Source organism: Ktedonobacter robiniae (assembly GCF_016587375.1).
GTDB classification, from domain to species: domain Bacteria; phylum Chloroflexota; class Ktedonobacteria; order Ktedonobacterales; family Ktedonobacteraceae; genus Ktedonobacter; species Ktedonobacter robiniae.
The window spans coordinates 519,044-576,714 of the sequence record NZ_BNJG01000001.1; the positions used below are offsets into that span (position 1 = coordinate 519,044).

General features: G+C 53.4%; 45 protein-coding genes, 1 tRNA gene and 2 pseudogenes (2 of these 48 running past the window's edge). 21 read left to right on the plus strand and 27 right to left on the minus strand.

Translation table 11 applies throughout. The features are described 5' to 3' along the window. A protein-coding gene (locus JMJ04_RS02105) for a hypothetical protein (RefSeq protein ID WP_201368915.1) crosses the window boundary here: on the minus strand, window positions 1–937 show its 5' portion. It extends 158 nt beyond the left edge of the window; 937 of the gene's 1,095 nt are visible here — the first part of the coding sequence; the start codon lies at window positions 935–937; its stop codon lies beyond the left edge, outside the window. Between the two features lie 504 nt (window positions 938–1,441). Between JMJ04_RS02105 and JMJ04_RS02110 the strand changes: the two genes are divergently transcribed. From JMJ04_RS02110 to JMJ04_RS02125, 4 genes are all read left to right on the plus strand, one after another. Next, window positions 1,442–2,359, plus strand: coding sequence for a hypothetical protein (locus tag JMJ04_RS02110; protein ID WP_201368916.1), 918 nt, complete (start codon window positions 1,442–1,444; stop codon window positions 2,357–2,359). 198 nt (window positions 2,360–2,557) lie between these two features. After that, window positions 2,558–2,857 carry a hypothetical protein gene (locus JMJ04_RS02115; RefSeq protein WP_201368917.1) on the plus strand — a complete coding sequence of 100 codons (300 nt, stop codon included), beginning with the start codon at window positions 2,558–2,560 and terminating at the stop codon, window positions 2,855–2,857. Window positions 2,858–3,114: 257 nt separating this feature from the next. Further along, the gene (locus JMJ04_RS02120; RefSeq protein WP_201368918.1) at window positions 3,115–5,745 is read left to right on the plus strand and encodes a tetratricopeptide repeat protein; all 2,631 of its coding nucleotides are present in this window, start codon (window positions 3,115–3,117) and stop codon (window positions 5,743–5,745) included. A gap of 198 nt (window positions 5,746–5,943) precedes the next feature. Next, complete coding sequence (locus JMJ04_RS02125) at window positions 5,944–8,823, plus strand: ATP-dependent helicase (RefSeq protein WP_201368919.1); 2,880 nt, start codon at window positions 5,944–5,946, stop codon at window positions 8,821–8,823. Between the two features lie 130 nt (window positions 8,824–8,953). Here JMJ04_RS02125 and JMJ04_RS02130 read toward each other — a convergent pair whose 3' ends face one another. Both JMJ04_RS02130 and JMJ04_RS02135 read right to left on the minus strand, forming a co-directional pair. Continuing rightward, window positions 8,954–9,556: a hypothetical protein gene (locus JMJ04_RS02130; RefSeq protein ID WP_201368920.1), complete on the minus strand. Its 603-nt coding sequence runs from the start codon at window positions 9,554–9,556 to the stop codon at window positions 8,954–8,956. 22 nt (window positions 9,557–9,578) lie between these two features. Beyond that, window positions 9,579–10,163, minus strand: a complete 585-nt coding sequence (locus JMJ04_RS02135) for a matrixin family metalloprotease (protein ID WP_201368921.1) — start codon at window positions 10,161–10,163, stop codon at window positions 9,579–9,581. Between the two features lie 458 nt (window positions 10,164–10,621). Here JMJ04_RS02135 and JMJ04_RS02140 point away from each other — a divergent pair, with 458 nt between their 5' ends. Beyond that, window positions 10,622–13,204, plus strand: coding sequence for a tetratricopeptide repeat protein (locus JMJ04_RS02140; protein WP_201368922.1), 2,583 nt, complete (start codon window positions 10,622–10,624; stop codon window positions 13,202–13,204). A gap of 9 nt (window positions 13,205–13,213) precedes the next feature. Here JMJ04_RS02140 and JMJ04_RS02145 read toward each other — a convergent pair whose 3' ends face one another. Continuing rightward, on the minus strand, window positions 13,214–13,831 hold the full coding sequence (locus JMJ04_RS02145) for a TetR/AcrR family transcriptional regulator (protein WP_201368923.1): 618 nt from the start codon (window positions 13,829–13,831) through the stop codon (window positions 13,214–13,216). A 209-nt stretch (window positions 13,832–14,040) separates the two neighbouring features. Between JMJ04_RS02145 and JMJ04_RS02150 the strand changes: the two genes are divergently transcribed. Together JMJ04_RS02150 and JMJ04_RS02155 are read left to right on the plus strand one after the other, a co-directional pair. After that, window positions 14,041–14,952, plus strand: a complete 912-nt coding sequence (locus JMJ04_RS02150; protein WP_201368924.1) for a tetratricopeptide repeat protein — start codon at window positions 14,041–14,043, stop codon at window positions 14,950–14,952. Between the two features lie 181 nt (window positions 14,953–15,133). After that, on the plus strand, window positions 15,134–16,246 hold the full coding sequence (locus JMJ04_RS02155; RefSeq protein ID WP_201368925.1) for a DSD1 family PLP-dependent enzyme: 1,113 nt from the start codon (window positions 15,134–15,136) through the stop codon (window positions 16,244–16,246). A 28-nt stretch (window positions 16,247–16,274) separates the two neighbouring features. Here JMJ04_RS02155 and JMJ04_RS02160 read toward each other — a convergent pair whose 3' ends face one another. Both JMJ04_RS02160 and JMJ04_RS02165 read right to left on the minus strand, forming a co-directional pair. Beyond that, entirely contained in the window at window positions 16,275–18,770 is a 2,496-nt protein-coding gene (locus JMJ04_RS02160; RefSeq protein WP_201368926.1) for a sensor histidine kinase, read from the minus strand. A 142-nt stretch (window positions 18,771–18,912) separates the two neighbouring features. Then, complete coding sequence (locus tag JMJ04_RS02165; RefSeq protein ID WP_201368927.1) at window positions 18,913–21,102, minus strand: PAS domain S-box protein; 2,190 nt, start codon at window positions 21,100–21,102, stop codon at window positions 18,913–18,915. A gap of 364 nt (window positions 21,103–21,466) precedes the next feature. On the opposite strand from JMJ04_RS02165, the gene JMJ04_RS02170 reads away from it, so the two are divergent. Further along, window positions 21,467–21,958, plus strand: coding sequence for a tetratricopeptide repeat protein (locus tag JMJ04_RS02170; protein ID WP_201368928.1), 492 nt, complete (start codon window positions 21,467–21,469; stop codon window positions 21,956–21,958). On the opposite strand, the gene JMJ04_RS02175 is transcribed toward JMJ04_RS02170, so the two are convergent. From JMJ04_RS02175 to JMJ04_RS02225, 11 genes are all read right to left on the minus strand, one after another. Continuing rightward, window positions 21,943–22,278, minus strand: coding sequence for an FAD-dependent oxidoreductase (locus JMJ04_RS02175; protein ID WP_201368929.1), 336 nt, complete (start codon window positions 22,276–22,278; stop codon window positions 21,943–21,945). The genes JMJ04_RS02170 and JMJ04_RS02175 overlap by 16 nt on opposite strands. A gap of 251 nt (window positions 22,279–22,529) precedes the next feature. Beyond that, a complete protein-coding gene (locus tag JMJ04_RS02180; RefSeq protein WP_201368930.1) occupies window positions 22,530–24,449 on the minus strand; it encodes a glycoside hydrolase family 15 protein in 1,920 nt (639 codons plus the stop codon). 11 nt (window positions 24,450–24,460) lie between these two features. Next, window positions 24,461–25,231 (minus strand): SDR family oxidoreductase, encoded by a 771-nt coding sequence (locus tag JMJ04_RS02185; protein WP_201368931.1) that lies wholly within the window; start codon window positions 25,229–25,231, stop codon window positions 24,461–24,463. 24 nt (window positions 25,232–25,255) lie between these two features. Beyond that, the gene (locus tag JMJ04_RS02190; protein WP_201368932.1) at window positions 25,256–26,770 is read right to left on the minus strand and encodes a molybdopterin-dependent oxidoreductase; all 1,515 of its coding nucleotides are present in this window, start codon (window positions 26,768–26,770) and stop codon (window positions 25,256–25,258) included. A 42-nt stretch (window positions 26,771–26,812) separates the two neighbouring features. Continuing rightward, window positions 26,813–28,567 (minus strand): GMC family oxidoreductase, encoded by a 1,755-nt coding sequence (locus tag JMJ04_RS02195; RefSeq protein ID WP_201368933.1) that lies wholly within the window; start codon window positions 28,565–28,567, stop codon window positions 26,813–26,815. A gap of 187 nt (window positions 28,568–28,754) precedes the next feature. Further along, window positions 28,755–29,585: a gluconate 2-dehydrogenase subunit 3 family protein gene (locus JMJ04_RS02200; RefSeq protein ID WP_201368934.1), complete on the minus strand. Its 831-nt coding sequence runs from the start codon at window positions 29,583–29,585 to the stop codon at window positions 28,755–28,757. Beyond that, the gene (locus JMJ04_RS02205; protein ID WP_201368935.1) at window positions 29,582–30,640 is read right to left on the minus strand and encodes a hypothetical protein; all 1,059 of its coding nucleotides are present in this window, start codon (window positions 30,638–30,640) and stop codon (window positions 29,582–29,584) included. Before JMJ04_RS02205 ends, JMJ04_RS02200 begins: the two co-directional genes overlap by 4 nt. Before the next feature lie 529 nt (window positions 30,641–31,169). Beyond that, a complete protein-coding gene (locus tag JMJ04_RS02210; protein ID WP_201368936.1) occupies window positions 31,170–31,931 on the minus strand; it encodes a response regulator transcription factor in 762 nt (253 codons plus the stop codon). A 222-nt stretch (window positions 31,932–32,153) separates the two neighbouring features. After that, a complete protein-coding gene (locus JMJ04_RS02215) occupies window positions 32,154–32,294 on the minus strand; it encodes a hypothetical protein (protein WP_201368937.1) in 141 nt (46 codons plus the stop codon). Between the two features lie 23 nt (window positions 32,295–32,317). Further along, window positions 32,318–33,616 (minus strand): MFS transporter, encoded by a 1,299-nt coding sequence (locus JMJ04_RS02220; RefSeq protein ID WP_201368938.1) that lies wholly within the window; start codon window positions 33,614–33,616, stop codon window positions 32,318–32,320. Between the two features lie 394 nt (window positions 33,617–34,010). Continuing rightward, the gene (locus JMJ04_RS02225; RefSeq protein WP_201368939.1) at window positions 34,011–34,979 is read right to left on the minus strand and encodes a LacI family DNA-binding transcriptional regulator; all 969 of its coding nucleotides are present in this window, start codon (window positions 34,977–34,979) and stop codon (window positions 34,011–34,013) included. A gap of 296 nt (window positions 34,980–35,275) precedes the next feature. On the opposite strand from JMJ04_RS02225, the gene JMJ04_RS02230 reads away from it, so the two are divergent. Both JMJ04_RS02230 and JMJ04_RS02235 read left to right on the plus strand, forming a co-directional pair. Further along, window positions 35,276–37,105 carry a glycoside hydrolase family 3 protein gene (locus tag JMJ04_RS02230; protein WP_201368940.1) on the plus strand — a complete coding sequence of 610 codons (1,830 nt, stop codon included), beginning with the start codon at window positions 35,276–35,278 and terminating at the stop codon, window positions 37,103–37,105. 248 nt (window positions 37,106–37,353) lie between these two features. After that, the gene (locus tag JMJ04_RS02235; RefSeq protein WP_201368941.1) at window positions 37,354–37,536 is read left to right on the plus strand and encodes a hypothetical protein; all 183 of its coding nucleotides are present in this window, start codon (window positions 37,354–37,356) and stop codon (window positions 37,534–37,536) included. An 857-nt stretch (window positions 37,537–38,393) separates the two neighbouring features. Here the strand turns inward: JMJ04_RS02235 and JMJ04_RS02240 are convergent. After that, window positions 38,394–38,942, minus strand: coding sequence for a hypothetical protein (locus tag JMJ04_RS02240; RefSeq protein ID WP_201368942.1), 549 nt, complete (start codon window positions 38,940–38,942; stop codon window positions 38,394–38,396). A 492-nt stretch (window positions 38,943–39,434) separates the two neighbouring features. On the opposite strand from JMJ04_RS02240, the gene JMJ04_RS02245 reads away from it, so the two are divergent. After that, window positions 39,435–41,480, plus strand: a complete 2,046-nt coding sequence (locus JMJ04_RS02245) for a serine/threonine-protein kinase (RefSeq protein ID WP_201368943.1) — start codon at window positions 39,435–39,437, stop codon at window positions 41,478–41,480. A 110-nt stretch (window positions 41,481–41,590) separates the two neighbouring features. Continuing rightward, a complete protein-coding gene (locus JMJ04_RS02250; RefSeq protein ID WP_201368944.1) occupies window positions 41,591–42,829 on the plus strand; it encodes a DUF4097 family beta strand repeat-containing protein in 1,239 nt (412 codons plus the stop codon). Between the two features lie 27 nt (window positions 42,830–42,856). Here the strand turns inward: JMJ04_RS02250 and JMJ04_RS02255 are convergent, their stop codons facing one another. Next, window positions 42,857–43,174, minus strand: a complete 318-nt coding sequence (locus JMJ04_RS02255; protein ID WP_201368945.1) for a DUF3024 domain-containing protein — start codon at window positions 43,172–43,174, stop codon at window positions 42,857–42,859. Between the two features lie 75 nt (window positions 43,175–43,249). Beyond that, window positions 43,250–43,681, minus strand: coding sequence for an ester cyclase (locus JMJ04_RS02260; RefSeq protein WP_201368946.1), 432 nt, complete (start codon window positions 43,679–43,681; stop codon window positions 43,250–43,252). Between the two features lie 139 nt (window positions 43,682–43,820). On the opposite strand from JMJ04_RS02260, the gene JMJ04_RS02265 reads away from it, so the two are divergent. Continuing rightward, a complete protein-coding gene (locus JMJ04_RS02265) occupies window positions 43,821–44,408 on the plus strand; it encodes a TetR/AcrR family transcriptional regulator (protein WP_201368947.1) in 588 nt (195 codons plus the stop codon). 228 nt (window positions 44,409–44,636) lie between these two features. Here JMJ04_RS02265 and JMJ04_RS02270 read toward each other — a convergent pair. Continuing rightward, window positions 44,637–44,701 (minus strand) — tRNA-Ser (locus JMJ04_RS02270). A 360-nt stretch (window positions 44,702–45,061) separates the two neighbouring features. On the opposite strand from JMJ04_RS02270, the gene JMJ04_RS02275 reads away from it, so the two are divergent. The 4 genes and pseudogenes from JMJ04_RS02275 to JMJ04_RS48560 form a co-directional block, all read left to right on the plus strand. Then, on the plus strand, window positions 45,062–45,289 hold the full coding sequence (locus JMJ04_RS02275) for a hypothetical protein (RefSeq protein ID WP_201368948.1): 228 nt from the start codon (window positions 45,062–45,064) through the stop codon (window positions 45,287–45,289). A 317-nt stretch (window positions 45,290–45,606) separates the two neighbouring features. Next, window positions 45,607–46,911, plus strand: a pseudogene (locus tag JMJ04_RS02280) (IS701 family transposase). 1 nt (window position 46,912) lies between these two features. Continuing rightward, the gene (locus JMJ04_RS02285) at window positions 46,913–47,113 is read left to right on the plus strand and encodes a hypothetical protein (protein WP_236038111.1); all 201 of its coding nucleotides are present in this window, start codon (window positions 46,913–46,915) and stop codon (window positions 47,111–47,113) included. A gap of 77 nt (window positions 47,114–47,190) precedes the next feature. Next, window positions 47,191–47,315: pseudogene (locus JMJ04_RS48560) on the plus strand (IS3 family transposase); the annotation flags it as partial. A gap of 176 nt (window positions 47,316–47,491) precedes the next feature. Here JMJ04_RS48560 and JMJ04_RS02290 read toward each other — a convergent pair. The 3 genes from JMJ04_RS02290 to JMJ04_RS02300 all read right to left on the minus strand — a co-directional run bounded on the left by JMJ04_RS02290 (window position 47,492) and on the right by JMJ04_RS02300 (window position 52,090). Then, window positions 47,492–48,949, minus strand: a complete 1,458-nt coding sequence (locus tag JMJ04_RS02290) for an MgtC/SapB family protein (RefSeq protein ID WP_201368950.1) — start codon at window positions 48,947–48,949, stop codon at window positions 47,492–47,494. A gap of 93 nt (window positions 48,950–49,042) precedes the next feature. Continuing rightward, window positions 49,043–49,807: an HAD-IIA family hydrolase gene (locus JMJ04_RS02295; RefSeq protein ID WP_201368951.1), complete on the minus strand. Its 765-nt coding sequence runs from the start codon at window positions 49,805–49,807 to the stop codon at window positions 49,043–49,045. 450 nt (window positions 49,808–50,257) lie between these two features. Continuing rightward, window positions 50,258–52,090: a sensor histidine kinase gene (locus tag JMJ04_RS02300; protein WP_236037889.1), complete on the minus strand. Its 1,833-nt coding sequence runs from the start codon at window positions 52,088–52,090 to the stop codon at window positions 50,258–50,260. A 222-nt stretch (window positions 52,091–52,312) separates the two neighbouring features. Here JMJ04_RS02300 and JMJ04_RS02305 point away from each other — a divergent pair, with 222 nt between their 5' ends. Then, window positions 52,313–52,603, plus strand: a complete 291-nt coding sequence (locus tag JMJ04_RS02305) for a hypothetical protein (RefSeq protein WP_201368952.1) — start codon at window positions 52,313–52,315, stop codon at window positions 52,601–52,603. Between the two features lie 168 nt (window positions 52,604–52,771). Here JMJ04_RS02305 and JMJ04_RS02310 read toward each other — a convergent pair whose 3' ends face one another. Continuing rightward, the gene (locus tag JMJ04_RS02310) at window positions 52,772–53,977 is read right to left on the minus strand and encodes an RNA-guided endonuclease InsQ/TnpB family protein (RefSeq protein WP_201368953.1); all 1,206 of its coding nucleotides are present in this window, start codon (window positions 53,975–53,977) and stop codon (window positions 52,772–52,774) included. A 361-nt stretch (window positions 53,978–54,338) separates the two neighbouring features. On the opposite strand from JMJ04_RS02310, the gene JMJ04_RS46365 reads away from it, so the two are divergent. From JMJ04_RS46365 to JMJ04_RS02320, 3 genes are all read left to right on the plus strand, one after another. Beyond that, window positions 54,339–54,701 carry a hypothetical protein gene (locus JMJ04_RS46365; protein WP_236037891.1) on the plus strand — a complete coding sequence of 121 codons (363 nt, stop codon included), beginning with the start codon at window positions 54,339–54,341 and terminating at the stop codon, window positions 54,699–54,701. Next, window positions 54,689–54,907 carry a hypothetical protein gene (locus JMJ04_RS46370; RefSeq protein WP_236037892.1) on the plus strand — a complete coding sequence of 73 codons (219 nt, stop codon included), beginning with the start codon at window positions 54,689–54,691 and terminating at the stop codon, window positions 54,905–54,907. Before JMJ04_RS46365 ends, JMJ04_RS46370 begins: the two co-directional genes overlap by 13 nt. Before the next feature lie 186 nt (window positions 54,908–55,093). Beyond that, on the plus strand, window positions 55,094–55,348 hold the full coding sequence (locus JMJ04_RS02320) for a ubiquitin carboxyl-terminal hydrolase 14 (protein WP_201368954.1): 255 nt from the start codon (window positions 55,094–55,096) through the stop codon (window positions 55,346–55,348). 124 nt (window positions 55,349–55,472) lie between these two features. Here the strand turns inward: JMJ04_RS02320 and JMJ04_RS02325 are convergent, their stop codons facing one another. Continuing rightward, the gene (locus JMJ04_RS02325) at window positions 55,473–56,627 is read right to left on the minus strand and encodes a Kelch repeat-containing protein (protein WP_201368955.1); all 1,155 of its coding nucleotides are present in this window, start codon (window positions 56,625–56,627) and stop codon (window positions 55,473–55,475) included. A gap of 120 nt (window positions 56,628–56,747) precedes the next feature. Further along, window positions 56,748–57,671: the 3' portion of a transaldolase gene (gene tal, locus JMJ04_RS02330; protein WP_201368956.1), read on the minus strand. 210 nt of this gene lie beyond the right edge of the window; only the last 924 of its 1,134 coding nucleotides appear in the window; its start codon lies off the right edge, out of view; it ends in the stop codon at window positions 56,748–56,750.

The following is a 57,671-nucleotide window of genomic DNA, read 5'->3' on the forward strand; positions in this document are numbered from 1 at the left end:
CGCCAACCTCAAGGACATTGCTGCACCCATACTGCGGCTCAGATGGCACGGACCAGCTTGGAACAACGTTGGTCGTATATGGATCAGCGACCCACTCAGCTAGTTCATGGCTCAAGGCACCCGTGTTCGAGAAACCACTGTAGAGGTACTGGTCGTAGTACGACGCCCAGGCATAGGTCAGGTCGCCAGGCAGGCCCTGTCCGGTTGCATTGTGGTAACCACCTACACCTAGCTCAATGAGCACATCATAGGTCAGGAAGATGGTCAAGCCATTGGAGGTTGCCTTGTATTCCCCCAGCAACTGCTGCATCTGTGTATCCCACCAGTTGATATCATCGATATTGCCATAGATATGATTGGTCGTGGTGGAGACCAGCTCGCCCTGATTCGTAGGCACGTTAATCGTGTATGTCTTTTTGACATTGGGTTTGTCTAGCAGGACATGATAGTTAGGGCTGAACTTCTGGATCGTTTTCCAGAACGAGGCACGCTGAATGGCATCGGTATACTGCGTATGCCCAGTCTGGAAATCATTCTTTTTGAAGAGGGGCGAATCCATCACAGAATCTACCTTCTTCGATCCATCAAACACAGTCTTCCCAAAGACAACCTTGATAGGCACGATATTGACTGGAATTTTGGTCGTCTTCGATCCCTGCGTAGGGTCAGTACCAACCATAGTATAGGGATAGGTCACTCCATCAACCGTGAACGTCGAGGTCCATGTCGCCAGGGCAGCGGGAACATGATTGCTCCTCAAGGCGTTCTTAGGCGGGTCATGATGGAAATAGTAGAAACGTGGTGTGATGTTCGATGCCGCACTGGTGGCAGCCGCGGCCGATCCACTGCCCAGCAAAGAGATACTTAAAGCCAGCAGCATAGACAGCATCAACACACCCAGAGACGAGAGGCTTAGCATTTTTTTGTGTAAGGCCACAGATTTTCTCCCTTTTTGTGATTTTTTATATGCATTGAGGCATTAGAGGTAGAAACAATCAGGCAGAACTTGGCATCCCTCGGTATCCCAGGAGAAATTCTTCATCCATTTAGAAGCTTCAACCTACAGAGCACTTACTTTCAGCTTTCAGCTTCTGGCTAAACACTGAAACGCCGTAATACATACTAAAGGTTAAACTTCCAAAAAGATCGAATACCTCAAAAGTATAAATTGTCGCGTATAGAAAATCAAGTCATTCTATCAGCATTTTAGTACTAATTTGTCGAAGATATCACAAGAGAGATATGAGTATGGGAGGTGCGCCAATGCCGCATCTCCCATACTCATATCTCTCTTAATGCTTAGAATGCGCTCTAAGCCAAGAAGCCAACCAGGACTTTCGGGGAATCACATAGAAAGATCTTCATGTTATTCGTCTTATACATTGAGGAAGCGAATAAGCAGGTAATAGACAGCGATACTGACGATCAGGAGAGAGGACCCATGCACCGAATGTCTCTTTCACGTGTGCAAGGTACGCGTATAATGGCGGGTCTTTCCATGCTCCTCGTCCTCTGTGTCGTCACTGCGTGCAGCATGGGTTCCTCATCGTCTTCCGCGTCTCTTCCTCACAAGGCTCAGGTTACTACGCCGATGCCCACACCTCCTAAAGGTGGCTGGCACTTTCCCTCACGCCCAACGCCAACTCCCGTGCCACCAACGCCTACAAAGCCTGCTCCTACCACCGTTACTACTACAATGGGCATGCTGCCCCCTGGCTCAGCTCTGCCTGGCGAGGCGGAGTGTGCCGCTCGCGTTCAACGCTCATCCTGGGAGCCACGCCCCCAGAACGCCGACGCCAACCATCGCGTGCCCGCAGCATCCCAGTTGACCCAGCTTGATCCCAAACAAAACAAATATACCCACCAGATCACTGGCAACTTTACTGGTACTACCGACGAGATTCTCCAATGGGTGGCCTGCAAATGGGGCATCGATCCCGATATCGTACGTGCTCAAGCGGTGGTTGAGTCCTACTGGGTGCAGAGCACCAAAGGCGGCGCCACCACCAACCAGTCTGTCTGTCCTCCAGGTACCTGGGATGGCAAGGCCTGCTATCAATACTGGGGCCTGCTCCAGCTCACCTACCAGTACTGGAAGAGCGCCTGGCCTATGATGCGCGACGATACTGCCTTTGGTGCCGAGTACGTCTATGGCCTCATTCGCACCTGCTACGACGGCCAGGCCAGCTACACCAACGTTCCCACAGCAGGCTATCCCCCCTATCACGCGGGCGACATCTGGGGCTGTATGGGCGCCTGGTACAGCGGCCAGTGGTATCCTGCTAACGCCTTCGACTACATTAGCTCCGTTAAAAAACACTATACCAACAAGACCTGGCGCACCTATCAATATTTTTAATAGCGCATACAGGGGTCCAGGGGTTACCCCTGGCGGGGTTGAAGGAGTGTTCCCCTTACACTCTGTCTCCTAGGGCATGGAAAGGAGCAAAAGAACAGAACACAAAATACGCTCATTTCACACTCCATTGACGCATAACGATTTAAAAGATAAAATCAATGTTTAAGGCTGTTCTTTACAACAGAAAGAGAGTACGCCATGACCACAAACGACGACTCCCTCAATCCACAGGACGTCCCCATGCTTGGCCGGGAAAAAGCCCAGTTGACCAGCTTGTTTGGCGCCGAATATACCTGCCCGGTCTGTCACAAGGTGATCATCTCTCTCGCAGGCAACGAAATCCAGGTTGACAACACCCATGTAAAAGTGGATCAGAATGCCAACGGAGACGTCTCCCTTTTGCTCTACCACCGACCTGACTCCGGCAATTTTGTTCCGGCCAAGGTTCTTGAGAAGCCCTTTCTTGTCATAAAATCCTCCACCATTACCTCATTCTAATTCACCCAAGGTACAACTTTGGTGTGACTCCTCGCGCCTATGGCGCTCGCCTGAGTAGGGGAGTGAGGTGCAGGTTGGCAGCCGCAGGCTGCCAACCTGCACCTCACTTGATAGATAAGCGCCGCTGGCGCAAGGGGCCAGGCAAAACTTATACATGGCGTTAGTTAATTATTCGTGTGCAATTAGGTCTCATTCCCCTCGTTCACTTCACGACAGGACATGCATAGCATCAAAAAAGTGATACGAGGGAGGCTCCAATGATTGATCGCATCACGCCTGACGAAAGCACACAGAGAGGACAACACCACCCACCTCAAAGCTCACAACACGAAAACCACCAACATTCAGAGCATCTCTGGAAGCTCCCCGTTACCTTTACGCCCCTCATCGGGCGTGAGCAGGACCTGGCTATGGTCACAGCGTTGCTACAACGTCCAGAAGTGCGCTTACTAACGCTTCTAGGCACCGGCGGGATAGGCAAGACTCGCCTGTCCATAGAGGTAGCGTCCTCTCTCCAGAACGACTTCGCGGATGGGATCTGCTTTGTCTCGCTGGCCATGCTCAGCGACTCCTCTTTCGTCCTACCTGCTATCGCCCAGGAACTGGGTATTCAGGAGCTGGCCGAGCAGCAACTCTCCGAGCAGGTCAAGGGAGTTCTCTCAACCAGGCAGCTCTTGCTCATATTGGACAACTTCGAGCATGTCTCTGCCGCCGCGCCCCTGCTAGTAGAATTACTCACGGTCTGTCCCCAACTCAAACTTCTGGTCACTAGCCGCGCCGTGCTCCATCTACAGTGCGAGTATGAGTACCAGGTTCCTCCACTCGCGACACCGGAGAGCGAGGAGCTGCTCGCTCTCGACACGCTGGCCCACAACGCTGCCGTAGCCCTCTTTCTCCAGCGCGCCCAGGCCATTCGGCCACATTTCAAATTGACGAATGAGAATGCACCAGCTATCGCGGAGATCTGTAGGCGACTGGACGGCTTGCCCCTGGCCATTGAGCTGGCGGCGTCGCGCGTCAAACTCCTTCCACCACAGGCGCTCCTCAATCGCATGGAGCAGCGCTTCTCGCTTCTGATTCACAACGTCCTGGATGCACCAGGCAGGCAACACACGCTGGAGGCCACCATTGCCTGGAGTTATGATCTCTTAAACGATGAGGAACAGCAACTCTTTCGCTACCTCTCGGTCTTCACGGGTGGCTGCTCGCTGGAAACAATCGAAGCCATTGCCAATCCCTTACATAACAAAACATCTGTGATCTTACAACTCGTTGGCGAGCTGCTCGATAAGAGCCTGCTCCTACAAATCGAGCAACAGAGCGAGTCGCGTATCTCCATGCTCGAGACGCTGCGTGAATACGGCCAGGAGCGCCTGCGTGAGCAGGGCGAACTGGAGCCAGCCCGGCGTGCTCATGCTCTACACTATCTCAAGCTGGCACAGGAGGCCGAGCCTCACCTCAAGGGCGCGCAACAGCTTGTATGGATGAGGCGCCTGACCCACGAGCAGGAGAATATCCGCGCCGCCCTGGGCTGGTTAATTGAGCAGGAAGAGATCGAGCTTATGCTAAGCTTCTGTGCTGCGCTGGGCTGGTTCTGGCACCTGTGCGGTCATTGGAATGAGGGACGCCGCTGGCTGGAGGCCGCGCTGGTGCTTCCACGCGCCGAACAGCCCTCCGCCACACGCGCGACTGTCCTCTACAGCGCCGGAGACCTGGCCTACTATCAGGATGACTATGCCGTAGCCCGCGCCCGCTTCGAGGAGTGCATCACCCTCTGCCGCAGCTTAGACCACAAAAGCGAACTCGCCAGCGCCCTGGGAGCAGCGGGCATGCTGCTCCATATCCAGGGGGAGACCGAGGCAGCTCGCCCCCTCTTAGAGGAGAGCGAGCACCTCTGCCGTACCTTCGACCTGCGCTGGGAGCTTGCCCACCTGCTACGCAAACTGGGCCGTATTGCCTGGGGTCTGGGCGCGTTGACTGAGGCAACGACCTATACAGAAGAGGGCCTCAAGCTTGCCCAACAACTCGGGGATTTCTCTCTCGCCGCCATGACCTATTCCACCTTATCGGCAATTGCCATGCGCCAGGGCGATCTCACCCAGGCCGCCAAACTCACGCGAGAGAGCCTCACACTCGCACGCGCCCTGGATGATAAAGCCCTCATCGCGACGGCGGTCCAGAACCTGGGATATCTCGCCATCCAGGAGCACAACCTCACCGAGGCCTCCGCCCTGGCACAGGAGGCTCTGACCCTTTTCCGCGAGCTGGGCGACAAAACGTTTGTAACAATCGCCCTGCATAGCCTGGGCGACGTCTACATGTTACAAGGAGATAGGCAGCAGGCCGCTGCCGCCTATCAGGAAGGCCTGACCCTAGCCGAAGAGATAGGCAATGCGATCCAGGCGGGCTGGCACCTCATCGCCCTGGCGAAAATTGCCGCCGCCGAGGATCGCTTCCAGCAAGCCGCCCGTCTGCTAGGCACGGCCATGATGAAGATAGATGTCAGCGTCCACATGAATGGCGCTGAGCGCGCAGAGTATGAGCAGTTGGTGCAAAGCATACACACGCACTTAGGGGAGAAGAAATACACCAGCGAGCTGCTGGCGGGAAAGAGTTCGGGCGCGGAGCAAGACACCAGACACCTGGAGCAAGACGCAGTCATCCAGCCCCCAGCGGACGAACCAGCACCTTATCCCGCCGGGCTTACCGCCCGCGAAGTAGACATCCTCCGCCTGGTCGCCCAGGGCCTAACCGATGCCCAGGTGGCGGAGAAGCTTATCATCAGCCGGCGCACCGTGAACTGGCATCTGACCTCTATCTACAGCAAGTTGGCCGTCTCATCACGCACCGCTGCCACCCGCTACGCCATCGAACACCATCTCACCTGATAGATGTCAAAGGTAAGAACGTGGCGGTGGGCTGATAGAGCTGGTCCACCACCACGTCCTTACCTTGCATGCTTCCATGCTGCTTTTCTTCTTGAATCCTCTATCATCCAAATTGCCTACTAATACACTTTTATATTGACATTCACCTTTTTCATAATTATAGTGAGCATACTATTATGAATGGAAGGTGGAAGTGTCATGATTCATCCTCAACTGCATGCGCTCTATCATGGTCGCATGAACGAAGAGCAGCAAGCCATCATCTCCCACAAAGAGGGGCCGCTGCTGGTCATCGCTGGTCCAGGCTCTGGTAAAACTCATAGCCTTACCCTGCTGGCGATGAATTTACTCCTCTCGGGAGAGGCTACGCCCTCCCAACTGATCCTCTGCACCTATACCGAGAAGGCCGCTCTCGAGATGCAGGATCGCCTGGCAGGTATCGCCAAAGCGGTTGACTATCGAGCAGACCTCTCACAGCTCAAAATTGATACCATCCATGGCCTCTGCAACCGCCTGGTCGAGGAGCATCTCCACCATACCCCGCTGGGCAATGACTATGAAATCCTCAATCAGTTCACCCAGCCACTCCTGATCTTTGAGCATCTAACAGAAATCTGTCACGGACAGACACTTCCCTTTTTTGTGGACCTGTGGGGTAACCACTGGCAGGTCGCCAAACACCTGGGCAAATACTTCGATAAGATCACGGAGGAGCTGATCTTTGAGCAACTCAAAGACTATGTCAAGCAGTTTCCGCGTCCCACCAGCGAGCGCGATAAATTCCTCTACGCGCTAACGTATGCCTATAAGAATTACCAGCAGCTTCTCACAAAGACCAACCGCGTAGACTTTGCCCACCTGCAGAAATGCGCCTATAACCTGCTGCAGAGGCGACCAGAGATCATCCAGGGTCTACGCTACATTCTTGTCGACGAATATCAGGATACCAACTACATTCAGGAGCAAATTCTGCTCACGCTCGCACGCGCCACAGAGAGCTACAACCTGGTTGTGGTGGGAGATGAAGACCAGGCCCTCTACCGCTTCCGTGGCGCCACCGTACGCAACATCCTGGAATTCACCGCCAGGAGCGAGTTCTCCGGCGCCTGCGTCCAATACCATCTGACGACGAACTACCGCTCCCATCCGCAGATCATCGATTTCTATAATCGCTGGATGCGAACACTTGATTGGAGAAATGACGAGCATGATAGGCTCTCACGCACGGAAAAGATCATTCAGGCCGATCCACAGGCAACCTTCTCCGACTATCCATCTGTCCTGACACTTCAAGATGCAGACGTCGAGCAAGAGGCAGAACAACTGGCTGAGTTCATTTACACACTTAAAGAGCAAGGGCGCATTTCGGACTATAACCAGGTGGCCTTCCTGCTGTATAGCGTGCGCTCTTACATGAGCGAAACCTATATCGAGGCCTTTCACAAACGAGGTATCGCGATACATTGTCCTCGCGCCAGACAATACTTTGAGCAAGAAGAGATCCGCTTGATCATTGCCTGCTTCGCCTACCTGCTCGATTATGATGGCATACACCAGGATACTGTTATGGAGTATAGCGCTTTCCCAGGCTACGTCCGCGCCTGCTTGCAACAGCTCCACACTCACCCCACGCTAGTACAGGTCCTCCAGCCCCTGAAAGAGGAGGCGGCACACATCATAGAGGTAAGGGAGCAACCAGGCAAACAATTACTCGACTACTTTTACCTTCTGCTCTTTCACCCCGCATTCTCCGGCTTCCTCGCTAACGAGACGCAGCGCGCCAACCTGGTGGCCTTTTCACAGCACCTGGCAACCTTCCACAGGTATTATCGCGATACGTCTCCCGACATGTCAGCGCTTGAACAGGCCCGTGCGCGCTTCATGCACGCCTTTCTCTGCCTGCTCTACGAAAACGAGGCCAATCTACCAGAGGATCCCAACCTGCTCTTTCCCTCTGACCATGTACAGATGATGACGATTCACCAGGCCAAAGGCCTGGAGTTTCCCGTCGTGATCGTGGGGCGTCTCGACAAGGCCTCTTCCCTCTCTAGGGATGAGTATAAGAATGAAAATAAACATCTGCAAGGCTTCTATCACCGTAAGCCCTTTGAAGCCGAGGAGAAGATTGCCACCTTCGACTTCCGCCGCCTCTACTATGTCGCCTTCTCACGCGCCAAACACCTCCTCATCCTTACCGCCAAAAGGCTGCCACATGTAGAGTTCGCCACTATCTGGCGTACCGCCCCTGAGAGCGTCTATGCCCGTGATAGACTACGTCTTATGCCACGTACAGAGGCAGAACCACACACAGCGCTCAAGCCTCGCTATAGCTTTACCGGGCACATCCAGCTCTACGCCACCTGCCCACGTCGCTTTCAGTTCTTTCGCCAGTTTAACTTTGTCCCTCGGCGCGCGACCGAGCCCTTCACTGGCCTCATCGTCCACCACACCCTTGAGCACATTCACCGCCTGGTCCTTGAGCAACCACACACGAACCTCGACGATACACAGCTTACACGTATTTTCGAGCGCACCCTGGGCTTTCTGACGGCAACCAGCCTGGACCCCAGCGATACCAGCCAGAATGAGAAAGCCCTGCACCAGGTCCTCAACTACGTCCATACAAACCAGGGCACGCTCAAAATGATCGCGGGCGCCGAAGACAGGTTTCGCGTGGAGAAAGAGCGCTATATCCTCACAGGCAAGATCGACCTGCTTCTACATGGCACGCATGGCCTCGACATCATGGACTTTAAGACCAGCAAACGGCCAGAGAAGGATACGGACTACCTGGCATTCTACAAGCAACAGCTCTATCTGTACGCCTCCGCCCTCCAGGCGCGCACCGGGCAGGCCCCCAGACGCCTCTTCCTCTACTGGACCGCCGAGGAACACAAAAAAGATGCCCTCATGGAGATTCCCTATACCCCTACTCACATCCAGGAGGCCAATGACTACGTTGAGGAGGTTGTGACGCACATCCAGCAACAAGACTTTGCCATCCAGCAGCTCCCTCGCCCCGGCGTCTGCAAGGCTTGCGACGTCCGCCACCTCTGCCGGAGAGAGGGGATCGTTTAGAGCATTTCCCCTCTTTCCAATCAAGGGAGGGCATCCCCTTTGTAGCGAAAGGGAATGCCCTCCTTTTCTTCCTGTAACAGAGCTTTGGCGTAGCACATGCCACAGGAGATCCTATACCGTTGCTTGTTGGCTATGCATTTTGTAGGTTTTTATCGAAATCGTCCTGGGAGCCAGAGAAAGGAACTCCATCGTTGTTCATTGGGCTAACGGCCCCATTCTGGACCTTAAAACGCCCGGTTGGTCCGCCAATGACATAATAGAAACCCGGTTTGTATTCTTTGAGAAAGAGTATGTACTGCTCACCAACCTGGAAGAGAGGGTCATCACTGGATTCATAGTGCGTGTTATTGACAACGCCCCCCGTCTGGTGGATCGTAATCCTGGTCGCGCCCCCGACCACAGCATTTTTTGTGAGGCTTTTGGCTGGATCATGCGCGATATGCGACACCGTAAATTCAAAGTTGGTGTAGGGAATACCTGCGCTATCGACCTCCTGATTAATGATACGAGTTATGGTCCCATGGACCGCGACGCCGGCATCCTGTTTGAGATCTTTGAGCGTGTGATAGTTTTTGCTCCAACTCATATCCAGGTGGACTATCTGGGGCGTAGTGTTAGAGGATGTCGTGGTTGCCGACGTTTGATCTGACGCCGATCCGCAGCCTCCCAGGGCCAGGAGCGAGAACAGCGCACAGACCGCGAGCAAACACAGGGAAGAGAGACTTCTTTTCATTAACGTCTTTCCTTTCACACGCCTAATAGAGGGCGTTTATGCCATTGACATCATCTGTTTGAGGGGTCGTCAGGCCACAGCGTGAAGAGGTGTATGGGTTCATGATGACGCACCCATTAGAGTGATCCAACCCTAGTGCATGCCCCAGTTCGTGCACAGCAACTCCTTGAATAGTGCCGGAGCTGTAATTCATAGTGTAGTAAAAATTGATCAAAATATGAGCGTATGTGAAGTACTCATGGCCACTCGATGTACTCCAGGCATAATTGGTAATCCCATCCCAACCAACGGAAGAATTATATGTATCATTCAGCGTCAAACTACCAGATTTCTCATAGAGGAGGACATTGGCCGGGCTACCATTCCAGGCTTTCACAGCATTATGCAGGGGGGTCTGATCAACTATGTACAGAGTACCGTTAAAGTACACATTCACCTGCGCACAACAGCCACTCGCTGGCTGTCCATGCCATTTAGGACCTTCGAGATGATAGGCAAAAGCTGGAGAGGTGGCAAATATCATGAGCATAAACGCGAAAATCACGATAAGCATCGCTTTACCAATCCGCCTGCTCACATAGGAAAAGAACGGAAGACGTGTAGGCATGTACGGCATGTACGCTCCTTTTCGTGCTACTGCGCAAAAACAAAAAACAATAGATTTGCATGTACATATCTTGGCGCCAGAAATATTCTACAAGCTGAAGCATAAAAAGATAATATCGTGTACTTATCTTTTTACCGTCATTTTCCAGAAAGATAGTCTCTTTTTTGTAGATCATTTACGCATATGGCAACGCATACATTCGCCCAAAATGACTATATAAGCCCTTTGTTTTTGCCCTGGCAATAGAATGTTTTGTATACTACCCTAAAAGTAAACTTGGCATGACTTATCGTTTCACACCTGTAGCACTCTGAAAGAGGGGCACGAGCGGGGAGGAGATACCTTTTTCATTGCCAGTACATCGCAACTGCAATGAATCAACGTTTACCAATTCTTGTAAACAAGACCCATTTTCTGTCGGTGAAAGGATTCAGAAGATAGATAAGAGGAGCAATTCGATGGGTGGAAGGAAAACCAACCAGGCACAATTCAACACCTCACTAAAAAATGCACGTTTAGAACACCACTTATCACAACAGGAGGTGGCCGCGCTCATTGGCGCACCACACGCCTATATGATTAGTCGCTGGGAGAATGGCGCATCCTCCCCAAGCTCCTACTATGGGGAGAGGCTCTGCAAGCTCTTCAAAAAAAGTTTGCAAGAATTAGGCCTGCTCAAGCCAATTCAGGCCCATCTCATACATCCTCTCTCCACCACAATCTATGATCCTATGCTCCCCAGTCGCTTAACCAGTGATATCCCACTTGTGGGAAGAGACGCCCTCTTACAACGCCTGAAAGAGTTCTTACAGCCAACCTCCCCTCACCGCTCCACACGCCTCGTCCTGCATGGCCTTCCCGGTGTAGGAAAAACCACTCTCGCGATGGAGCTCGCCGCTCATGAAGAGATACGCTCCTGGTTTCCCGATGGTATTCTCTGGGCCGGGCTTGGACCTCGCGGACAGGCACTGACGGTACTTAATCGATGGGGCAATCTTCTATCCCTCAATGAGCAGGAATGTCGCTCACTGCATACCTTGCAAGACTGGGCCCAGCGGCTGCACGCTCTTATTGGAGGGCGGCGCCTGCTTTTTATCATCGATGACGTTTGGGATATAACAGAGGCCACCTACTGCATCATCGGGAATACACACAGCGCCTGCATCCTCACAACACGTTTACCCGAAATCGCGTACACGCTTGGAGGTGAGGTTATCCAGGTTCCTGAATTAAATGAGCAGGAGAGTCTGCAACTACTACAGCATATGATCCCCACCCTCCATAACACAGCACAAACAGAGATACAAGAACTCGCCCATGCTGTCGGCGGGCTCCCCCTGGCACTCACCCTGATAGGGAGTTACCTGCTAATACAGACACGACACCAGCAATCTCGTCGCACCCAGCAAGCCCTCTCACGTCTCAAGCAGGTTGAGCACCGCTTGAATTTGACCCAACCTGGCATTCGAATCTCCAGACTCGGCTCGGACGCGCTCCACGAGACAGACGTCAGTCTGCAAGCCGTCATCGAGATGAGCATCTCCATTTTGGAGAAAACAGAACGCGAGGCACTCTATGCCCTGGCACTCTTCCCTCCCAAACCCAATACCTTCTCAGAGGAGGCGGCGCTCGCGGTCACAGCAACAGTGCCAGAGGTGCTTGATCGCCTGGTTGATGTAGGATTATTGGAAGTTCATGAGCACGAACGCTATCAACTCCATCAAAGCATCATCGACTATGCATGCATGCACTCTGCTGAAAGCCAGGCCAGAGATCGTTTGAGCAAATATTTCTTCCAGCTCCTCGAGAGCCCTACCCATGGGCACTATGCCCTTTACCTGGAAATAGAAAATATACGTACCGCCTTTGAGTATGCCTATGAGCCAGAGACATATGCCTTGTTCGCCCACGCTGTACTTAACAGCGCCCCTCTCTTCATGAAGCACGGCCTGTTCTCCCAGGCACAAGAGCTCCTCCTCAAAGCGAGCAGTGTTTTTACAGAAGAGCACGAGCAGATCAACCAGGCTCGCGTGTTGTGCCACCTCGCCTCTCTCTCCCGCATTCTTGCCCATTATTCAGACGTTGACACCTATGCTCAGGCCTGTCTTACCTTGATGGAGAAACATGATCCCCAGCATGAAATAGTCGCTACGGCGCTCTCCTGCCTGGGCCATAGCGCTATTGTCAGGGGAGAGTATGCCGTAGCTGAAGCCTACCTACAGCAAGGGCTGGCAATCAGCCACCATCTTCCACCGGTCACTTCGACCTGCCACATACTCAGACTCCTGGCAGTCATTTTAGATTACCAGGGTAAACTAGCGCAGGCAGAACACTATTTTCAGGAAGGACTCGAAATCGCACGCACGCTTTCAGAACATGAAGCCCTCATCTCACTCTTAGGCTCGGCGGGCGTCTATATGACTACGCATGGCCGCTACGCTGAGGCAGAGCAGCTTTTAAGTGAAGGGTTCGCACTGGCGCAACAGATCGGCCTCCGCGCGGAAATTTGTCATTTTCTCCTCGACCTGGGAGACCTGGCCTTCAGTCAGGATGACCTGGCGCAAGCTGAGAGCCGCTGGCAGGAAAGCCTCACCTACGCACGTCAGATGCAACTTCAGCAAGCGACCAGTGTGCTCCTGCAAAACCTCGGGTTACTTGAAATCAGGCGTGGGAGAGATGACGCCCAGGCCTTAGCCTATTTAACAGAAGGTTTAGAGATCGCCCAGGCCAAGCCTTATCCTGATACCGTCAGTGGCATCTATTGTGCCATGGGCGATATCTACCTCAAGCAAGGCAAGAGAAGTGAGGCCCTCCAGGCCTATCAGCAGGCACGAGCGAATGCCCCGGCCGGTCACCAGATCAACATGGCCAGCGCTCTCTTCGGCCTGGCTCAGGTCTATGCTCTACACGGGGAGAGAGCACTCGCCCACGACTACGGCAACCAGAGCTACCATCTCTTCAGAGAAGCAAAGGCCCCTCAGAGCGCGCAGGTAAAATACTGGCTACAACACAACAATCTACCATTGTTGGAAGCCTGGTAGGCGAGCGATCTAGAGGCCAGTCGTCCCATTCATGATGATCGATAAGATGGCGTCTGCCATCTCTTCCCTTGGCAGTACCAGTTCCGCCTGGCTCCATTGGATCGCTGGCCCCAGGATCGACCAGCTAACGATGCAAGCTGTCGTTTCTAGCCGTGTAGCCTCCTGGGCGCTCGCTCCCCTCCGCTGCTTGAGCCAGGTGAAGAGCAGTTGCGTCAGCTCCTCGTGCGTGGCCCGTTCAAGGAGTGGGGCCAGGACACGTGAGGAATGCTGCTGATGGTGGTACTTCTGCTCAAAGCTCTCCAGCAAAGCCAGGATCAGCAGCCGCAAGGATTTCCTGTCCCAGGCAGCTGTGACAGGAAGCGCCTCTGTCAGCATCAGGCAAAACTGCTCGCGCGCTACGGCGTCCGCCAGCATATACTTATCCGCGAAATGCAGATAAAAGGTGCCTCGATTGACATTGGCCCGCTCCGTCACGTCCTGAATACTCAGCGCGAGGAAGCCCTTTTCTGTTCCTCGGATACCCATCGTCATATGGCCCTTTTCACGTATAACGTCCTTAAACGCCTGCTGCAACACCTCACGTGTACGCTGGACACGCCGATCGACATGCCGTTTCTGCGTCGCCATTGCGCCTCCTCTCTCTGTCTTCCTGCCAGCACTCCGCTGCGTTTCTCAACAGTTTCGCTCATGTGTCCATTATTCAACAAAAAGGCTTTTTTGCGCATTGCTTGCGAAAGCATCGGGCCTTAGTATTATAGACAGCCGCTATACCTTCAGGCAACTGAGGGATGCCAGCCAGAAGATCCTCATTACACAACATTGACAAGGAGCAGAACATGCAGTCATCCGTACTTACGCACGAAGCCATCACATCTTCTTATACACATGCCAGTGAGACACTCGCTGAGATCGCTCAAGCCTACTTCCTACTTGGCAGACTCAAGGACGCCCGGCATCTGCTTTCCACTGCCCTGCGCCTGCTAGAGGCGAGGGAGGCGACGCCACAGTCACGCCTCAGGCCCTTACTTCTCTATAGCCAGGTCCTCATCGTCGACCACTTGCTTACACGTGGGGAGACAGAGCTCATGTTCTCGATCATTAGCCAGGCCCAACAGGTCGCCGAAGCCATTCAAGATCCCCAGAGCCGTGCAGACGCCCTGAGCCTGCTTGGGCAGGCCCACTGCAATGCCACGACTATCGCAAGCTTGAAGAGCGGCGTTTCGCCTTTCGTTCCACAAGGGCAAGGGAGATACGACGAGGAGCTTACCACGGCCCTTACCCATCAACGACAGGCTCTGCAACAACGTGAGGCGCTCAACGATACACGCGGGATCAGCGAGTCCTACTTCCTAATTGGCCTGGTGCATGAGCGCTGGTGCCTGGATGAGCAGGCTCAAGACTACTACGCCAGGGCCGGCCAGGTAGCCGAGGAATCTGGACACGCCTTTGAAAGGACCGAGCCCACCCGCCACAGGGCATTGCACGCCTTAAAGCAAGGCCACCTGGAGCAGGCCCTCCCTCTGGCCCTGCAAGCACTCAAGCTACGCGAAGAGGCCCAATTCCGCCCCTACCAGCCCCTGGATCACCTGCTCATCAGGGACATCTATCTCGCCAGGGGAGACACCGCCAAGGCGCAACAACATACCGAGGCCGCCTCCGCCATAGCCGCAGAAATGGGAATGGAAACGCTCGTGGCCTCCATGCCCAATATACGCGATGTACTCACAGCCAAACACAGGGAAGAGTAGATACAACGCGGAAGAAATCAGAGTGGCGCGTTTCCCGTGGTAAAATGAAAACATTGCGGCAGATGCATGCAGCCTCCAAGGGCTCTCAATATCAAACCTCATTTAAGAAGCCCTCTAAAGGACTAACATGCACTTTCCTCGCGCCACTCGTCACTAGAGACTTTAAGAAGGAGTTGCTGGTATGTATCATCCTCAGGTAGGAGATCCCCTGGAGGCACTCGACACGCCATCGATGATTGTGGACATTGCATTGATGGAGGAAAATATTGTCAGGCTGATGCAACGCTTTCGCGAAAAGCGGGTTCACGTCAGACCTCATCTTAAAACAGTCAAGAGTCCTGAGCTGGCACGCCTGTTGCTGGCGGCAGGCGCCATTGGAGGGTGCGTTGCCAAGGTCAGCGAAGCGGAAGTCATGGCGCAAGGCGGTATTGAGGATCTCCTGATAACGACCGAGGTTGTTGGTAAACCAAAGCTACTGCGACTCGTTGACCTCGTGCGCCAGCACCCCAGGATCAAGGTTGTCGTAGATAGCCTTGCAGGCGCCCAGGCGCTTGACCAGGCGATGAGTGCGGCCCAGGTCGAAGTCAACGTGCTCATTGATCTCAATGTTGGGCAGAACCGCTGTGGAGTACTGCCTGGGGAGGAAGCACTCATGCTGGCGCAGCAGCTCAGCAAAATGTCCAACATCCACCTGGTTGGCGTTCAGGGTTACGAGGGGCATCTCCAACATATACACGATCCAGAGGAGCGAGGGCGTCGCTGCCAGCAGGCTATGCAGGCCCTCACAGAAACCGCCGCCCAACTCCGAGCAAAGGGCTTTCCCATCGAGATCGTGACCACTGGTGGAACGGGAACCGCGGAGATCTGCGCCAATTGCGCCGAAATCACAGAGGTTCAACCGGGTTCTTTCGTGTTTATGGACACTGATTATCGTAACGCCCTCGGCCCAGCCTATGCCAATGCCCTGACCATTCTCTCGACGGTCATCAGTAAACCGACCCCTACCAGGGCCGTCGTTGATGCCGGTCTTAAGTCGCTCTCTATTGAGAGCGGTATGCCTGAACCCAAGGGCCTGACTGGCATTGCCTATCAGCCAGGGGGAGATGAACATGGCATTCTCACATGGAGCATGAGTGCTGCATCCGCACTAACGCCGTTGGAGATTGGCGATCGTATTGAGTTCATCCCAAGTCATATTGATACCACCATCAACCTTCATGACACCTATTACGCCCATCGAAATGGAAGGCTGGAGGCTATCTGGCCCGTTACCGCCAGGGGAAAAGTTCAATAAAGGGCATCTCTTGTTGCCCCTCTTGCTATCAGCAGGGAGCCTGGTCAGCGCTGAGGGGAAGCGTAAACCAGAAGTGGGAGCCCTGGCCGCGCGTGCTCTGTAAGCCCACGCAGCCACCGTGCTGCTCCACGATGGTCTTGCAAATGTGCAGTCCCAGGCCGAGGCCGAGGCCATTCCCACTCATGACGTTGATGCCTTTAGCGCGATAGAAGCGCTCCCAGATGCGTTTCTGCTCGTCAGAGGTCAGGCCTGGCCCCTGATCGCTTACTGTCACGCGGACCATAGGGCCTTCGGTCGTGATGGTTACCTCTATAGGCCTCTCAAACGCTGAGTATTTGTGCGCGTTGGTCACATAGTTATTCACGACCTGACCTAAGCGTTCAGCATCGCCATGAATAAGCAGTTTCTCGTCCGGCTGCTTCAGTATGATGATCCGGCCTTCCGTGATCTGCCGCTGGTCCTCGACCGCCTCTCGTACCACCTGCCCAATATCGCAAGGCCGCATATGAAGCTCAAGTGTGCCCGCCCGAATACGCGAGACATCCAGCAGGTCGCTTGCCAGGCGGCTCTGCACATGCACCTGCTGCTCAGAACGCTCGAGATAGTGCTGTATCTTCTCCAGCAAGGCGGCGGAGGCCTCTTGCTCCTGCATCCGCTGAGAGCGCAAGGTTCGCAGTGAGCGTTGCGCTAACTGAATGTTGCCTTTTAAGCCGGTTAATGGATTCTTCAGTTCATGACTGGCAATGCTCAAGAACTCATTGAAGCGACGATTGGTCTCCTGCAATGCCAGCGCATGCGCACGGGCCTCGGCCTGTTGCAAGAGCAGGTGTTCTCTCTCATATACCAGCCCGGTCAGCTTGGCAACGGTCTTGATCAGGGCGTAGTCAATGGGCATAAATGGATCGTCATTCTGAGGTGAGATCAGGACGAGTGCACCAAGCATGCGGTTTCCCAGGAACATTGGCGCCTCGACCATCAATGGAGTATCTAACCCCTTCTGTGGGGACAGCTCATGTATCACGATCTCATTGTTGCGCAGGCAATCTGTATCTCGCTCCTGGGAAGAGGCAAAAGCTTGCCTGACGTCATGCCACCATGGTGCTTCCTGCACCTGGTCAGAATCACCTTCGTTCAGCAAGTGCCAGGTTACGGTTTCAGGATCAAAGGAGAGGATACCAACGTCCTGACAGTGCATGATGACAGATATAAGTTGTCTCAGGCATTGACAGGTAAAGCGCAGTGACGATGCCTGATCTGACGAGGACACATCAGTAGAGAGCGTAGGCTGCGTTTCTGGCAAGCGCGCCAGGGATTCAGCCAGCATCAGAAGCGCGTCCAGCGTTTCATGCGTGCGCCGCCCGAGCAGATAGCGTTCAGTTATATCGCGAAAGATGAGCACACCACCGTTGTCATGACCATGCAGATCACAAATCGGCCGCCCGGAGATACCCAGGAAGCGCCTCTCGCCCCGCGCGTTCTCCCGCTGAATGATGACCGTCTTTTCTCCAACCAGGCGCTCACCTCGCAGGACGCGCATGATAGGTATATCCTCAGGAGCTATGGGATGACCGTCTTCATCCCAGATCACCGTCCTCCCACGCTGGCAATCAAGGAAATCATGGATATTGTTGCATGAGGGGATTACAGACAAGAGGGGCCGGGCGGCATCGTTCATACGAAGCAGCCCATTGCTGTCGCACACAAGCATGCCATCGCCCATAGCCTCAAAGATAGCTTCTAGTTCTTGAACGCGTCGGTCTGCATCCAGTCGCGCTTGCTGCTCCTTGCATACCAGCTCAGCCTGAGTTTTCTCTGCCGCACGTAACTGCTCCATCAACTCTTCCCGTTCAATATGCGAAATCAGAAAACGAGCCACAATTTGCATCAATTCCAGCTTCTCCGGCTGGTGTGTAAGTGGGCGTGGATGCGGGTCCTGAGAGCAAAGGGTACCATAAACACGGCCATCGCTGTAGAGCAGGGGGACGCCAATATAAGATCCGATGTTATACTCCTCGGTCGTAGGCAACTGCTGATAATAGGGGTTACGCGTGGAATCTTCGACAATAAGGGGTCGCTGTGTGCGCCAGATGGTCTGACAATAGGTTCGCTTCATTGGCCCTTCCGCTCCCGGTGCAGGAATCGACGTGCCTTGATTACGCGCCTCCATAATCTTGAGGGTATGGGCATCTTCTATCTGCCCCTCACAGATGGTTTCTTCCGTCTGGTGCATACAGACCCGGGCGACAAAGAGGGTCTGGCAATCCAGGAAACGGCCTAGCATTTCAAGAGCAACGCGCATAGCCTCCTGCGAAGATTGAAAGCTCTGGGCAGTCATCTGCGCCATGTCATGCAATATATGTGCACGCCCCTCCTCTGCTGGCTCCTGGTGACCAATAGAATCCTGTTGTCCGCCAGGGCCTTTGTGAGTGAAGGCCGAGACTTCTCCAGGGAACGTGCTTGGCGTTTGACTGGCAACATCTTGCTCGGTTGGTCGCTGAAATAGCTCGGAGGGCTGGTATTCCATAATAGAGTTCCCTTTCTCCCATCATCGTCCTTGAAGGAGGGTCATTATCGGTTTAACTGTGAAGACGATACGGATAGAGCATGCAATCGACATACCTGCTCGATTTCCGAAGAGAAATGAGGTTTTTCTCTATACCAGGTCGCTACAAGACCGGGTTGGATCTCTTGAGAGGAAGCGTTACGCGAAATGTAGAGCCTCTCCCCACTTCGCTCTCCACTGTGATCGTTCCCCCATGATGTCGTACGATCTCCTGGGCAATAGACAATCCCATCCCCAGACCTGGAATCGCTCGCTGGCTCAAGTCAAATGCACGGTAGAAGCGCTCAAAAATTTTCTCACGCTGCCCCTGTGGAATACCAATACCGTAGTCTCGCACACCAATAGTGACAGCCTCGGTGGTAACATCCAGGTCGATATCGACTGTGGTAGCATCAGGCGAATAGGTGATGGCGTTGCCGACCAGGTTGATAAGGACCTGTTCCAGCCGACCCTTATCGCCAATGAGCGTGCAAGGAGCCGAGCCATGTACCACGATGGTATGATTTGTACTCATCAATTGTATCGTTTCGGCGATCTCATACACCAACGCCTCTATATCCACTGGTTCTCGGAGGTAGTCAAGCCTACCAGCCTGAATTTTGGAGACGTCCAGCAGCTCTCCGATCAGGCGATCAAGGAGTTGAACCGGCTCCTCCGCTCTCAATAGCGTGGCCGCCGCCTCGCCAAACCCTTGCTTCAACAGCCGTGTCCTCGCCAGTTGTAAGCGCATCTTAATAGCGGTCAGTGGCGTCTTGAGTTCATGGCTGGCCATGCTCAGAAAGTTCTCTTTACGCAACTCCAGTTCCTTACGGGCAGAGTTATCGAGCACAAAGCAGAGATTCTGAGAGGGATCAAAGGGCAAGGCCACGCCACCCACAAGTACAGGGAGACGGCTCCCATCTTTACACACATACTCCTTCTCATAGGGAATAAGTGTCTGATGCTGTGCAAGCTCTTGCCGTGCCTGCTGGGTACGCACAAGAAAATCTGGATGTGTCATACGAAACCAGCCCATTTTCCCCTGGCGCAAGTCTTCCTGGCTATAGCCGGTCATACGCAGAAAGGTACTATTAGCCTCAATAATTTCATCATCCCTGGAGATAAAGATGCCTATAATATTCGAGTCCATCAGGGTACGCGCTCGCTCCTGGCTCTGATAGAGAGCGATCTCCGCCTTTTTCAGATCATCAACGTCTGTACAGGTTCCGACCCATTGCCGGATCGTCCCCTGCTGATCCCTTCGTGGCGTGCCTCGTGTGAGATACCAACGATACGCGCAGGTTTCCACCTCTAGGAGCCGGTGCTCCACTTCATAGGATGTACCAGCATGCACAGCTGTTTGCCATGTATCTAGCACACGCTGTCGATCATCGGGATGAATCCAGCGGCTCCAGCCATCATTCCCCTGGTCTTGTTCGGCAGTCGTAGCAGTATAATCGCGCCAGCGCTGGTTACTGTAGTGGGTAGAACCATCAGGATACATTGCCCAGACAAAGTGAGGGATGATATCAAGCAATGTACGCCATTCTTCTTCGGCCTGCTTCCACTCAGTAATATTGAGGCCCACACAGGTCAGATACTCGATACGCTGCTCCGCATCGCAATGAGGAGTCATGACAAACGCAAGGTCACGGTAACTTTCCGCCTGCGGGTAGAGTCTGACCTCAAAGTGAACCGTCTCGCCTCTCCTGGCCTGTTCAATGGCGGCGCGCAACTGATCTTGAGCAAGGGGCGCGGACCTCCAAGAAGGAAATTCAACCATTGGCCTACCGATGACCTCCTCTCGCCTGGCCTGGGCAACCAGGAGAGGGCGCTGATTGATGTCGAGGATTAACCCTTCAGGAGTAAGAATGACGATTCCATCCGTAAAGCTCTCCAGCAGGCTGCGATAGCGCTGTTCGCTCTTATAAAGAGCATCATGCAACCGTACAGGCTCTTTACCTTCACGGAAAAAGGCCAGAACGCCGCCATTCGTTGGCGAGAGCTGCACCCGCAACCAGCTCTGGGTGATTGAAGAACAGTAGGTTATTTCAAGTGATTCCTGCGTGTGAATAGCTGTAGTAACGGCCTGGTAGAGCGCGGTACTTACAAGGTGTGGTGCGCTCTGCCAGAGACTTGTCCCTAGCAACTCATGTTTGCTTGCTCCAAGCATGGCCGCAGCTCGCCTATTGACATACTGAATCGTTGCCGTCGTATCAAGGAAGAGCAACGCGTCGGACAGCGTCTCCAGCAAAGATGGCAGTTCGGGATATGATGTGAGTGGAGCACCCACTGAGGCATCATCAGGACACATAGCGTTACTTATCTCCTTTTTCCCTTGCTCAATCCTTTGGGCGAAAGGAGCATACTTGCTCGCTCAATGAAACAGTATATTGACGCCTGGCCGGGTTTTCACCATGCCACCCTTCCCTACAAATGCATTCTACAAAGAATAGCCATAATCACTATCACTGTACAAAGCCATCTTTTTTACAAAAGGCAAAGTTCAACTGTAATCCTGTATAGAAAAGACTACTCTCTAAATATGGAGTTGTCAATAGGATTGCGCACAACTTAATTTTCAGGGCCCGCTTGACAGCTGGCATTGCTCGCGCGTATGGTTACCTCATAAGTACATTTCTCCTAGATACTTCGAGTTGAAAAGGGCATATACACATATGACGACACACGATCGCTTACAGCGAGCAATTCACCTGCGCGAGACGGGGCATGCCGAAGAGGCCCGCGAGATCCTGCTGGACCTGGTTGCCGCCGCTCCCGATGATCCTCAGATTAATTATCAGACCGCCTGGGTGCATGATAATTTAGGACTGGAGCGTGAGGCGGTTCCTTTTTATGTCCAGGCCATTGAGCAGGGGCTTGCAGGCGCCAACCTGGAAGGGGCACTACTGGGCCTGGGGAGCACCTACCGGGCATTGGGAGCATACGACCAGTCAATCGAAACCTTCAAACGTGGGTTAAAGGAGTTCCCGCATAATCGCGCCTTCTCTGTCTTCCTGGCAATGGCTCTCTACAACACCCGGCAGTATAGCGAATCAGTGGAACTCCTTTTAACTCAGCTCGCGGAGACGACCGCCGACGAGAATCTCTTGCGCTACAAGCGAGCGCTCTTGTTCTACGCCCCCCAGCTCGATCAAACATGGGAATAACCACGCCACATCATATTATCTTCGAGCACCTGGATAGAGTCTTCAGGCACACTCAAATCTCGCCCGACCTTGACGCGTCCATCATGATCCGTCTCGGCATGCAGCCATGTGCCCGCGGGCGATGCCTTGACTCCAGCAGTCCAGATGGTATTCTCGACGGCAAAACGTTCGTCTCCGATCATGACACAATCGGGCTTGATATCCTTGACGTGTACGCCGATCTTGATCTCCACGCCCATCTGCTGCAATTTCTTTGCCGCGCGCCTGGCAAGCGAGGCCGGAAATTGCGGCAGAAGGCGATTGTGGCCCTGGATCAGCACGATGCGGGCCAGTTCAGGAAAAATATGCTAAAAATCACCCTTAAGAGACTCATCTATGTTTGCCTGCCTAGTTTTGGTCGTCATATCGTCTCTCCCTTCTTCATGATTCTTGTATTATGATCTTATTCCGAAACCCAACCCCCATTCGGGGGCGCAGCGCCACTTGCGTGTCTAGCGCTTCGCGCTCCGGGTTTTCGGATCAGAAGTATGTGTGTAGCTTCCCGGCCAGGCTCCTTCGCACTATATGTGCATCATGGGAGTGAGGCTGGGGGCTGGGCAAAGGACTTCGCAGTAGAACTGGCAATGCCAGGACTGGCCCGCTTGGCGCGTATCGTCAGCGCTCTATCCAGGTGATAGCAGGCAGTAATGAGCGCGAGATGCGTAAAGGCCTGGGGAAAGTTTCCCAGGGCTTCCCCTGTTGGGCTGATCTCTTCGGCGTAGAGGCCAAGATGATTGCTGTAGGAGAGGAGCTTCTCCAGCAAGAGGCGGGCCTTGTCCAGGTGACCAGCACGCGCCAGGTTTTCTACCAGCCAGAAGCTGCACGCACCAAAGGTTCCCTCCTGGCTCCCCAGGCCATCATTGGCCGCAAATTTGGGATTATAGCGTAGCACTAGAGAGCCGCTGGCTAGTTCCTTTTGAATGCGGGCGATGGTCGAGAGCATACGTGGCTCCTTCGAGCCGGTAAAGTTGGTGATCATCATGAGGAGAGAGCTGGCGTCGACAGCATCGCTCCCATAATACTGCACAAAGCTGCGCTTCTCTGCGTTCCAGCCCTGCTCCATGATCTGTTGATAGATCTGCGAACGGATGTCGATCCAGGTACCGGTCGGGGCAGGCCAGCCTCGATCTCGCGTCACGCGAATAGCGCGATCAAAGGCGACCCAGCTCATCATGCGCGAATGCACAAAAAGCTTGGGACCACCACGCACCTCCCAGATGCCTTCATCTTTATCTTGCCAGTGATGTTCCAGCCACTTCAGGAGACGATTGACATTCTGCCATAGATCATAGGTGATGGCTTCGTAGCGGTTGTAGGTATGGATGGCATCTAGCATCTCACCATAGATGTCAAGCTGTTTCTGGGTGTAGGCTCCATTGCCAATGCGGACCGGGTGGCTCTGACGATACCCCTCTAGATGATCCAACGTGATCTCTGTGAGCTTATGTTCGCCGTTGATGCCATACATTGGCTGCAAGGTGCCATTCTCGCCTAATTCGTGACACCGCGCATCGAGCCAGCCCATGAAGGCTTCGGCCTCCTGCGTAAATCCAAGCGTAAGCAGGCTAAAGAGCGTAAAGGAGGCGTCACGAATCCAGGTATAGCGGTAATCCCAGTTGCGGGCGCCACCGACCGACTCTGGTAAGCTTGTCGTGGGAGCGGCCACAATCGCTCCCGTTGGCGCATAGGTCATCAACTTCAACACCAGGGCTGAACGCTGGACCATCTCGCGCCACCGCCCCTGGTAGGTACATTGAGCCAACCAGTTCTGCCAGTAATGCATCGTATCCTGAAATGCGGCTTGATACGCCTCCTCAGAGAGGAGTTGTGGCGCGCGATCGCTCTCCTTGCTACTCTCCAGCAAGAAAAGCAGGGTCTGCCCTTCGTGAAGCGTAAACGTCGCCTGGACGCCTCCTCGACCATCAGCCTCCAAATCCGCAGGAGAGGCCAGCCCCAGGGTACAATGCTCGCTTTGAAACAGAGCACTCTGCCGCAGGATCTCGATATGATGCGTATCGCGTGCATAATTAAAAGCCGGGCGGCAGATGAGGGTAAAGGAGAGCGAGCCATGCACGATTGAGACTGAGCGTATGATTTGATGCTGGTGTTCCGCCGTGCCAACGTGTTTAATGGGCATAAAATCGGTGAGTTCGCCAACACCATCGACGCTAAGGAAGCGAGTGAGCAGAACATTGGTCTCGGGCAGGTAGAGCTGCTGGCACTTCATCCCATGCATATCGGAGGGTGAGATGCGGAAAAAGCCCCCTTTTTCCGCATCCAGGAGCGCACCAAAGACGCTCGGAGCATCGAAGCGCGGCAGACAGCACCAGTCAATAGAGCCGTTCTTGCCCACTAACGCAACCGTGTGCAGATCGCCAATCAAGCCATAGTCCTCAATTGGCTGGTACATGGCCGAGGGCGAGAACGACGGGTGCGTCTGTACATCTGACATAGCGCTGCTCCTTATAACCCACCAGTGTTAATCATGAGTCCACCATCGATCACATAGGTAGAGCCGGTAACATAGGCCGCCGCATCTGAGGCCAGGTAGACCGCTAGTTTGCCGATCTCTTCTGGTTGCCCCATGCGCCGCAGGGGAATTTCCTTTAATAGGGCCGCCATTTTTTCAGGATCTGCCTCGACATCCGCATCAATAGGCGTATGGATCGCGCCAGGGGCGATATTATTCACCGTTATCTGATAGGGAGCCAGTTCAAGCGCAATCGTACGCATGAGCATGCGCATACCGCCTTTGGCGCAACAATAGGGTGCGTTTTTCGGCATGGCTAGATCCTCATGCACGGATGACGTGTTGATAATACGCCCAGGCGTCTTCTGTTTGATCATTTCACGCGCGGCAGCCTGAGCACAGAAAAAAGCCCCTTTGAGATCGATGCTAAGCACACGGTCAAACTGCTCCTCTGTCACATCGACAAAGGGACTATGGATCTCCATGCCAGCGTTGTTGACCAGGATATCAATCCGCCCAAACTGTTGAACGGCCTGTTCAATCAGTCCGGTCGCTTGCTGACAGTCCCCAACATTGGCCTGGAGAATAATTGCCTTCCCGTGTTTCTGCTCAATGGCTTGCTGCACCGCCTCGGCTTTGTCACGTGCATGCGCATAGTTAATGACTACGCTTGCGCCTTCACTGGCAAACTGGAGCGCGATCCCGCGCCCAATGCCACTATCGGCTCCAGTGATTACCGCTATTTTCTGCTCTAGTTGTCCCATAACAGTCATACCCTTTCATAAAAATCAGACTTCTGCTCCCATGCTGTAAAACTGGACGTCTTCGCGAAAGCCGCCCTGGCCTTCTCCAATCGTGGCATAGTCCGCGACCAGTTCAATGGAGCGCAGGTATTTGACCATTTTGAAGCCAAGCTGGGTCTCGACGCGCAAGCGAACGGGCGCCCCATGTTGAAGGGGCAGGGGCTTGCCATTCATTTCATAGGCCAGTATGGTCTGGGGATGCTTCACTTGCTCCATAGAGAGCACCTCGTAGTAGGGGCGCGCCTGCGCTTCTTTGGGGGCATCCGCATATGATTGCTTCCCCAATTGATAGGAGGTAAACACCACATAGTTGGCCTCTGGCTGAGCGCCGCACAGGGCCAGAATCTCGGTCATGGCTACACCACCCCACTCGGCAATGCCGGTCCAGCCCTGAATACAATTGTGCATGGTAATCTGCGATATTTTGGGAAAGGTGCGCAGGTCCTCAAGGGAAAGGTGCACGGGATTGAAGACCAGGCCCGAGACATGCAAACGCCAGTCGGCAAAGTTGTGCTGCGCCAGGCGCTTAAACTCGTCCTCTTCTGGAGGGCGCCCGTTGACCCAGAAGTAGTCCGTAATGTCAGACGCTTTATAGTGCTGCTCCGAGGGCAGGGGTTGCAGGAGCATACGCCGTGTGGGATTTACAATGGCTCCCAGCGCGTGCTGCGTGCGCCGCTTGCGCCGCAGGGTGTACCAGGAGGTCCAGGCATACACCGCTAGCACAAAGAGTAAGGCAATGACTGCTACCGTGAACGCCAGTGTAAAACTACTCTTTTCCGAGCCAAGTACGATATCGCGGATATTGCTCTGAAAATGCACGATGAGCACGAGCAGGGTATGCACAATCGTAAAGAGGATAAACGCGACCAGGCCCAGGAAATGCAGGCTGCGTGCAGCTTGCCTGTTACCAAAGAGCCTGGGATACCAGGGGAAGCGGGCTTCAATGGCAGGGGACATAGCCGCGCCAGTCGCGATCAAGAACGGTCCAAGCAGAAAGACTACCGCCGCATACGTGAGCTGCTGCAAGGGATCATAGGGATGAAAGTCGCTGGCAGGTGGAATGTGCAGAGTAATATAGGTCACAAAGGTCTCCCAGGCCCGAGGAACAATCGACCACGACGTGGGAATCAGCCGCGCCCACTCACCCGTAGCGAAGAGCAAGACCACGTACACAATCCCATTCAGGATCCAGAAGATCACCGAGAAAAAGTGCCAGTGGCGCCCAAGCCCCAGGTTATCCTTTCCGGGAAGTGCCAGGAGCGGACTCACCGAGACTTCTTCATCCGTGGAGGTCCAGAGCCGATCCTTGCGTGCCTTCCTTTTCGTCAATTTGAGCCAGTTGCTCTCAGGCTTACAGCCACTATTCCAGTAGAGACGAGGATGCGCCCCCAGAATCTGGATGCCGCTGCGAATCAACAAACCAATGAACAGCAAGTTAATATAATGGCTGAGCCGTAGCCAGAGGGGAAACCCCAACTCAGCAAGGGCCAGGTGAGTCATGCGACCATCATCCTCTCTTCTTTCTCATGCAAACTTGGCACGTTATTTGTGACGAGAACGGATACGTGGTACGCCCTTCCCCGCTGTACCGGCGGGCGAGAGGTTCTCGCGTACCCGCGGCTCTGGCTCGACGACGCGCTCGGGATGTGTTGAAAGCAAGGCAGAGGCGTTAGAGATGAGATAGTCAGCGGTACGCGCCGCCAGGGATTGAATCGTCAGCCCCGGATTGGCCGAGCCCTGTGTGGGTAACAGGCTCCCATCACAGATGAAGAGGTTGGGAATATCATGCGTCCTGCCAAACTTGTCGGTGACAGAGGTCGCAGGATTGCTCCCCATGCGCGCGCCTCCCACCAGGTGCGCATAGCGTGGCTCTTCCACCACCTCCTGCGCCCCTGCAGCCTGCATAATCTCTGTGGCCTTCTTGACACCTGCGCCCGCGACCTTCTTATCGTTGTCATGCAGGCCGAACGTAATCTTCGCCACAGGCAGGCCATACTGATCCTTCTCCTCGGCCAGTTCCACCCGGTTATCTTCCCAGGGCAGGATCTCACCCAGCACGCCAAGGGCCGCCCAGTGGTTATAGTCCATCATGACCTTGCGCATGCCCCAGCCCCAGGCCCCTTTGGCAACCATCATCTGCTTGGCAAATCCAATGGGAAGCGGGCCAACCGTCTGGACCGCGAAGCCGCGTGCAAAGTCGTTGCGCGGATCAGTTTCGTAGAACTCCTCGGTCAGGGCATGGGCGGGCGGAGCCTTGTACATGCGGATGGGGTCCTCGAAGCGTCCAAGCACGACGTTGCCAATCTGGACCATGAGGTACTTTCCCAGCGTACCGCTGGAGTTCGCCAGGCCATGTTCAAAGCCAGGGCAGGCGGAATTGAAGAGCAGGCGCGGCGTCTCGATGGCATAGCCACAGACCAGGACCACCTTCGAGCTCTGAAACTGTTCATTCCCCTCGGCATCAAAGTAGCTAACGCCGCTCACCAGGCCTCGCTCCAGGTGTACCCGCGAGACCATGCAGTTTGCGCGAATTTCAGCACCATGGTGGATGGCATCGGGGACGTGACTAACGAGTGTACTCTGCTTGGCCCCCACCTTACAGCCCTGAATGCAGAAGCCCCGGTAGATACAGTGGGGGCGGTCTCCATGCGAGCCCGCAAGAATGGCGACTGGACCTCCGGCCACGACCCGAATACCCAGGCTTGTACATCCTCGCACCAGGACATCTCCGACTCCCCCCAGAGGATGGGGAGCATAGGTATAGCCGTGTGGGTCGCCCCAGGGAAAGTAGGCCGGGCCAGAAACGGGAATCTCCTTCTCCAGAAGCTCATAGTACGGTCTCAGGTCATCATAGCTAATCGGCCAGTCGGTCCCCATGCCATCCAGTGAGTAGACGCGAAAATCCGAAGGGTGGAAACGGGGCGTAAAGCCAGCCCAGTGCACGGAGCCACCACCAACTCCCTTGCCACTATTATTCTCCCCCAACGTAATGGGATCTTCACCACCCGTAATGCGCAGGTCGTTCCAGTACAGATTATGAGACCCGGCCTCATCACTGACCCAATCACGCTCCGTATCCCAGAAGGGGCCAGCCTCAAGGCCCAATACGCGAAAGCCTGCACGCGCCAGGCGCTGGAGCAGGACGCCTCCACCCGAACCCACGCCGACGATACAAAAATCCACCTCTTCGCCGGGCGAAAACTGCCTCATGGGTGCATCTATAGTTTGTAGCGGCCCCAGGCGATGCACATTGGGATGTGAGCCACGAAAGGCTCCTAGTGCAAAAGCGATTGACATATTCTGCTTTTCCTTGTTATACTCTTCTTGCTAAATCAGGTGAGAGGCGGGAAGCGACTGCTGGGCTATCTATTGGACTATTTCTTCGATCCGTCCGAGGATACTGCAATAGCAGCGGTTTCTGCATAGTCTTCCTTCCTTCGTGCCTCCTTCTGCTATACATAGATACTTTTATCATTCCCAGCCATCAATGCGTTCCGCTCTGTCCGGGAGGCTGCTGTTTATGACCGCCCGGCCCGCCAAGAGGCTGATAGCGTCCTGAAAGCGCGGAGGCTGGCGCCTCCCAGGCATAGCGTTGCTCTTTGACCTCCCAGGGTTCCGGCTCCCCTCGCTCCAGGCGCATATAACCGCGTGGATAGGCTGGCCCGCCAAAGCCAATCTCATCCCAGGCGTAAGGGTGGGCGTAATAGGCCGTGGCGGCATCCTGCATGATCAGCATCCAGAAGCGCGGCACGGACATCTTTTGCCAGATATCATGCCCGGCAGGCGGGCGAAACTGGTGTAAGGTCAGCAAGACCTCATCCTGTTCGCTCGGGCCAAGGTCGGGAAAGGAGGCCTGGAACATATGCTTCGCGATGGCCTCTATCCCCTCTCTCCCCAGGTGATAGGCCTCGTCATCGGGAGGCATATCCTCATAGCGATACCCCGATATACGCTTGTGATAGAGACGCTCATCAATGAAGTTGAGTACGGGAATCTTATGCTCCTCATCCCGATCATCCTGCGGCAATAAGCGATCACAGACTGCTTGCCAGAAGCGCACTTCTTCAGGCGTAAAGAAGCGGATGGGGGGAACCTGCTCAACGCGCCGCACGACGACATTGCGCGTCGCCTCATCCCAGAAGGCCTGCTGACTCAGCGTATGATAGCCTGGATAGTAGCCCGGTTGCGCTGATGACGTGATAGGCTTTCCCGTGCGAGAATCGCTCGGCAACAAACTGGCCTCAACGGATGCGGGGCACGCAGATGACGTATTTTCAACAGGCGTACTGTTTGACTTACGTTTCAACAGTTTCATCTTCTGGCCCTCCTGAGAAGACTGGCAAGCAGACCAATAAAGCCCGAGGCCGAAAAGAGTAGCGGCGCAAAGATGGGGGGTCCGTAGAGCACATTATAGAAGGGCTTTTTGAGACCACCGGGACGACGCACCACACCACGCAGGTGATAGAAGAAGCCAATAGCCCCATTGAGCAGCGCCAGTAGCGAGGTCAGAGGCAGGAGCGTTCGCGCAACAGTGCGACTCCAGACGCTCGCGATACCCGCGATAACTAATGGTGGCCCTACTAGAATCGGCGACCACTGAATACGGTAAGAGAAGTTGTTTTTATAGTGCGAATAGAGGGATTCGATCCAGCTAAAAAGGGCCGAAAGCGCGGCGACCACGCCTAGGATCCGCTGAAAGCGTCCTTCACGCACATCCTGCGCGAAGAGCAGCTCTTCTATCAGGAAAAACTTTGGATTGACATGTGATAACCGAGACTGCTTTGTGATCTTTCCTGGCAGCACTGGTCCCGCAACTGTCGGGGCATCCTCCCGGCGCAGGAACGAGGTTACCAGGCCAAGGAAGCCCACAGTCGAGAAGAGCAGCGGCGCAAAAACGGGCGGCCCCATGATGACATTAAAGATGGGGATACGCCAGCCACCAGGCTTACGCGCCACGCCCCGAATGTGATAATAGAAGCCAAGCACACCATCGACGATCGACAGCAGCGAGATAACACGTAAGACGGTTCGAGCCGCCCAGCGGTTGAAGACTGCCCAGGCACCAGCAAATATCAAAGCAAAGCTCAGGATGATGGGCGTATACATGATGCGCTGCCCGTAACTCCCCCGATAGTGTTCATAGCCAACCTCCAGGCCGGTGAATAAGCCCGAGATAACAGTGATAACGGCCAGGCTGCGCTGAAAACGCCCCTCACGCACATGCTTGCGCAGGACCAGGCCCTCTTTCACGATATTTTGCGGAACGATATCCTCCAGGTGGGCCAGCGTGGAGCGCTCTCGGGGCAGCATTTTCTGTATATCCCGCGTCAAATTCTTTACAGCGGTACCAGATCTGATGGCAGTAGACATGTCACTCTTCTCCTCTCCATCACCTGGGTAGCCATAAATAAGCTTGACCCCCACGCTGAAAGCCGTTCGAGCAGGAAATCACTTACTTTTTTACTCATTATTTTTACCCCTCTATCTTCAACCTATAGCTTGCTTGCTCATCCCTCGTAAACTCAGCGACTATGCTCCAGGCACCACAATCATGTTGAACGTACATACGCTCATGTTGATGAGCACATGTTGTTTTTAGCATGCCACCTCTCTATCACCAACACGTGTCTACTGGAGAAAAGTGTAACTGTGCCTGATTATAAAGCGGTAAGAAAGCCCTTCCAGGCAGCTCCCAACACGGTAGGGACCAGCCGCGCCCCCGAATGGGGGCTTTAGCGCGTCCGAATGCCATTTATGGCAGTGCGGCGTAAGCCTCTTTTTGTCATCCAGCATACTTCTGGGCGTCGGCATGCTTAAACGTAAGGAACATGCTTTGTGTCTTTAACCTTCCTTAAAAGGATATGCAACGCTGGTTAGAAAGCAGTAAGTTTTTGCAGCGTCAGGAGACCTGCAATACATACATCTCCAGCCCCTGAGGTGTAGGCTCACGGTCCTGTGAGAGCGCTTTGGGCGGCGGGCAAACAGTTTGGAGGGTATAGCCGATACCCCGCACAGCATGGATCAGATCTGGTGCTTCCCCTGCATTTAATTTCATGCGCAGATACTTAATGTAGACTTTAATGACCTCTAAACCTGCGTCGTTGTCATACCCCCATACGTGCTCGAAGATACGCTCTTTGGGCAGTACACAACCAGCATTCCTGGCAAGGAACTCAAGCAAATCATATTCTCTATGTGTCAGCTCAATATGCCGCCCTCCCCGCCAGACATGGCGTGTCCTGGTGTCAAGTAAGAGATCGCCAACTTGCAGTTTCACGGTCCGCCGCAAAATGCCTTCTGTTCGCCGTAGCGCGACCTGCATACGAGCAACCGGTTCTTCAATAGCACAGGGGTAGGTAATATAGTCATCCGCGCCACTCTTGAGACCCGCGACAATATCGCTAGTAGCGGCCCTGGTGGACACAATCAGCAGAGGGAGGAGACTATAGCCCAACTCGCGAATACAGCGGCAAAGCGTAAAACCATCCTGGTCGGGAAGAATAGCATCGAGCAACACCAGGTCAATAGGATGTGTTTGCAAATGAGCAAGCGCCTCATGACACGTCGAAACCTCGATCACATAAAAATCTCTATACTTCAACTCCCGTTTCAAAGAGGAGAGCGGGGATGGCTTCGGGTGAACAAACATGATCTTTTTCATAGTTCACCTTCCTGGCACCACCTCCTAATTATGACCAATGAGTCAATAATAATCAGGAGAGGCCCGAGCAAAAAAAATGGTTGTTAATTTATGAATTTAGACGAGAAGCTGAAGTGTAAAGCTTACACTTCATTTATCAGTGTAAGCTTTACATGAATGGGGAGTCAATAATAGATAGCCGTACTTTGTTTAAAAGTTGCTTAGAGAAAGGGAGTGTCTTCCTCACGCACACATCGTTTGTGGCTCCTTCTCGGTAATTAGGAGCGCTTCGACCGCTCCATCTGGGTCCAGGTAGGCGATAGCATCCCCCAGGTCAATCAAGCCAAGCGCCTCTATCAGGTCAAGCAATTGTTCTTTTGTCATGGTTCTCTCTGTTTCAAAGATAGTTATGCTTCCGTAGTTTGTTGTGGGCTCTTCAACAAGGCAAACGCCACGCCAGCCATGCCTAACGATAAGGCGACACCGATGGCGAAGGTCGTCTGCGGGGTGATCCAGTGTCCGACGAGCGCTTGTGTCAGCGGGCCAAGCATCACCGCCAGGGAAATGGCCGAGCCACGTATCCCCATTACCTGGCCGCGATTCTTATCGGTCGTAGCGCCCAGATAGATGCTGCCCATCGCTGGCTGCACCAGGGCGCTTCCCAGCCCTCCCAGTACCGAGCCCAGCAGGAGCAGCGGATAGAAGGGGGCCACGAACATAAACAGGTTCAGGCCACCAAAGAGCAAGCTTCCAATCACAATGAGTGGCTTCTTCGGCAGGGTCTCGCTCAGACGGCCCAGGAAGAGCGGAAACACGGCCAGGGCCAGCCCATAGGTGCTGATGATGATGCCATATTGCGCTGCGCTATAGTGCAGGACCTTTTCAAAGAAGAAGGGGTATTGCGGAAAGACAAATGGATAGGTGAAGATCATGCCAAAATCGATCACCAGGAATGGCAAGAAGAGCAAGACCAGGCCAAGAAGGCTCAAATCTTGCTTGTTGCTCGCGATTGACCCCGACTTCGCTTTTGGCTGCCGGGCCTCCAGCCGCACCGCATCCGGCAAGGTTTCGGGCACCATAAAGATTGCCAGAAGCGAAGCCGCGAGCGCAATTCCGGCTGAGAACAGGAATGGGCTGGTAAAACCCAACGATTGATAGAGAAAGCCGCCAATTCCGGGTCCCAGGGCGATTCCCACCGCCTGGGCCGTCGTGACAAAACCAATCCAGCGCCCCTGTCGCTCCAGGGGAATCGTATCGCCAATCATCGCCATCGCCACAGGCATCAGGCCAGATATCAGCATGCCCTCGACAAAGCGAATGAGAATAAACAACAGCGGCACATTCACAAATGCCAGAGCGATATTCGTGCCAATAAAACCAGCTAACGAGATAAAGAGAATAGGTTTACGACCAATACGACCCGCCCATGTTCCCATTGGCGTGCTAAAGAGGAACATGCCCAGACCAAAGGCGCCTTCCATTAACGCCAGCGTCTCAGGTCCCAGCCCCAACGCTTGCAAACGCTGGGGGAAGACGGGGATGATAATCGCAAACCCGGTCATGATTAAGGTGACGCACCCTATGAGAAAGGTCAGAGCAAGAGTAATAGATCTCGTCTGTTTGCCAGGAGGGACCACACCGGGTTCCACCAACACCGCCTCTTCAAGAGTGGGAGTAGTCGCATTATCAAAGTGTGTTGTTTGCATATATTTTATTCTTCCCTTTTCAGTGAGGGACAATATCCTTCTTGCGGAAATAATCTAATGCTTTCCTGATTTATAACCCCTCTCCACTACATTCTTATTCCTGAGATAAAAAACAGTATATCTGGCCAGCAGGGATGCCGTCTTCACCTCTTCGGGTGATTGCGAGAAGGAGTTGTTCAGCTTTGTTGGGGAAGAAACAGGTGGCAGGGTGCCCTAACGGGATCTCGCCCCTGTACCGTTTTCGGGGCAGACGTTCAGGTATTCCTCGCCATGAAGAAAAATGGAAAACCTCATTTTGTCTATCCAGATGTGACAGTTCCCTGTGATGCTGCGGATAGCAGATCAGATAATACCTCTTTTGATTCCAGCGCGCGAGCCACGCTGAGTAGCATGCCTATGCCGAGGCTCGCACGACGACCTTTGCCTGCAAGGTGCCGGTCTCCAGAACAGGACCACCCTGGCAGACGGAGACAACGCTCGCGATCAGGTGCTCGGTCAGGTTGGGATTTTCGAGGCCGATGGTGGTGAGCGGAGGAATACTCAGTTCGGCAATCATGGTATTGTCGTGACCAATGACGCTGACGGTCTCCGGCACGGCAATGTTGAGGTCGGAGAGCGCGGCCAGGGTGGCAAAAGCCACATCGTCGTTGTATGCGCAGACCGCGAACGGCGGAGACTGCACTGCCAGGAGATCCGCCAGCGCCTGGCGCGCCTTCTCGCGCGTCTGGGAGATGGTCACTATACGCGGTTCGGGTAGGCCATGTTCGCGGCACATCTGCTGCACGGCTTCCTGGCGAGTGCGCGAGAGATGCTGCAGCTGTGGCTTTTCCGTGGCTGCGTAGACAATGGGACGCGGACCGAGCTTCAGCAGGTACGCCACCTGCGCGCGCGTGCCCGCGTTGATCCAGTCCCGATTGCCCAACGTAATAATCGGGGCGTGAAAACGCTGGAGGCTGGCAACTGCGGCGGCATCGTTTTCATCGACCATCCCGACCACGACCGCTGGCGCGAGGTTAGCCGACAGGTGCTCCTGTTCACTGGAGAAGCCCACCTGCCAGACCAGGCTGAAGCCCACTTTTGCCACTGCCGCCGCCAGTTCTTCAATCATTTGAGAGATTGCTGCCTCAATGACCGACATTGGCCAGACAACCAGCACGATTTTGCTCTTTCCCGAGCGCAGCGAACGAGCCGGCGCGTATGGTTGATAGCCCAGTTTGCGCGCGGCCTCCATCACTCTGACTCGCGTCTCCTCTGGAATGCGCTGGCGCGGATCATTATTGAGCACATAACTAACGGTGGCTTGCGATACCCCAGCTTCCCGCGCCACATCGACGCTTTTGGTTCTACGCTGCTCGCCTCTCATGTCTTCGATCTTCCTTTAACTCAGCCTCTTGACTTCTGGTTTTTCCCAGATTATACTCCAACTTATACGAATAAGTAAAGGCATGAACGATGCTGGAGGCCCTCTCACTGATGAGTTGGCAAGCCGGGTTCAGCGTCTTCAGAAGGAGTCTCAACGATGGATTCTTCATTCCAAAGTGCTTCATCCCCTGATATATCGCCGCCCTGGTGCTCGTCGTCATCGGCGCGCTTTGTGTGCGTCCCATCCGTTCTGTGCGCTAAGACGCAGAACTAGTAGAAAAAGAGAAAAAGAAGCACATGTCTGTACAAACACTCTCTACTGATGATGGTTTCGCGTATCGCGATCTGAACAAAAACGGGCGCCTGGACCCCTATGAAGATCCCCGTGTGCCCATTGAGGAGCGCGTGGAGGATCTACTGGGGCAGATGACGCTGGAAGAGAAAGCGGGAATGCTCTTCCAGACCATGATTGCGATGAATCCCGATGGGACGTTAAACGAGGGCGGCGGCGATTTCCCGACGGAGCCGACGACTGAGATGGTGTCTCGGAAGCTGATGAATCATTTCAACATACTCTACGCCTCTGCCCCCAGGCAGATCGCGGAATGGTACAATCGCCTCCAGGCCCTGGCGGAGGAGACGCGCCTGGGCATTCCGATGACCATTTCCACTGATCCGCGCCACGCCTTTAGCAGCAATCCTGGGGCCAGTTTTCTGGCCGGAGCGTTTTCGCAGTGGCCCGAGCCACTGGGCCTGGCCGCCATCAATGATCCCGCGCTGGTGGAGGAGTTTGGTGATATGGCACGCCAGGAATACACAGCGGTGGGTATCCGCGTGGCGCTTCACCCCATGGCCGACCTGGCGACGGAACCGCGCTGGGCGCGCATTAATGGGACCTTTGGCGAGGATGCGGAGCGTTCCGGCAAGATGACCGCCGCGTATATTCGCGGTTTCCAGGGTGAGCGCATTGGCCCGGAGAGCGTCTCCTGCATGGTCAAGCACTTTCCTGGCGGAGGCCCCCAGAAAGATGGTGAGGACCCACACTTCACGTATGGACGCGAGCAGGTCTATCCTGGCAACAACTTTGACTATCACCTCCAACCCTTTGAAGATGCCTTTGCGGCAGGCGTTTCCCAGGTTATGCCTTACTACGGTATGCCAGTGGGTTTGCCCATTGAAGAGGTTGGTTTTGGCTTCAACAAAGATGTCGTCACCGGTTTGTTGCGCCAGAAATATGCCTTTGATGGGATTGTGTGCACCGACTGGGGGCTGCTCACCGATGCGGACATGATGGGCGAGCCTTTCCCGGCGCGCAGTTGGGGCGTTGAGCACCTGAGTATCCCGGAGAAGGCCAAGAAGGTTCTTGACGCGGGTGTTGACCAGTTTGGCGGCGAAGCCTGTCCTGATGTGATTATCGACCTGGTCAGAAGCGGGCAGATCCCTGAAAGTCGACTTGACATCTCGGTGCGCCGTCTGCTGCGAGAGAAATTCCGCCTGGGCCTGTTTGATCAGCCCTTTGTCGATCCTGATGCTGCCGAACGGCTTGTTGGCAACGAGCGCTTCCAGGCGGCTGGAGCGCTGGCCCAGCGCAAAGCCTTTGTGTTGCTGAAAAACGCTACTGGCGCAAACGGACCGACGCTGCCCCTGAGCGGCAAACCAAAGATTTACATTGAGAATATCGCCCCAGACGTTGCCAGTGCCTATGGAGAGGTGGTCGCCACGCCCGCGGAGGCCGATCTGGCCATTCTGCGCCTCCAGGCACCGTTCCAGCCTCCCAAGGGTGGCGGTTTCCTGGCGAACTTCTTCCACTCGGGCGACCTGGATTTCAAGGAAGAGGAACTGGCGCCCATCCTGAATGTGTTGAGCCAGGTTCCCACCATCGTTGACATCTACCTGGATCGACCAGCCGTGATGCCAGAGATCGCGGAACACAGCGCCGCTCTACTGGCCAACTTTGGGGCCAGTGACGCAGCCCTGCTCGATGTTGTCTTCGGTCGTGTTGCCCCTCAGGGTACCCTGCCTTTTGAACTACCCTCCTCCATGGAAGCGGTACGCAAGCAGAAGTCAGATGTTCCCTATGACTCGGAGCAAGCGCTCTTTCCCTTTGGGCATGGGTTGTCCTATTAAAAAGCATCTTCCCCAAAGAGAATGTGCAGTAGAACCACACTATGATAGTGTGGTTCTACTGCACATTACTTGTTTCAATATTTGACTCTTTACAAAAGCGGTTCAAACTTACACTTAGACTGCAAAGCCGTACCCTTGTAGTCCTCTCTCCCGCCACTCCGTAACACCCAATAGGTCTGGTATAGACGAGATCAGACAGGGAAGCTGTCCCAAAAAGGATATCTCAACCTTCTTTATAGGTGATGACCATGCGATGGTCATTTCAACCATGCCTCTCTTCGAGGAAGGGGATTGGCTACTGGGCCGACCGCGTTCAGCAACCGGGACCGTCTTCGGACGCCGTGGAGCAGATTCTGGGCCGTCCTGCGCTCACCTTCGCCCAATGGTTACAGCCCTCACCCTTGCAAGGAGAGGGCTTTTCGTTGTGCTAATGAGAATAGAGTATGTGGCTAACTCCTCCATTGCGCAAACAGGCGCCCTGTTTTCCACCTAACTTACTATATTGTCCATCCCGGCACTCAACCACATAACCCTTTCCACTCGAGAACGAAGATATGCAGTCAAAGTACCTACAGAAGCCAGCCGACGGATTGGTGATCACATTCCCTGGGTTGAAATCATACCCCCAGGGGTTACCATTCACATCCGTGGCCAGGGCAGGTGTCGGCGTAGGATCTGACAGTTGAGTAGGTGTTGGTGTGGGTAATAGTTTAGGTGTGGGCGTTAGCGTTGGGCTAAACGGTTTTGTCGATGTTTCCTGCATCTTTACCGTGGGTGAAGGTTGTGATGCAAGTAAATTGCCCGAGAATATGTGGGTGATCGCGCTAGCGCACGAGAGACAGAGCATCAGTGCTACAAATATCATAAAGCCGCCAATACAACCTTGCGCCTTTTTCGATTGTTTTCTGTACCAGGCCCAGGGCGCAAAGGGTTGGCGCGGCGGGCGTGGCGGTGTCAATGGCAAAAACGGCTCTCACAACTCATCCCTTAATCAAAATCTCAGAACGTCAGGCAGTTGACGGGAAATGTGAGGCAAAAGGAAGAGCTTATAAAGGTTGGGTACGTGCGCATCTCCAAACAAGAGCAAAATGAGGAATTGCAGATTGATGCCCTCAAACCGCCGCCGTGCCGAGAATGGCAGGGATTACTCTCGCGTCACGCGATCAATGTCGCAAGTGGGAAACAATCTCGCTGCCACCCTGGAACACTGCCCCTATTATATAAATGGGGAAAATATTGGTAAAAAATGTCGGGACCCCGTTTCGCACACAAATCGACAATTTGAATCTCAGGGTCGTTTTAACTTCCGTCTCATCCAGAATCCGGCAATCACCATGACAATGCCCAGGGCGATGGTCGTGTAGATCATGACGTGCGCGGCTGTGCCGAAGCTGTTTGCGGCGGCGTTGAAGTTAGAAGCGTCTGGCATCTCCGGGAACCCCTCTACAGGCTGAGTCATGGTATTGACAATCGCTTCAAAGAACGGCAGCATACCGGCAGCAGGAATGCTCGTTATCAATCCCCCGATGATTAAGAGAAGACTGATAACATTTCTCGCAGTACGTCTGGAGCCGGGTCCCACCAGATCGCCTGCATTGACGTTCACTTGGTCGCGCCCTATCTGGTACTGGTTGCCCCCTACCTGATAGATCGAGCCCTTGACCGATGCATTCTTTAAGCTGATACTCTGATGTTGCTGAACCACGATCCACAGACGTGTCACTGCAGCTCTCACCTCCGCATCCTGCCCCGCATTGACAGCCGTCAGTTCCTCATTGAGCACTCCCTGCCGATGAGTCGAATCGGGTTTGCTTTCTAGTTGGGCAAGAGCTTGCATGACACCGCTTCTGGCTCCGAATTTCCTGTTGAGTATGGACTTGAGATGCGTATACGCATCAAAGAGTGCAGTTTCCCCTATCTTAGTGAGGCCGTTCAGCACTCCTGCTGCCAGGGCCCCAACAATGGAGGCAGTGATCGGATCCATATTTCCTCCTCGGACGGGTCTCTCTCTACTTATGAAAGTGTCAGACGCCATTTCAGTCACAAGGTCATGTGGCACCTCTATGTCACCTGAGAAAACGCTCAAATACTCGCCTTTTTGCACCCCTGGTGTAAATGTTGACATTTCATGGGAGAAATCTCAACATTTACATAGTGGAGGCAGAGAGGAGTCATATTCCTGCAAAATAAAAGTGTGCATGTTTCTTCAAGCCAAAGCTGACCAGTATCCTTCAACAAAATCTCTTGACGTATATGCCTTTTTTGCCCTACAATTGGCTTTTGTGGAGAACGTATTTGGTCTCATCAAGAGACTTGAAGGATTAGCAGAATGGGAGAGCGGGTCAGCCGTATAGAACAGCGTCTTGGCAATTACCGTCTTATAAGTTTGTTGGGCGAAGGGGGCTTTGCCCAGGTATACCTGGGTGAGCACATCCACCTGGACACCCAGGCCGCTATTAAAGTGCTGCATACTCGCCTGTCTCCTGATGATATTGATAAGTTCCGTGTGGAGGCGCGTACTATTGCGCGTCTAGTTCATCCTCATATCGTGCGCGTTCTTGAATTTGGCGTGGAGGACAACACCCCTTTCCTTGTCATGGACTATGCTGCGGAAGGAACTATGCGGAGGCAGCATCCTAAAGGGACGATCCTGCCGCTAGAAACGGTTACCTTCTATGTGCAGCAAATCTCCGAGGCATTGCAATATGCGCATGATCAAAAAGTGATACATCGAGATATCAAGCCTGAAAACATGTTGTTAGACAAGCATCATCGGGTGCTCTTGAGCGACTTTGGTATCGCGGTAGCTGAGCAGAGTTCGCATGATCAGAAAGCAAGAGGGATGGCAGGAACTGTCACCTATATGTCCCCTGAACAGATCAAGGGCAGATTCTCTCCGGCAAGTGATCAGTATGCGCTGGGTATTGTCGTCTACGAGTGGCTTTGTGGAGAGCGCCCCTTTCAGGGCTCGTTTACTGAACTCTGCACACAGCACTTGTTTGCCTCTCCTCCTCCACTGCGTGAGAAGGTCCCCGTGATCTCGCCTGAGATTGAGCAGGTGGTCATGAAGGCTCTTGCCAAAGATCCGGCGCAGCGATTTCACAACATACACGCCTTTGCTCTTGCCTTGCAAGAAGCTCACCGGGTAAGAGAGGGCAGCATCGTGCAGTCTTTGCGAGCAGATCTTACATCGGCCAACTCGCATGAAGACTCTCCATCAACAGCATCGGGCGAGGATACACCACCAACAGAGTTAAAAGCAGCTATCCCCTCAATCAAGCTCGATAAAGATATTCCATCGGCAAACGTGAGTCAGCAAAGGCTTCCATCTGCCAAGGGCCTCTCGCGTCGTGCGATGATTCTGGCGAGTCTAGGGGGAGGAGTTAGTGTGGGTGGAGGACTCATCTGGTTTGTGACCTCACACAATGGACGACCAGCCACGCCGGCTTTGACGCCTCCTCTATCCTCGCCTCCAACCTTGCCATCAAGAGGAACTACTCTTTATAGCTATGAAGGGCATGATGATACGGTTGATGCGATTGCCTGGTCACCTGATGGGAGGCGGATAGCCTCTGGGGGCGGTGATAAAACAGTACAGGTTTGGGATACAGCGAAAGGCGACCATATCTTCACCTATCGTGAACATAAAGGTGCCGTGGAAGGGCTGGCGTGGTCACCCGATGGGAAACGAATTGCCTCTGGAAGCTATGACAAAACAGTGCGGGTATGGGATGTTGCCAGTGGTGGTCATGTATTCACCTATGTATATATGGGACATGGTAATTTGGTAGAAGAGGTTGCCTGGTCGCCTGATGGGAGGAGGATTGCCGTTACCGGAGTAAGAACAATGGAAACCTGGAACGCGGAGGATGGCGGACAGCGCACTATTTATCAGCGGGGGCTGGAGGCCGCGAAAACAGTGTCCTGGTCCCCCCACGATGGTCGCCAGATCGCCTCTGGTGGTGGGGTCACAGTTTATGTCTGGAACGCAGTAGATGGCAAGCAAGCCTTTATGTATAGTGGACATACAGATCGTGTGGATACTCTCGCCTGGTCGCCTGATGGGAAGAGGATTGCCTCTGGTGGAAAAGATAAGACGGTGCGAGTATGGGATGCCGCTGATGGTGGTCATGTTGTGATCTATCGTGGGCATGCTGATTACGTGAACTCTGTTTCCTGGTCGCCTGATGGGAAGAAGATAGTTTCAGGCGGCAATGACGAGACTGCGCAGGTCTGGGATGCTACAAATGGCAGCCCCATCTTGACGTATCGAGGGCACACCAGTGATGTGAATGTAGTGGCCTGGTCGCCTGATGGGAAGAGGATTGCCTCTGGTGACGATGGGAGAAGTGTGCGTGTCTGGATGGCACCATAGCCTGTTTGCCGAATATTCACCATATTTACCAACAACCTCGACTGGGCTTGGGGCGTATAATACAATGATTTTTTTATATCTATCGTGATCTGCGAGGAGAGAAGGTATTTATGCAGAGCCAGGAAAGCGGCTACGAGTCACAACAACAGGTAACGCCGGAGCGTGCAGTCAACCGGGACCCGCGCGAGCAGGCTTCGCCCTATACGGAAGGGGCGCACGTGGACGAGAGGGAGCGCACGTACGAGGAAGGCTATACAGGACAGTACGCGCAGGATAGCTGGTTTCAGGAGGGCGAGAAGCTGCACCCCCAGGCACCCCGGCAACGTAACGCCTCCAGCGTCTTCGTCTTCATAGGTATCCTCTGTCTGGCCTTGATCGCGAGCAATGTCCTGGGCCTGCTCTCCGGCTGGCTGATCTGGGGCGGTGTCCTCCTGTTGATCGGTATTGGCGCTTACCTCGCTATCCTCAACTGGCGCGTTATCACGCTTTCCATGCCCACGGAGAGCTTTATGATTCAGGGGCATGCGCGGCTGGACATCAATAACGTCTCGGGTCGCATCACGATCCGGCAGGGCGAAGACAACGTGGTGACGGTCAATGCCACGAAGAAGGCCAGTGGGATCGGTATGACGCTCGACTCGATGCGCATAGATTACCAGCAGCAGGGCGACTCCATCACCATGAAGAGCGCCGCTGACTCATCCTTCTACCAGTTTGGTTGGAGAAGCTTCGAGCTTGAGATTACAGTGCCGAAGGGGTGTGATGTACAGATGAAGACCGGCTCGGGTCGTGTCGAGGCGCGGGGCTTTAAGGGCGATATACGCCTGCACACCAGTAGCGGCGGGATGGAGATCGCGGACCTGGAAGGGCGCATCGATGCCCGCACTGGTAGCGGCTCCGTGAACGCCGATCAGGTCAAAGGCAATCTCTTGCTAAAGACCGGGAGCGGACACATCACGGCTCAGGAGTTGAATGGTAGCGCCGAACTGAATACGGGCAGCGGCTCCGTTACTGTCATGCAGTCCAACCTTGCGGGAAGAGCCACAATTAAGACAGGTAGTGGCTCAATCACAGTTACGCAATCGACCCTTGCGGGAAACGTTCTCTTCAGGACGGGCAGTGGCTCGGTTACCTACTCTGGTGGGCTTGACCCGCTCGGCACGTACGAACTGCGCACCGGTAGCGGCTCCGTCTCCATGACGCTCCCGTCACAGTCCGCGCTAACGCTCAACGCCTCGACCAGCTCCGGCAAGGTCATCAACGCCTTTGAGCATATGCCCGTGGATGGTCCTCGCGCCCAGGTTCGAGTCAAGACCGGCAGCGGCTCCATCACCGTCGCGAAGGTGTAGAGGTTGAACCTGATAAGCAGAGTCCCATCAAATAGTGAAGAAAGGGTCATCGCGAACGGCTGTCAGACATTCATCCGCCGACATAGCCGGGTAGGGCTCGATCCACTGGCCAGTGTAACGCATAAACGCCAGATCAAAGAGCCTGGAGCCTGCATAACGCATACGCGCAAATTTCACTTCGAAATGGGAGGCTTCTGCTTGGGGAGTAAATACACGCTGATACGCCAGTTGGGCAAGAGAGCCACGCAAGAGAGGAGATTGCATCATCCAGTCGTACGCAATGATAGCCAGAGCATATTGATCACTAACAGAGCGTGGCTTGCTCTGAAACTGCTCAGGAGCCATATAGACTTGCCTCAATGAGGAATGAATGCAGGGGCCAGTGGACTGTTCTCCTCTCTAAAGGTGTGAGACTTTTGGCTAAGCTGGTGGCTCCCCAGGCAGCGCAATGGCCCCCATTTGCGTCAAGAGACTTAAGATGTCCATGAGGATTTGGCTCTCCACCAGTTGCCCCTCAACCACCCGATCAAAGACCATTCCCGTCACCATGATCTGCTTGCCCGTCGCAGGCACGCCAAAAAAGGCACCGCGATGGGTGCCACGCCAGGTAAAGCGGCTGGCGACTGTCTCCCCTTCGGCTACCATTTCATCTACGACCCACTCCAGATCGGGAAAGGCGGCACGAATCATGAGAATGACGGCTTTGAGACCCTCGCGACCTGGCTGTTGACCAGGGAAGGGATCACGTTCGAGGAAGTCAAGGGCTACCACCTCGTCGGCGATGGCCGTTTTGCCGGTATTAATGAAGTTGACAAAACGAGTGAGGACCGCTTTGTTCTGTTCGAGGGACATGGAGTGCTCCTTTCCTTTCGGCAAACAAGGGTGTATCATGATTCTAAACTAAGCATATCTGAGATATTCAGGCTTGTCAATATCATTGAACACCTCTGTTTAGCGAAATGTGGGTAGGCAAGCAAAAGGAAGAGAACCAATGGCGCGCAAATACACGTTACAGCAACGTGCGAAACATCAGGAGGAGACGCGACAGCGCATTATCGAGGCAGCGGTCTGCCTCCATCAGACGGTCGGAGGAGCCAAAGCCTCCATCAGTGTCATTGCGGAGTTAGCAGGCGTCGAACGGCTGACGATCTACCGTCACTTCCCAGATGAGCGTTCGCTTGCAATGGCCTGCACCAGCCATTATCAAGCGCTCAACCCTCCTCCCGATCCTGGCCCCTGGCAAAGCATCCAGGATGACGAACAGCGGCTGAGGAGAGGACTCAGCGAGATTTATGCCTTTCATCGTCGCACCGAGCAGATGTCCCGGCACGCTCTGCATGATATGGAAGAGAAGCCAATCCTGCGTGAAGTGCTTGCTCCCTACTTCGCATATTGGGAGCAGGTCCGGGATCTGTTGGCTTCGGCGTGGGAACCCAAAAACGCACCATGTTCGGCACGGATTCGTGCCGCTATCGGGCATGCCATCAGCTTTCAAACCTGGCGCTCGCTCGTGCGTGAGCAAGGGCTGGAGGACACGGAGGCCATTGAGTTGATGGCAAGGATGCTCCGCTGCCTCTAGGCTCTGTTTATGAATGTTTAAAACAGGCATTATCCAAGCGGGCGTTCTGCTCTTCTGAGGAAATGATCAACGACTAGAAAAAATAACTGGATAGACCCCGAAGCGTACCAACTGGCATTTGATCAATTGTGATCCAAAAACGCATCGTCCCTTTGCTCGCCTCTCGACCGGTCACTTCGTGTAAAGTGGCCTCTCATGGGCTTGCAAAGGGACGATTGATACAAGAAAAGCGGGAGACGAGACTCGAACTCGCGACAGCCTGCTTGGAAGGCAGGTTGGCACAAAATCACCGCTTGCTTCTTATAAAATGGCTCCACGGGCGGGTTTCACGTTACCGCATTCCATGTGAGCACGTCCTGCAAAAATGTTCACAAGCACATTCATCCATGACTACCTGCCTTGACCTGCTGCAAACCTCCGCTGCGCCGTCTCCTTGACGCACAAAAGTGTTCGCCAACTCGCATAGGCAGGTTGGTAGTGACTGAAACTGCTTACGAAGTAACTATAGAACATCCTTTCAGAAAAAACAAGGGAGGCAGGTGTTCTCTGGAGTCTTTGCGATACATTTCATTCATAGTGTTACACATCTTTCTGAAAGTACCAAAACAGGCCAAGCTCTTTTCTAGCGGTTAAATGTTGTCTATTATGAAGATATGCAGCAGCAAACGAATCAACAGGGATCAATGACTGGCATTGGATTTCAGCAAACACCAGTTGTAAAGTACAGTTGTCAAGTGGCGAAACTGACAAAATCAGTGCGAAGCGTCGAAATCGACCATCCTGAACCTGAAGAAATGGCTCCAAAGGCGGATGAAAGCACTCATCAGGTGCAAATTCACAGCAGGATGATCGGGAAATTCCCAACCTATCAAGGAGAATAGCATTAGGCCGCTTTCCGTATGAACGGACCGGAAGACAACGCGAAGCGCTTCGCGTTGTCTTCCGGTCCGTTCATACGGAAAGCGGCTGTTGTCATGAGGAGTGACCCTCAGCCTCACATCAGTTGTTGAAGTAGTGTTGTTCGAGGTCCGGGATCAGTGCAGGGTGCACAGGCCGCCATCCCAAGAGTTCCTGGGTCCGTGCACTCGACCTCGGGACTCTGTACCTGGAGGTGAAACCCAATGTCTCTCATGATCGATAGAACTGCCAGCCGCCTCTTCCAGGCCGACTGGCGGTGCAGGACTTGACCTCGGAAGAGGTGGCTTCCCTGAGCGAAGAACTGCTGGCTTATCATCAGCACTTCGCCCCGTTGTTTTCTCGGCGTGAACAGCGGGAGTGGGCGGATGTCTATTTGCGTGGACTGCTTACGGCGAATGTGCCGCGCAAGAATGTGGAAGCGATGGCCCTGCGCCTGTTGGGAGTGGGGCCGCATGCGGAACGGCAGGTGCGCGCTCTCCAGCAATTCATTGGGGAGGGCAAGTGGGATGATGACGCCCTGCTGGCCGAACATCAGCGCCTGGTGAACGAGACGCTCGGCGAAGAGGATGGGGTCCTGATCGTCGATGGTTCGGACGTTCCCAAACACGGCTCTCATTCAGTAGGAGTCGCTCCCCAGTGGTGCGGAAATACCGGGAAAAAGGAGAACTGCCAGGCGGGCGTCTTTCTGGGCTATGCGAGCCGCAAAGGTGCGACGCTCCTTGATCGGTGTCTCTACCTGCCTGAGTCCTAGTTTGATGAGGATCACCGGACGCTGTGGCAGGGCTGCCAGATTCCCGACAAGATTCCCTTTCAAACCAAGCACGAACTGGCAGCGCAGTTGGTAGAAGGCATTATGGCTTCTGGACGTCTCCAAGCGCAGTGGGTCGTTTGTGACGAGGGATATGGCGACTCCCCTGCCTTCCTGCAACGGCTGGACGCGACGGGGTTGTGGTATTTGGCCGAGGTGCCGCGAGATACCAAGGTGTGGCCACTGCTGGAAATCGATGGGCAAACGCCACGGGATCGTCCGAGCAGTTGGGTTCCACCACAGACTCGTTCGCGCAAAGGACCGGTCCCACAGCGAGAGCGGCTGGGATGCAGCCGCTCAGCCAAAGTGCCGCTGGAGGATCTCGCCAAGCAGTGGCCTGCTTCTCGTTGGCAGCGCTACCGTCTGTTGGAGGGGCACAAAGGCCCGCTGGTCGCTGATTTTCTCGTGCTGCGCGCTATCCTGCCGCTTAATCGGCTGCCAGGCCCTCAGGTCTGGGTGGTGATCCGACGCAAAGTCAGCGGTTCTGCAGAAGAGCCGGAATGGAAATTTTACTTGAGCAACGCTCCGCTGGAGACACCGCTTGCCATGTTTGTGCGGGTGAGCGGGATGCGCTGGCCCATCGAGACCTGTTTTGCCGAATGCAAGGGGGAATTGGGCATGGACCACTACGAGCTGCGGTTCTGGCGCGGGTGGCACCATCACATGACGACGGTCATTCTCGCTCATCATTTCCTGGTTCGTTGGCAACAACGCCTGAACCAGAGAGAGGGGGATCTTGCGCCCAACAACGACACGCCCCTTGCCCACGCCAGGTGAGGTGCCCAGCTTGGACGCGCATGCCTCTCTGCCACTGAGCATCGCCCAGGTGCGCTTGCTCTTGCAGGTTGCCTTGCCTCAACCCGTGCTGGATCTGCCTGCAGCCCTGGCGTTGATCGCGTATCAGCAGCGCCACAACTACGCCGCCTATTGCTCTCATCGCAAGCGGCTTCTTGCCCAATTGCAGGGGCTGCGTTGGTAAAGTCTCGTTGTAATACTAGATCGTAGGGGGAGATTCTTTGTCCTCCACGCTGACTTTTCAGAGGAAATCTGGCCAACTCCTTTGAGCAAAAGCGTCAACTGATCGAACCAGAGCATTCGACACTTAGCATTGTGCGTCAGTGTGAACTCTTGGACCTGGCTCGTTCCAGCGTTACTACTTCTCCGAAAACCCTGAGCGCGAAGCGCTAGTCACGCCAGTGGCGTTGGGTTTCGGAATAAGATTTTAGTATGATGAAACTCCCTCGTTGCATGCACAGTGGCAGGAGAGGTGCTTGTACGGGATGAATGCCGAGGTGCATTCCTATGATCTGACGACGATATTATTCTGGAATCGAGAGTGGCATCGGGATTATCCATCTTAGCCCAGGTGCATTTCCAAGAAAATCGCTATTAAGCCGGCTGCTATGATGGGAAGGGTGAGGAGAAGGATGCGAAAGCTGATGCTAGACTTGTGCGTCACCACCCAGAAGATGGCTACATTCTCTAACAAGCCAACAAGCGTTGCCAGAAACATCGCGATTGCAGCAGGATAACTGGCGAGAGTACCTCGCGCCAATTCCTGTCCAACCAGCACAGAAGATGAGGCAGCACTGGCCAGGGCTCCTACAACGATAACAATCAGAAAACCTAGTGAGCCAAAGAGAAGCTTGCCCAATCCGCTCAAGATAGTCAGAAGCAGGAAAAGCAGGCCAAAACTCAAGACCGAACGCAGCAAGAGTGGTGAACGAAGAAACTGCTTCTGTATTCCGCCTGAAGGTTGCCCATCGTTCCCTGGCGTGTTTGATGCGCCATCTGTCTGCTCAGGGGGTCGTGACTGTTCATTGTCCAGCGTTTGGGTTGAAATTTGCTGGACTGTCTTCAGTGGTTGTGGAAAAACACCTGATGGTTTCTTCTCGTGCCTTTCCCCGGAGTCTTGTCGTGGGACGGTCGAGAATCGTCGATGAAAGGGATAGAGCTTGCTCTTATGAGCCTCCGCCATAGAACTAGCGGCTACGCCTGCGGCGACCAGCATCATCGGGACCAGCACAACAATAGTTGGGAATGCTGGTTGAATACCGTGTGGGAGAACAAAGAGAAGGACCAACGCCCAGTTGCGCAAAATCATTGCTGTGTCAGCGAGCAGCATATTTCCTGGCGCTTCGCGTTCAGTGTCAATGTCAACCTTTGCCTCTTGTCCCAGGAGAATAGCGGTTGCTGCGCTATTTATCAGGCCTCCAAGGAGCGCGCTATAGTATATTCCGCGATTCCCTAACTGACGAAGCAGAATATAGTTGAGAAATTGCAAACCTGAGACCAGAATGACCGTCAGCCAAACTGAGCGCAGATCCAAGATGTGCCAGGGATCGAGAGGCTGCTTAGGGAGGAGGGGATAGACGACTGCGGTAATAAAAGCAAGGAGGAGCGCTCCGCGAATCTCGGCCACGGTAAGTTTGCTGGTAAATGTGACCAGTTCTGTTTTCCAGGAGAGGAGGGCGGTGATGGCAATAGCACAAGCAAAAGCGAGAAAATAGTTGCCCATGCCGACGAGCATGCCCAGGAGATCTGTGGCTGCCAGAGCGAGAGAAGTTGTAATCTCTGCTGAGTGTTCTTTCCACAGACTATAGATATTGAGGAAAATAATCGCCAGAAGCACCGTACTCCATTGCACAAAAGCCAGTGTAGGGGTGATCAGCCAGGTAATCGTGCCAAGCAGTGCCGTGATGGCAAAGGTACGTACACCCGCCTCTTTATGTGCCCACTGGCGTTCCAGGCCAATACAGAGGCCAATCGCAACTCCAGCCGTAATCTTTAGAGCCAACTCGAGCGGTGTGTTCATATGTTCCTCTGATTCTTGCGGGATGGATTGTGTGGTCGCTTGGCGGAAATGAAGACCTGAAAAGATGCGAAGAGGCACCGGCATGGATGCCTCTTATACTTCCACATCCGCAATTGACTCACATACCCAGGTCGGACAATAGGGAAAGCGTCCCACTTGTTCTCGGCTGGTAACGCCGCTAAGCACAAGGATGGTCTTCATGCCGCTCTCAATCCCGGCGATGATGTCAGTCTCCATGTTATCTCCAATTATCACCGAATCCTCGGAGTGGATGTTCAGGGTGTGCAGGGCCATCCGCATCATCAGCGGATTCGGTTTGCCGATGTAGTACGGCTTGGCGCCTGTCGCTGCACTGATCAATGCCGCCACGGAGCCAGTTCCTGGGACGACGCCTCCTTCACCTGGACCCACAACATCAGGATTGGTCGCGATAAAATGCGCACCGGTATTGATGAAGCGAATGGCTCTCGTAATACGTCCGAAACTATAGGTACTAGTATTGCCCAGGATTACATACTCTGGTTCCCGATCAATGAGCACGTAGCCAATGTCATGCAGTGGCGTCGTTAGCCCCGCTTCACCAATGACGTACGCGCGCCCACCAGGCTGCTGAGATTGAAGGAATTGTGCAGTCGCCAGGGCGGAAGTAAAAATCGCTTCCGAAGGTACATTCAGCCCCAGATAGGAAAGCCGCACCTGGAGATCGCGCGGCGTGTATAAAGAGTTATTAGTGAGAATTAAATACGGAATTCCTTGATCTTGGAGACGCCGTATAAACTCTGCCGCCCCGGGTATCAAGGCATCTCCTTGCACAATTACCCCATCCATATCTAGTAAGTAATTTTTAATATCTTTCATGCTCTTTCCTCATTGGAGCCACAGACAACTCTTAGAAGTAAGAGATACGGCAGCAGTATGATCTAGCCAGTATTCAGCGTCTCCTCAGGCAAAAAGATATAATTTGGCAGGTGAGTCTGTAATTATCCATGCCATACTACCGATACCCATAATGGGTCAGAGCCTATTCTTATTATTCGCTGGCAACAAAGCTGTAGAGCATTTCCCCTTACTGGATCAGGTATCGATGGCTCTATCAATCTACTTCACAACATCAAAGCTCTTTGGCTCGGATGGAGTTTTCAGCAAGCGCAAGCCGGCTGAGAAGCCCACGGCTTTGCAGACGGAATTCTGATTCCAAATCTCGTGGCCGTGGGGAGTCGTTACCCATATATCAGGCTTATACCTCAGAAAAAGCGCCGCTACTACTACGAGCCCCTACCCGAAAGCGAGGATAATAGGAGGCATTTTCTAGTGGGACGGATCCAGTTTATCAGCAGAAGACTCGACGATTGGCAGTGTAAACCAGAATGTTGTGCCATGACCTGGATCACTTTGCATGCCAACGTGCCCATGCTGATCCTCAATAAAGGCCTTGCAAATGTAGAGTTCCAGGCCTAAGCTAAGATCTAATTCATGTTGTACCGCAACCCCCTGCGTGCGATAAAATCGATCCCATACGTGCTCTTGCTCCTGTAGCGAAATACCAGCCCCGTAACTATGTACTGAAACACGTGCCAATGCGCCCTCTCTCGCGACTTGAGTACGCACGGGGAAATCTCTTGGTGAATAGGTAAGGGCATTCTTCAGGTAAATGATAAGCACCCGACGAATACTTTTCTCGTCAGCGATAACGGGGATGACTTCGCTAGAAGGCATAATTTCTAGAAGAATCTTATGATCTAGTATCCGCTCCTGCTGCTCTCGTATAGTTTCTTGAACAATCTGAGTCAGATTACATAATTTCATGTGCAACATAAGCGTATTGGTCTGAATACGAGTATCATCTATCATGTTTTGGATCATCCTCTCTTGCAAATGCGCACTTTGTGCAGCTTGCTCTAAGGGCTGGCGAAGGTACTCCAATCTCTGTGCGAGTATCTTTGGATGATCCCTAGCTTGACGTTGTAAAACATCTAAACGATGCAGAGCTAACTGGAGATTGCCGATAATGGCGGTTAGAGGCGTTCTTAATTCATGGCTGGCAAGATACAGAAATTCATTAATGATTTTATCTGCTTCCTGGCGCATGAGTGCTTTGCCACGCGTTCCATTCAGTTGATTCAACGCACTGACACACTCAATCACAAATACTATCAAAGTTGCAACAGATTTCGCTAACGTGATCTCTTCAGGAGTATAGGCGTTGTCAGAATCGCTTCTGGCTATAAACAGAATTCCCGCTAACTGTTTGTCAACAAAAAGGGGGACATGCAGTGTCAACAAACCACTCCTATCAGAGCGCTCATAAAATGGGAGATGGATACGCGAGTATGGCAAAATGACAACCTCACCTGAATATAGTTTGGCTCTAATCTGCTCGTCACAGAAGTCAGCAAGAGTGTAACGCCCACTGTTCTCACGCCGAATCTGTTCTTGCTCCGGCTCCAGTCCGCTCACAGCAACGTAATAGAGGTGATCCTCAGGCGGCCTGAGAGAGAGAAGCATAACCAACTTACAGTGTAGTATCTCAAGCACCAGGTTAGTCAATTGCTGCCCAATATAATGCATACTTGGAGGAAGCAGGAATGGCCCTTGCTCCTCGCGTGGGAGAAGATCAACAATAGTAGGAAGATAGGTGATTGCAGTGAGCAAAGAAAGCAACGCCTGCAGGGATTGATTGCTTTTTTGATATTGTAGTTCTTTTTGACGAAGCTCTGTCATATCGTGAAAGACGTGGATCATTCCTCTCTTTTGCTTCCTCTGATCGAAAATAGGCACAGAACGAACTTGCACATATGCCTTCCGCCCTGAAGGAGTTTTGATAGATATAGTGTGCATGTCACCAGCATCAGAGGTTTGATCTTCATTATGAATGACATAATGGGAGAGGAAGTGGTTATAGTCTGTTCCGAGATAGGATGTTTCTCCAGAAATTTCAAACATTGCCAGCGCTGCAGGATTGATTAGCACAATCACATTATCAGGGTCACAAATAATAATGCCATCGGCGATTGATGTGACGGCGGCCTTGAGTAAACTCATTGGCGCAACAATCTTAGATCGTTTCTGCTTTGATATAGCGTTGCAATCGTTATGCTGGTAACCCTTGCCCACTTGAAGCCCCATTCTGCTTTCGCTCATTCAGCGTAGCCATCTTTTATGAAATGAATGAACCTCTTTCTATACGCTGTGTTAATAAATGATGCATTGTACAGTGTATGGAGAAAAAGCCAAGAGCTTTCTCCTTCCAGTGTGAACTTCCTACAAAAACGGGGCAATCGTTATTAGCAACTGTATTTTGCTGCTGTCAATCCCAGTGTTTTTTCTTTTGCATAGGCTGGTGATAGAAGGGAGCTGAGACAGATGAACTACGCATTGATCAACTTACAAAAAATACGGGCTATCGTTAATGCTCTAGCACAATACGCGGATACGGTTGATTCGCTAGAAACAAATATCAAATTGATGACTCAAGGGCCTCCTTCCGAAGACATGTTCGCATCCGCTGAACATGACCTGGAAGGCATGGAAGTGACATTTCGCGAGGCTGAAAAGCTCGCTAGAACCATTCGGGAAGAAATCGACGAACAACATTGGAGAGTAAAAAAGATCAAAGAGAAAAAGGAAAAAGATAGGAATAAGAACCAGGCTTAAGCCCGGTTCTTATTCCTATCCACATTTACCACTACACAACCCATAACACTCTCCCCTATTGCAATTAATGCACTTTCACGTCTATACGACGGCATTGATCGCCGCCAGGAGAGTTTGAAGATATAAACACCTTCGTAACGTAGACCATTAGTGACTTCTCCGCGAGGGCTAAAGCCCTGCGGCTTCTCGTAAGTACACTTCTTCCTTACGAGCTACATCAGCATGCGGCATATAGCGCATCCCGATGGGGGTAGCCATACCAACCCCAACTACGTGAGAGTGGCCAAAGGTCTCACGATACTTGGCTCTGATATTAAAAGCTCCTACAACGTCGCGATGGCCTTTCCACTTGCAGTCTTTCTTGGTGCACTGAAAGTTCCTTCCTTCGGGTGGACGCTTGCGCCGTTTGCCACAGACCGGACACGTTTTACTGGTATAGGTCTCTTCATGCAATTCAACTCCCATGCCGATCCGTTCAGCCTTATAGGTGAGCTTGTGGCGAATGGAACCAAAGGACCATTGATGGAGCTTTTGATTATTCTTGGTGCCGACATCCAGATCTTGCCTGATCGAGCGTACATCACCTATAACCAGCGTTTGCACCCCGTCTCTGTGGAGGGTGGAAATCAGTCTGCTCGTCGATTGGTGCTCGATCTCTTTGATTTGATTTTTGAGTTTCTTGAGTTGTTTCTGCTTGGATCTGATCAGTTTTTTACGACGACGCGAGCCTTTCTTCTTCGCATCGATCTTCTTATTGAGCTTTGCTATCAGCTTGTTGCGATATTGCCGCTTAGACCTCAAGAGACGCCCATTGAGGATGTACGCCTGCTCGCCATCATGTGAAACGGCCATATGCACCTCGCCTAAGTCGATGCCGGCGATCTTCTTGCCGGTTTCTGGCACGGGAAAACAACACGGCTCATAGGTGGCAATGGCTTCGTACTGGGTCCCTGTCCAGCGAATCACCAGTGTTTGCGGCAGCGTCCAAGGCCAATCAAGCACTAATGGCTCGTTGCCCTTGCCGTTGGAGAGAATGAGTGTGTTCTCTTTCATGCTCATGGCACTGTGCTTGTACTCCACCCGGAAGTACCATTTTCTGCGCCGTGGGGGTTTGGCGGTTGGATCAGTCTTGCGGCGCTTTCTCCAACTCTTGAGTGAAGCAAAGAATGCTTGCACGCACGCATCAGCCGTATGGGCATGCAGCTTAGTAGAGGTGTGCCAGCGCATCAGATGTTTCGGGTTGAGCCAGATGCCCTTCTTACGGACGGTTCGCCAGAAAGAAACGAGGGTTGCGGTATAGACCTCGCCGCAAGCATGAGCCAACTCATCGAGTTGTGGGGTCTTGCCGATGGTGACTCGTTTGATCTGATACATCCACATCTCCTTATGCCAATTCGTTGCTCGTATTCTAGCAGAAGTAGAACATCTTTTCGACAAGCAGGGGCTAAAGCCACAAACGCCTAACTACGAGGGATAAATCCCTGTAGCTTGCGGCGGGCTAAAGCCCTCATCTGTCAGGAGTTACGCACAAAGAATATATTCTAACCCAAGTCTATGGCAGTGTTTGATTAGCTGATCCTCATACCCAAATTATTCTCATCTACGACGAATTACTATTTTTGACTTGCCGCTTGTCACACCTTTCTCCATGGCCATTCGTGTTGATGTCAGGAGGTATGTCTTCTACACAACAAATCTTGTGAAGACGTTGTACAGTGCGGAAGCGGGGTGCTTCATGATTGCAGCAAGTGACATCACCAAGGGAGTCACTATCCAGGTCGAAGGCGAACCCTATACGGTTGTCAATTTGGAGAAGGTTACCAGGGCGCAAGTTGATCCGGACATAAAGGTAAAGTTGCGCCACATACGTACACATGAATTGATCGAGCGAACCCTGGATGCGCATTATCCAGTAGATATCGTCCCGATTGATCGCCTTGCCGTCGTCTTTACCCATTGGGATGGTGAGTTCTACCACTTCGCAGACATCGGTTCCGACAATCCCGACGATCCAGATGAGTTTCAACTCCCACCAGACATGCTGGGGAATGCGGCCAATTCATCGTTGATGATCTGGAACTCAAGATGCTGCTGCTAAACAGCGAGCCGGTTGGCGTTGAATTACCGTCCTCGGTCATCATGCGTGTGAAAAGAGTTGACATGGTTGGGCGTTTCTGGCGCGCCATCATGGAGGGGCCCGCGAGACTTGAAACGGGCCTGGCTGTCATGGTTCCCCCTATCGTCTCTCCAGGTGACCGCATCCGCGTCAACACGGAAAACGGAGAATACATGGAGCGCGTCTAAGAGATACACACATCGACTCCATCTCCAGGGTTCAGGCAACTTAGTCCAGTTGCCTGAACCCTCCTCGCTGCCAAACATCCTGAAATGATGCCTGGAGAGCAGATTACATCATTGATTTATTGCAGCCTTAGTATGGTCGATAGCATACTTCCGTCCCCTCATACAGTTTCTAAGGAGAGCAAAGATATGATTGCTTGTACACATCTTGATCTAGTACGAGATGTCGAGCCTCGCTCACGAGGGTGTGAAGAGTGTTTGCAAATGGGAGATACATGGGTGCACCTACGCGAATGCCTCATCTGCGGTCATGTTGGTTGCTGCGATTCTTCAAAGAACAAGCACGCAACGAAGCATTTTCACAAGACATTACATCCCATCATACGCTCCCTGGAACCCGGAGAAGACTGGCGCTGGTGTTACATAGACGAGGTGCTTTTCTAGGAGAGCCGGGTTACATCAAAGCCAGGCACCTCTAAAACCTACCATAGCTCCCACCCAGGACGAGAAGGAGGCATGCAGGCTTATCAAACACATTGTGCCTGCCAATCAGTGCATGGGGCACATCTTAACAGGGCATAACGAAGATAAACCTCTCGACTGAAGCAAGGACCTTTCTGCTGGAAAATTGAATCCCGCCTGTAATGAGAACTGTTCCGTCTTGCAGGAGGGTCGCGGTGTGGCAGCTGCGTGCTTCGTTCATATCGCCACCATTTGTCCAGCTTCCGTCCAGGGGGGAGCTATCAGGTAGCATTTGATAAAGTTCCGCTGAACGAAGACTTCTAACATCAGTTGGTGACCCTTTAGAGGTCGTAAAGTAGTTTCCTCCAGCGACCAGTACAACTCCTTCCTGGAGCAGGGTGCTGGTATGCCTATGGCGCCGCTGCTGCATACTGGCGGTCTGCTGCAGTTTGTGAGTAATAGGATAGTAGCGCTCCGCGACTGGAGTATCTGCGTGCTCAAAGAAACCAGCTAGCGCATTGGCGCTTAATCTAGTGCCCCCGCCAGCCAGGAGGACAGTGCCATCGGGCAGGAGAGTAGCGGTATGCCAGGCGCGAGCATACTTGAGCGGCAATGTATCATCCAGGGCGTCATGCACCGGATCATAGAGGTTAGACGCAAAGACAGGATTCTCCGCCTTGCCGATGAAATTCGAGCCGCTGAACAGAAGCATATACGTGTCTGCAAGCAGTGTACCGGTCCCAGCATAGCGGCAGTTACCCTTTGCCTTCTGGTGCCACGTTTCGGTAATAGGGTCAAACCACTCGACCAGGTCGAGGCTAATCGCAGGTTCACCGACGACCCCGCCGTTGCCGTTGGCGACGAAAACCTCCCCACCAGGAAGAAGCGTGGCGGCGTGTTCTGCATGAGCGCTAATCATGTTTGGAACTCTCTCCCAGGTGTTGGTAGTAGGGGAGAATAACTCAGCAGATGCAAGGACCGGGATCCCCACACCAAATTGTGCCGCCTCGTATCCACCGGCAACGAGAACCTGCCCATCTTGCAAGAGCGTCGCCGTATGACCCCAACGTGGGTCGTTCATCGACCCAGTATGCGTCCATTCGAGCGTCTGAGGGTCAAAGATCTCGGCGGTTGACCTGGTTAGCCCCACATCCAGCCCGTTCCCGCCAGCAACTAAGACTCGGCCATCTTGCAAGAGTGTCGCCGTATGGCCCCAGCGTGTCTCATTCATTCTGCTGACTGTTTCCCAAAAGCCTATCATAACAGCTCTCCTTCTCGTTTCTTCGCTTCTATCGAGGAAAATGGATTGAACTACCTATCGACCAGTGTTCAAAAATAGACCCGCTCATACTAGCCAGCAACAATATCCGCAAGCCCTCATTCACGGCCGCTCCATTACACTTTGTTTGTCTTGAGTTCCTTTATACATTGCACAGTACGAAGCAGCAAACTTCTGTATGCCCTCCTCTTGGAGTTGCTGTGTGACCTTCTCATAAGAGATGCCTATCTGCTCCAGCGATGTAAGTACATTGCTCGCCTGGGCAAGATCCCGCTCGATACTTAAATGCACTTCCCCATGATCACGGAAGTGCGCTATAGTTTCCAGCGGCATGGTATCTACGGTGTTCGGCCCGATCAGTTCTTCCGCATACAAAACATCGCGATATGCGGGGTTCTTCGTACTGGTACTGGCCCACAGTGGGCGCTGCATCTTTCCTCCTGCTCGCGCAAGCGAGGCAAAACGTGCTGAACTAAACACCTGTCTGAACTCCTGATAGACCAGACGCGCGTTCGCAATTGCAGCTTTCCCGCTCAATGTGGCGATTTTGTGCTGCTCTAAGGGATCTCGTGTGTTTTTGATCTTCTCTTCAAGCAATGAATCAATCAGCACATCCAAGCGGCTGACAAAGAAGCTAGCAACGGATGCGAGGTGTTTTATATCCAGGCCTCGCTGCAGACGAATCTCTAAGGCGCTCACATAGGCTTCCGCCACCCGGCGATAATTCTCCAGAGAGAAGATAAGTGTCACATTGACATTGATGCCCCCTGTCAACGCCTGCTGAAGTGCCGCAATACCCTGTGGAGTTCCTGGTATTTTAATCATGAGGTTTGGACGCGCAATCATGTTCCAATACCGACGTGTTTCCTCAAGCGTTCTCGCGGTATTGTGAGCAAGTTCAGGCGAGACTTCCAGGCTGACATATCCATCCTGTCCACCCGTTGACTCATAGATGGGATACAGCATCTCGGCCACTGTACAAACATCGGTTGTCACCAACGTGTCACAAATATCTTTGGCGCTTTT

Bases quoted from the DNA above. Each gene is read 5' to 3' on its own strand.
- JMJ04_RS02160 (WP_201368926.1), bottom strand. From the start codon at position 18,770: ATGGAATACCAGCCCTCCGAGCTATTTCAGCGACCAACCGAGCAAGAT.
- JMJ04_RS02260 (WP_201368946.1), bottom strand. From the start codon at position 43,681: ATGTCCCTCGAACAGAACAAAGCGGTCCTCACTCGTTTTGTCAACTTC.
- JMJ04_RS02230 (WP_201368940.1), top strand. From the start codon at position 35,276: ATGTCTGTACAAACACTCTCTACTGATGATGGTTTCGCGTATCGCGAT.
- JMJ04_RS02295 (WP_201368951.1), bottom strand. From the start codon at position 49,807: ATGAAAGATATTAAAAATTACTTACTAGATATGGATGGGGTAATTGTG.
- JMJ04_RS02210 (WP_201368936.1), bottom strand. From the start codon at position 31,931: ATGAAAAAGATCATGTTTGTTCACCCGAAGCCATCCCCGCTCTCCTCT.
- JMJ04_RS02245 (WP_201368943.1), top strand. From the start codon at position 39,435: ATGGGAGAGCGGGTCAGCCGTATAGAACAGCGTCTTGGCAATTACCGT.
- JMJ04_RS02145 (WP_201368923.1), bottom strand. From the start codon at position 13,831: ATGGCGACGCAGAAACGGCATGTCGATCGGCGTGTCCAGCGTACACGT.
- JMJ04_RS02235 (WP_201368941.1), top strand. From the start codon at position 37,354: ATGCGATGGTCATTTCAACCATGCCTCTCTTCGAGGAAGGGGATTGGC.
- JMJ04_RS46365 (WP_236037891.1), top strand. From the start codon at position 54,339: ATGATTGCAGCAAGTGACATCACCAAGGGAGTCACTATCCAGGTCGAA.
- JMJ04_RS02305 (WP_201368952.1), top strand. From the start codon at position 52,313: ATGAACTACGCATTGATCAACTTACAAAAAATACGGGCTATCGTTAAT.
- JMJ04_RS02130 (WP_201368920.1), bottom strand. From the start codon at position 9,556: ATGAAAAGAAGTCTCTCTTCCCTGTGTTTGCTCGCGGTCTGTGCGCTG.
- JMJ04_RS46370 (WP_236037892.1), top strand. From the start codon at position 54,689: ATGCTGCTGCTAAACAGCGAGCCGGTTGGCGTTGAATTACCGTCCTCG.
- JMJ04_RS02195 (WP_201368933.1), bottom strand. From the start codon at position 28,567: ATGTCAATCGCTTTTGCACTAGGAGCCTTTCGTGGCTCACATCCCAAT.
- JMJ04_RS02120 (WP_201368918.1), top strand. From the start codon at position 3,115: ATGATTGATCGCATCACGCCTGACGAAAGCACACAGAGAGGACAACAC.
- JMJ04_RS02220 (WP_201368938.1), bottom strand. From the start codon at position 33,616: ATGCAAACAACACACTTTGATAATGCGACTACTCCCACTCTTGAAGAG.
- JMJ04_RS02310 (WP_201368953.1), bottom strand. From the start codon at position 53,977: ATGTATCAGATCAAACGAGTCACCATCGGCAAGACCCCACAACTCGAT.
- JMJ04_RS02290 (WP_201368950.1), bottom strand. From the start codon at position 48,949: ATGAACACACCGCTCGAGTTGGCTCTAAAGATTACGGCTGGAGTTGCG.
- JMJ04_RS02165 (WP_201368927.1), bottom strand. From the start codon at position 21,102: ATGTGTCCTGATGATGCCTCAGTGGGTGCTCCACTCACATCATATCCC.
- JMJ04_RS02135 (WP_201368921.1), bottom strand. From the start codon at position 10,163: ATGCCTACACGTCTTCCGTTCTTTTCCTATGTGAGCAGGCGGATTGGT.
- JMJ04_RS02325 (WP_201368955.1), bottom strand. From the start codon at position 56,627: ATGATAGGCTTTTGGGAAACAGTCAGCAGAATGAATGAGACACGCTGG.
- JMJ04_RS02180 (WP_201368930.1), bottom strand. From the start codon at position 24,449: ATGTCAGATGTACAGACGCACCCGTCGTTCTCGCCCTCGGCCATGTAC.
- JMJ04_RS02155 (WP_201368925.1), top strand. From the start codon at position 15,134: ATGTATCATCCTCAGGTAGGAGATCCCCTGGAGGCACTCGACACGCCA.
- JMJ04_RS02200 (WP_201368934.1), bottom strand. From the start codon at position 29,585: ATGAAACTGTTGAAACGTAAGTCAAACAGTACGCCTGTTGAAAATACG.
- JMJ04_RS02185 (WP_201368931.1), bottom strand. From the start codon at position 25,231: ATGGGACAACTAGAGCAGAAAATAGCGGTAATCACTGGAGCCGATAGT.
- JMJ04_RS02265 (WP_201368947.1), top strand. From the start codon at position 43,821: ATGGCGCGCAAATACACGTTACAGCAACGTGCGAAACATCAGGAGGAG.
- JMJ04_RS02205 (WP_201368935.1), bottom strand. From the start codon at position 30,640: ATGTCTACTGCCATCAGATCTGGTACCGCTGTAAAGAATTTGACGCGG.
- JMJ04_RS02140 (WP_201368922.1), top strand. From the start codon at position 10,622: ATGGGTGGAAGGAAAACCAACCAGGCACAATTCAACACCTCACTAAAA.
- JMJ04_RS02215 (WP_201368937.1), bottom strand. From the start codon at position 32,294: ATGACAAAAGAACAATTGCTTGACCTGATAGAGGCGCTTGGCTTGATT.
- JMJ04_RS02170 (WP_201368928.1), top strand. From the start codon at position 21,467: ATGACGACACACGATCGCTTACAGCGAGCAATTCACCTGCGCGAGACG.
- JMJ04_RS02240 (WP_201368942.1), bottom strand. From the start codon at position 38,942: ATGCAAGCTCTTGCCCAACTAGAAAGCAAACCCGATTCGACTCATCGG.
- JMJ04_RS02115 (WP_201368917.1), top strand. From the start codon at position 2,558: ATGACCACAAACGACGACTCCCTCAATCCACAGGACGTCCCCATGCTT.
- JMJ04_RS02275 (WP_201368948.1), top strand. From the start codon at position 45,062: ATGCAGCAGCAAACGAATCAACAGGGATCAATGACTGGCATTGGATTT.
- JMJ04_RS02320 (WP_201368954.1), top strand. From the start codon at position 55,094: ATGATTGCTTGTACACATCTTGATCTAGTACGAGATGTCGAGCCTCGC.
- JMJ04_RS02255 (WP_201368945.1), bottom strand. From the start codon at position 43,174: ATGGCTCCTGAGCAGTTTCAGAGCAAGCCACGCTCTGTTAGTGATCAA.
- JMJ04_RS02110 (WP_201368916.1), top strand. From the start codon at position 1,442: ATGCACCGAATGTCTCTTTCACGTGTGCAAGGTACGCGTATAATGGCG.
- JMJ04_RS02225 (WP_201368939.1), bottom strand. From the start codon at position 34,979: ATGAGAGGCGAGCAGCGTAGAACCAAAAGCGTCGATGTGGCGCGGGAA.
- JMJ04_RS02190 (WP_201368932.1), bottom strand. From the start codon at position 26,770: ATGACTCACCTGGCCCTTGCTGAGTTGGGGTTTCCCCTCTGGCTACGG.
- JMJ04_RS02125 (WP_201368919.1), top strand. From the start codon at position 5,944: ATGATTCATCCTCAACTGCATGCGCTCTATCATGGTCGCATGAACGAA.
- JMJ04_RS02250 (WP_201368944.1), top strand. From the start codon at position 41,591: ATGCAGAGCCAGGAAAGCGGCTACGAGTCACAACAACAGGTAACGCCG.
- JMJ04_RS02300 (WP_236037889.1), bottom strand. From the start codon at position 52,090: ATGAGCGAAAGCAGAATGGGGCTTCAAGTGGGCAAGGGTTACCAGCAT.
- JMJ04_RS02150 (WP_201368924.1), top strand. From the start codon at position 14,041: ATGCAGTCATCCGTACTTACGCACGAAGCCATCACATCTTCTTATACA.